The organism is Nocardia wallacei, assembly GCF_029869545.1.
Classification (GTDB): Bacteria; Actinomycetota; Actinomycetes; order Mycobacteriales; family Mycobacteriaceae; genus Nocardia; species Nocardia wallacei_A.
The window spans coordinates 1-52,279 of the sequence record NZ_JARWQD010000070.1 but is presented as its reverse complement, the minus strand read 5'-3'; the positions used below and the strand labels follow the sequence as shown (position 1 = coordinate 52,279).

The 52,279-nt window shown below is 70.7% G+C and carries 44 protein-coding genes; 32 read left to right on the top strand and 12 right to left on the bottom strand.

The annotated features are described in order from the left end of the window. Positions 1-134 precede the first annotated feature (134 nt). Positions 135-935 (top strand): SDR family NAD(P)-dependent oxidoreductase, encoded by an 801-nt coding sequence (locus QH290_RS04320; protein ID WP_280382032.1) that lies wholly within the window; start codon positions 135-137, stop codon positions 933-935. Between the two features lie 3 nt (positions 936-938). Here the strand turns inward: QH290_RS04320 and QH290_RS04315 are convergent, their stop codons facing one another. From QH290_RS04315 to QH290_RS04305, 3 genes are read right to left on the bottom strand one after another with little or no spacing between them, the layout of a single operon-like run. Beyond that, the gene (locus QH290_RS04315) at positions 939-1,616 is read right to left on the bottom strand and encodes a YczE/YyaS/YitT family protein (RefSeq protein WP_280382031.1); all 678 of its coding nucleotides are present in this window, start codon (positions 1,614-1,616) and stop codon (positions 939-941) included. Positions 1,617-1,648: 32 nt separating this feature from the next. Further along, positions 1,649-2,845, bottom strand: coding sequence for an MFS transporter (locus tag QH290_RS04310; RefSeq protein ID WP_280382030.1), 1,197 nt, complete (start codon positions 2,843-2,845; stop codon positions 1,649-1,651). A 23-nt stretch (positions 2,846-2,868) separates the two neighbouring features. Beyond that, on the bottom strand, positions 2,869-3,189 hold the full coding sequence (locus QH290_RS04305) for a VOC family protein (RefSeq protein ID WP_280269227.1): 321 nt from the start codon (positions 3,187-3,189) through the stop codon (positions 2,869-2,871). Between the two features lie 261 nt (positions 3,190-3,450). Between QH290_RS04305 and QH290_RS04300 the strand changes: the two genes are divergently transcribed. The 7 genes from QH290_RS04300 to QH290_RS04270 all read left to right on the top strand — a co-directional run bounded on the left by QH290_RS04300 (position 3,451) and on the right by QH290_RS04270 (position 11,835). Beyond that, positions 3,451-4,827 carry a lipase family protein gene (locus QH290_RS04300; RefSeq protein ID WP_280382029.1) on the top strand — a complete coding sequence of 459 codons (1,377 nt, stop codon included), beginning with the start codon at positions 3,451-3,453 and terminating at the stop codon, positions 4,825-4,827. Positions 4,828-5,071: 244 nt separating this feature from the next. Continuing rightward, on the top strand, positions 5,072-5,833 hold the full coding sequence (locus tag QH290_RS04295) for a GntR family transcriptional regulator (protein ID WP_280269229.1): 762 nt from the start codon (positions 5,072-5,074) through the stop codon (positions 5,831-5,833). Continuing rightward, positions 5,834-6,061 (top strand): 4Fe-4S dicluster domain-containing protein, encoded by a 228-nt coding sequence (locus QH290_RS04290; protein ID WP_280269230.1) that lies wholly within the window; start codon positions 5,834-5,836, stop codon positions 6,059-6,061. A gap of 9 nt (positions 6,062-6,070) precedes the next feature. Continuing rightward, positions 6,071-7,498 carry an ABC transporter substrate-binding protein gene (locus tag QH290_RS04285; RefSeq protein WP_280382028.1) on the top strand — a complete coding sequence of 476 codons (1,428 nt, stop codon included), beginning with the start codon at positions 6,071-6,073 and terminating at the stop codon, positions 7,496-7,498. After that, positions 7,495-8,364: an ABC transporter permease gene (locus tag QH290_RS04280; protein ID WP_280382027.1), complete on the top strand. Its 870-nt coding sequence runs from the start codon at positions 7,495-7,497 to the stop codon at positions 8,362-8,364. Before QH290_RS04285 ends, QH290_RS04280 begins: the two co-directional genes overlap by 4 nt. Beyond that, positions 8,361-9,131 carry an ABC transporter ATP-binding protein gene (locus tag QH290_RS04275; RefSeq protein ID WP_280382026.1) on the top strand — a complete coding sequence of 257 codons (771 nt, stop codon included), beginning with the start codon at positions 8,361-8,363 and terminating at the stop codon, positions 9,129-9,131. The genes QH290_RS04280 and QH290_RS04275 overlap by 4 nt, the downstream gene beginning before the upstream one ends. Before the next feature lie 22 nt (positions 9,132-9,153). Next, entirely contained in the window at positions 9,154-11,835 is a 2,682-nt protein-coding gene (locus QH290_RS04270) for a fumarate reductase/succinate dehydrogenase flavoprotein subunit (protein ID WP_280382025.1), read from the top strand. A 4-nt stretch (positions 11,836-11,839) separates the two neighbouring features. On the opposite strand, the gene QH290_RS04265 is transcribed toward QH290_RS04270, so the two are convergent. Beyond that, positions 11,840-12,175, bottom strand: a complete 336-nt coding sequence (locus QH290_RS04265; RefSeq protein WP_280382024.1) for a DUF3140 domain-containing protein — start codon at positions 12,173-12,175, stop codon at positions 11,840-11,842. On the opposite strand from QH290_RS04265, the gene QH290_RS04260 reads away from it, so the two are divergent. Next, positions 12,086-13,354, top strand: a complete 1,269-nt coding sequence (locus QH290_RS04260; protein ID WP_483244240.1) for an Rv2629 family ribosome hibernation factor — start codon at positions 12,086-12,088, stop codon at positions 13,352-13,354. The genes QH290_RS04265 and QH290_RS04260 overlap by 90 nt on opposite strands. Here QH290_RS04260 and QH290_RS04255 read toward each other — a convergent pair. The 3 genes from QH290_RS04255 to QH290_RS04245 are packed head-to-tail and all read right to left on the bottom strand — an operon-like array spanning position 13,256 to position 16,483. After that, positions 13,256-14,641: a HupE/UreJ family protein gene (locus tag QH290_RS04255; protein ID WP_280269266.1), complete on the bottom strand. Its 1,386-nt coding sequence runs from the start codon at positions 14,639-14,641 to the stop codon at positions 13,256-13,258. The genes QH290_RS04260 and QH290_RS04255 overlap by 99 nt on opposite strands. 57 nt (positions 14,642-14,698) lie before the next feature. Then, positions 14,699-15,331: a class I SAM-dependent methyltransferase gene (locus QH290_RS04250; protein ID WP_280269236.1), complete on the bottom strand. Its 633-nt coding sequence runs from the start codon at positions 15,329-15,331 to the stop codon at positions 14,699-14,701. A gap of 57 nt (positions 15,332-15,388) precedes the next feature. After that, positions 15,389-16,483 carry an aldo/keto reductase gene (locus QH290_RS04245; protein WP_280382022.1) on the bottom strand — a complete coding sequence of 365 codons (1,095 nt, stop codon included), beginning with the start codon at positions 16,481-16,483 and terminating at the stop codon, positions 15,389-15,391. 115 nt (positions 16,484-16,598) lie between these two features. Here QH290_RS04245 and QH290_RS04240 point away from each other — a divergent pair, with 115 nt between their 5' ends. The 9 genes from QH290_RS04240 to QH290_RS04200 are packed head-to-tail and all read left to right on the top strand — an operon-like array spanning position 16,599 to position 34,657. Further along, positions 16,599-20,189, top strand: a complete 3,591-nt coding sequence (locus QH290_RS04240) for a non-ribosomal peptide synthetase (protein WP_280382021.1) — start codon at positions 16,599-16,601, stop codon at positions 20,187-20,189. Then, the gene (locus tag QH290_RS04235; protein WP_280269239.1) at positions 20,186-20,683 is read left to right on the top strand and encodes an OsmC family protein; all 498 of its coding nucleotides are present in this window, start codon (positions 20,186-20,188) and stop codon (positions 20,681-20,683) included. The genes QH290_RS04240 and QH290_RS04235 overlap by 4 nt, the downstream gene beginning before the upstream one ends. Then, positions 20,680-27,879 (top strand): type I polyketide synthase, encoded by a 7,200-nt coding sequence (locus QH290_RS04230; protein WP_280382020.1) that lies wholly within the window; start codon positions 20,680-20,682, stop codon positions 27,877-27,879. The genes QH290_RS04235 and QH290_RS04230 overlap by 4 nt, the downstream gene beginning before the upstream one ends. Continuing rightward, a complete protein-coding gene (locus tag QH290_RS04225) occupies positions 27,872-28,621 on the top strand; it encodes a class I SAM-dependent methyltransferase (protein ID WP_280382019.1) in 750 nt (249 codons plus the stop codon). Before QH290_RS04230 ends, QH290_RS04225 begins: the two co-directional genes overlap by 8 nt. Next, positions 28,617-29,822, top strand: coding sequence for a 3-hydroxy-9,10-secoandrosta-1,3,5(10)-triene-9,17-dione monooxygenase oxygenase subunit (gene hsaA / locus QH290_RS04220; RefSeq protein WP_425301867.1), 1,206 nt, complete (start codon positions 28,617-28,619; stop codon positions 29,820-29,822). Before QH290_RS04225 ends, hsaA begins: the two co-directional genes overlap by 5 nt. Next, complete coding sequence (locus QH290_RS04215) at positions 29,819-31,150, top strand: class I SAM-dependent methyltransferase (RefSeq protein WP_280269243.1); 1,332 nt, start codon at positions 29,819-29,821, stop codon at positions 31,148-31,150. The genes hsaA and QH290_RS04215 overlap by 4 nt, the downstream gene beginning before the upstream one ends. Continuing rightward, on the top strand, positions 31,147-32,541 hold the full coding sequence (locus tag QH290_RS04210; RefSeq protein WP_280269244.1) for an FAD-binding oxidoreductase: 1,395 nt from the start codon (positions 31,147-31,149) through the stop codon (positions 32,539-32,541). Before QH290_RS04215 ends, QH290_RS04210 begins: the two co-directional genes overlap by 4 nt. Continuing rightward, positions 32,538-33,677 (top strand): class I SAM-dependent methyltransferase, encoded by a 1,140-nt coding sequence (locus tag QH290_RS04205; protein ID WP_280269245.1) that lies wholly within the window; start codon positions 32,538-32,540, stop codon positions 33,675-33,677. The genes QH290_RS04210 and QH290_RS04205 overlap by 4 nt, the downstream gene beginning before the upstream one ends. After that, entirely contained in the window at positions 33,674-34,657 is a 984-nt protein-coding gene (locus QH290_RS04200; RefSeq protein WP_280382018.1) for a fused (3R)-hydroxyacyl-ACP dehydratase subunits HadA/HadB, read from the top strand. Before QH290_RS04205 ends, QH290_RS04200 begins: the two co-directional genes overlap by 4 nt. 368 nt (positions 34,658-35,025) lie before the next feature. Here QH290_RS04200 and QH290_RS04195 read toward each other — a convergent pair whose 3' ends face one another. Continuing rightward, positions 35,026-35,403, bottom strand: coding sequence for a DUF5994 family protein (locus tag QH290_RS04195; RefSeq protein WP_280382017.1), 378 nt, complete (start codon positions 35,401-35,403; stop codon positions 35,026-35,028). A gap of 159 nt (positions 35,404-35,562) precedes the next feature. On the opposite strand from QH290_RS04195, the gene QH290_RS04190 reads away from it, so the two are divergent. Then, positions 35,563-36,324, top strand: a complete 762-nt coding sequence (locus QH290_RS04190) for a TetR/AcrR family transcriptional regulator C-terminal domain-containing protein (RefSeq protein WP_280269248.1) — start codon at positions 35,563-35,565, stop codon at positions 36,322-36,324. A gap of 36 nt (positions 36,325-36,360) precedes the next feature. On the opposite strand, the gene QH290_RS04185 is transcribed toward QH290_RS04190, so the two are convergent. Further along, the gene (locus QH290_RS04185; RefSeq protein WP_280269249.1) at positions 36,361-37,104 is read right to left on the bottom strand and encodes a TetR/AcrR family transcriptional regulator C-terminal domain-containing protein; all 744 of its coding nucleotides are present in this window, start codon (positions 37,102-37,104) and stop codon (positions 36,361-36,363) included. A 98-nt stretch (positions 37,105-37,202) separates the two neighbouring features. Here QH290_RS04185 and QH290_RS04180 point away from each other — a divergent pair, with 98 nt between their 5' ends. The 4 genes from QH290_RS04180 to QH290_RS04165 all read left to right on the top strand — a co-directional run bounded on the left by QH290_RS04180 (position 37,203) and on the right by QH290_RS04165 (position 40,219). Further along, the gene (locus tag QH290_RS04180; protein WP_280382016.1) at positions 37,203-37,433 is read left to right on the top strand and encodes a hypothetical protein; all 231 of its coding nucleotides are present in this window, start codon (positions 37,203-37,205) and stop codon (positions 37,431-37,433) included. Between the two features lie 91 nt (positions 37,434-37,524). After that, the gene (locus QH290_RS04175) at positions 37,525-38,733 is read left to right on the top strand and encodes a fatty acid desaturase family protein (RefSeq protein ID WP_280269251.1); all 1,209 of its coding nucleotides are present in this window, start codon (positions 37,525-37,527) and stop codon (positions 38,731-38,733) included. After that, entirely contained in the window at positions 38,730-39,749 is a 1,020-nt protein-coding gene (locus QH290_RS04170) for a glycosyltransferase (protein ID WP_280382015.1), read from the top strand. Before QH290_RS04175 ends, QH290_RS04170 begins: the two co-directional genes overlap by 4 nt. Then, entirely contained in the window at positions 39,746-40,219 is a 474-nt protein-coding gene (locus tag QH290_RS04165; RefSeq protein WP_280269253.1) for a DUF5994 family protein, read from the top strand. Before QH290_RS04170 ends, QH290_RS04165 begins: the two co-directional genes overlap by 4 nt. 226 nt (positions 40,220-40,445) lie before the next feature. Here QH290_RS04165 and QH290_RS04160 read toward each other — a convergent pair whose 3' ends face one another. Next, positions 40,446-40,742: a hypothetical protein gene (locus QH290_RS04160; RefSeq protein WP_280382014.1), complete on the bottom strand. Its 297-nt coding sequence runs from the start codon at positions 40,740-40,742 to the stop codon at positions 40,446-40,448. 120 nt (positions 40,743-40,862) lie between these two features. Next, positions 40,863-41,558: a TetR/AcrR family transcriptional regulator gene (locus QH290_RS04155; protein WP_280269255.1), complete on the bottom strand. Its 696-nt coding sequence runs from the start codon at positions 41,556-41,558 to the stop codon at positions 40,863-40,865. A gap of 97 nt (positions 41,559-41,655) precedes the next feature. Between QH290_RS04155 and QH290_RS04150 the strand changes: the two genes are divergently transcribed. Continuing rightward, positions 41,656-42,873: a hypothetical protein gene (locus QH290_RS04150; RefSeq protein ID WP_280382013.1), complete on the top strand. Its 1,218-nt coding sequence runs from the start codon at positions 41,656-41,658 to the stop codon at positions 42,871-42,873. 147 nt (positions 42,874-43,020) lie between these two features. Beyond that, on the top strand, positions 43,021-44,040 hold the full coding sequence (locus QH290_RS04145) for an AraC family transcriptional regulator (protein ID WP_280269257.1): 1,020 nt from the start codon (positions 43,021-43,023) through the stop codon (positions 44,038-44,040). Positions 44,041-44,064: 24 nt separating this feature from the next. Here the strand turns inward: QH290_RS04145 and QH290_RS04140 are convergent, their stop codons facing one another. Beyond that, on the bottom strand, positions 44,065-45,306 hold the full coding sequence (locus tag QH290_RS04140) for an oxygenase MpaB family protein (RefSeq protein WP_280269258.1): 1,242 nt from the start codon (positions 45,304-45,306) through the stop codon (positions 44,065-44,067). Positions 45,307-45,634: 328 nt separating this feature from the next. Here QH290_RS04140 and QH290_RS04135 point away from each other — a divergent pair, with 328 nt between their 5' ends. The 7 genes from QH290_RS04135 to QH290_RS04105 form a co-directional block, all read left to right on the top strand. Beyond that, positions 45,635-46,822 carry a histidine kinase gene (locus QH290_RS04135; protein WP_280382012.1) on the top strand — a complete coding sequence of 396 codons (1,188 nt, stop codon included), beginning with the start codon at positions 45,635-45,637 and terminating at the stop codon, positions 46,820-46,822. Positions 46,823-46,861: 39 nt separating this feature from the next. After that, complete coding sequence (locus QH290_RS04130) at positions 46,862-47,635, top strand: LytR/AlgR family response regulator transcription factor (protein WP_425301868.1); 774 nt, start codon at positions 46,862-46,864, stop codon at positions 47,633-47,635. Continuing rightward, positions 47,632-48,000, top strand: a complete 369-nt coding sequence (locus tag QH290_RS04125; RefSeq protein ID WP_280382011.1) for a hypothetical protein — start codon at positions 47,632-47,634, stop codon at positions 47,998-48,000. Before QH290_RS04130 ends, QH290_RS04125 begins: the two co-directional genes overlap by 4 nt. Before the next feature lie 78 nt (positions 48,001-48,078). After that, positions 48,079-49,830, top strand: a complete 1,752-nt coding sequence (locus tag QH290_RS04120) for a sodium/solute symporter (protein ID WP_280382010.1) — start codon at positions 48,079-48,081, stop codon at positions 49,828-49,830. A 157-nt stretch (positions 49,831-49,987) separates the two neighbouring features. Next, the gene (locus QH290_RS04115) at positions 49,988-50,344 is read left to right on the top strand and encodes a DUF485 domain-containing protein (protein WP_280269263.1); all 357 of its coding nucleotides are present in this window, start codon (positions 49,988-49,990) and stop codon (positions 50,342-50,344) included. Next, positions 50,341-51,969, top strand: coding sequence for a solute symporter family protein (locus tag QH290_RS04110; protein ID WP_280269264.1), 1,629 nt, complete (start codon positions 50,341-50,343; stop codon positions 51,967-51,969). The genes QH290_RS04115 and QH290_RS04110 overlap by 4 nt, the downstream gene beginning before the upstream one ends. 112 nt (positions 51,970-52,081) lie before the next feature. Further along, positions 52,082-52,279, top strand: a 198-nt coding sequence (locus tag QH290_RS04105) for an acetyl-coenzyme A synthetase N-terminal domain-containing protein (RefSeq protein ID WP_280382033.1), incomplete at its 3' end; no start/stop codon positions are given.

Here is a 52,279-nt window from a genome sequence, read left to right as displayed (position 1 = left end):
CCCCCCCGGCGCCTAAACCCCCGGGGTCTCCCCCCCCCCCTTTGCGCCCGCGGGGGGGGGGGGGGCCCACCCCCCCTTGGCCCCCCGCGCCGATTTCGCCATCCGATGTTGTTCGCACCGAAGGAGATCCGATCATGCCGTACAGTCACCTCGCCGACGTCCGGGTTCTGCTCACCGGCGCGTCCGGCGGAATCGGTCACGCGGTGGCGCGCGAATTCGCCTCGCGGGGAGCCGAACTCGTGCTGACCGGCCGTCGCCGCGACGTGCTCGACGAGCTGGCCGCGGAGCTGGGCGCGACGGCGATCGCCGCCGATCTGTCCGATGCGGACGAGATCGCGCGGCTGGCCGGGGCGTCCGGGCCGGTCGATGTCCTCGTCGCCAATGCCGGACTTCCGGCGGGCGGGCATCTGCTGGAGCTCTCGGCCGCCGAGGTCGACCGGATCGTCGATGTCAATCTCCGTGCCCCGATGCTGCTCGCGCGTCATCTCGCGGAGGGCATGCGGGCCCGCGGGCGCGGGCACATCGTCTTCGTGGGGTCGATCGCGGGCCTGCTCCCGGCGCCGATGGTCAGCCTGTACAACGCGACGAAGTTCGGGCTGCGCGGGTTCGCGCTCGCACTGCGTCACGACCTCGCGGGGGCCGATATCGGTGTGTCCGTGGTCGAACCGGGATTCGTCCGGGATGCGGGCATGTTCGCCGACGGGGGCGGCAGCCTGCCGCGGGGAATGCGGACGGTCAGCCCGGAACAGGTTGCGCGCCACGTGGTCCGGGCCGTCCGCGAGGATATCGGCGAGATCGTCGTCGCTCCCGTCGAGGTTCGTCTCCTCGCCAGGATCGGATGCGTCGTGCCGGGACTGCTGGCGCCGCTGCACCGCGCGATGGACGCCGAGCGGCTCGGCGCCGAACTCGGCGGCGGCCTGCGCGGCAAGCTCTGAGGCTCAGGCGATCGCCTCGGCGGGCCGCCGGATCTCCACGGGCATACCCTGATTGGCGAGGCCGAGGATGCGCCGGTTGAGCAGCATCATCGGCTGGATGAGCAGGTCGACGCCGACGAGGAAGAAGACCGTCCCCACGCCGACCGGCCCGCCGAGCAGATATCCGCTGAGCAACAGCACGCCCTCGATGAGGCCCTTGCCGATCCAGAACGGCAGGCCCGTGGTGCGCAGCGCCTGAATGGCCACCAGGTCCATGGCCCGAATTCCGAGGCCGCTCATGATGATCAGCGCCGAACCGTAGGCGCAGAGCAGGGTGGCCACGACGAGCATGCCGTACCCGGACGGCAGCGATCGTTCCCAGTCGCTCCACAGCAGCAGGTCGATCACGCTGCCGCAGAGGAAGAATGTGACCAGCGAGGAGACCGGGGGGCGCCGCCGGGCCCAGCCCGTGACGACGAGTACGCAGACGAGCGCGACGCCGAATTGCGCGATTCCCACGGTGACGGGAATATGACGCCGGAGGCCGAGTGCGAATGTGTCGAGCGGATCGGTGCCCATATGGGAGGCGATGAAGAAATACGCGCCGAGCGAGAAAAGGATTGCGCCCGAGAGATATTTGCCCAGCACCACGGGATAATTGCGGAATGTGCCGTCGGCAGTGCCGCGAAGCAGCGTGAACACGTGACCTCCAGAGGGTCGGTAGCGGAGCGTGCCTACCGGCGGCGCCCCAGGACGAGGTAGACGGCGGCGACCGGCAGGGCCGCCGCGGCGAGCACCGCGAAGGTGCGCTGAATGCCGACGACGTCGGCGAGGGGCTGGGTGATGAGGGGAGAGGCGAACTGCCCCAGGAACATCGCGGTCGTGAGGCGCCCGCTGTAGCGGCCGCGCAGATGCTCCGGCGCGGCCGTGACGACCCAGTTACCGGCATTGGGCATGATCAGTCCGACCCCGGCCGCCATCACGAACAGGCCCAGCGTGAGCACGTACAGGGTGCCCGCCAGCGACATCACCAGCAGCCCCAGTGCGATGGCCAGGTACGACATCGCCATCAGCGTGTGCTCCCCGGCGAGCGGCCGGATGCGCGCGAACTGCAGCGCCACCATGCCCATCGTGAACACCATCGCGGCGATCACCGTGCCCGACGCCAGTGCCCCGGCCCCGAACTCGTCCTCCACCAGGAACGGCACCTGCACCGGGACGGCGTAGAACGCGATCTGCCCGAGCATCATCGCCACCAGGGGCGCCGCGACCCGGGCACGCACCGGCGACCTGGTCGTGTCGCCCTGCCCCGCAGGAAGTTTCGCGGGCACCGTGCGCCGCAGGAAGATGAGCGTCGGCACGATCAGCAGCGAGCCGAGCAGGTAGATGAGAAAGACCGTGCGCCAGTCGAGGTCCGCCAGCGCGCCGCCGCCGAGCAGGAACGCCACGCCGCCGAACGCGGTCGCCGCGACCTGCTGCCCGAGCAAACGGCGGCGGGCATCGCCCTCGTATTCGTCGGCGATCATCGCCACGCTGCTGGTCATGATCAGGCCGACGCCGACGCCGAGCACGACGCGCCCGGCGAGGATGGCGGTCAGATCCGGCAGGTAGGCGCCCGAACTCCCGCCCACACCGAAGGCCACCAGACCGGCCAGCAGGGCCGACCGTCGGCCCAGCCGGTCGGTGATCACCCCGGCGAAGGGCGCGAAGGCCACGATGGCGATCGCATGGGTGGTGATGATCATCCGGACGAGCAGATCGGCGTTCGGGACGTCGGCGAACGCGGCCCGGATACCCGGGATCGCCGGTGCCACGGTCGCACCCGCCATCGTGGTGAGTGTGCCCAGCAGGACGAGCGTGGCGGCCTGGCCGCGCCCGCGGGCCGGTGCCGCCGACACCGGTGTGGTCAGTATTTTCTCGGAATGGTTCATCGCGAATCCCGTCCGGCTCGGGATTACGCGTCGCTGAGCCCGAACAGGTTGCCGTCCGGGTCGTAGGCGAAGATGTGCTTCCCGCCGGGATGGTCCAGGATCTCGGTGACGTCGGCGTCGCGCAGCGCGACGCGCGCCGCCTCCAGATCGGCCCCCGCGAAGGTGGGCAGAATGCGCACCGGCGCGTCCTTCCACAGCACCAGCTCGCCACCGTTTCCGGAATGGAAGGAGGTGAAGGTCGGTCCCGACTTCATCACCTTCATCTGCAACACATCGCGATAGAAGGTCGTCATCGCCTCGAGGTCCTCGACTCGGATCGTGACAACGGACAGAGTTCCGAACATCGTGTAGCTCCTCGTCATCGGAGATGTTCTCGTCGAATTGCCTACGCGCGCGCCGAAATTACGATAAACGGGACATAACAGCGGTAACCAAATGGAAAGCGGCGCACGAGGTGGTAATCGCGCGCTGGTGGATTTCACAGTGCGGTGGGGTCGCCGGTTGTGGCAATGCGGAGAGCTTGTTCGCTGCGGTGTCGGATCGGCGCGTTGCGGGCCGATAATTCCGTTGCTTCCTGCAAGATCGCTCGAGATTCCCGGGGTGCCGTGAAATCGCTACGCGCAGTTGTGGTCGTGGTGCTGGCCGGTTGTCTGCTGTTCGCACAGCAGGCGGCGCGAGCCGACGACGAGACGCCGGGTGTGACGCCACTGCCGAACGGCCCGGCGCCGTCGGAGTTGCAGCGCAGGATCGACGAATCCGTTCCGGCGCCGGTGTTTCCGGCCGCGCCGTCCCCGCCCACCGCGGACCTGCCGCCGGATCTCGCGGCGCTGTGGCGCGCCGTCCTGTCGGCCCCGGCCGGTGATCCGCTGTTCGATGCGTGGCCGAGCACCCTCGACGGGCTCAGCCCCGGCGACCTCGTCGAGTGGCGCGATGTGACCGCGACGGCCGCGCCGCTGGCCGTGGTGCCGATCCGGCGGGCACTGCTGCTGAAATTCCGCACCACCGCCGCCGCGGGCGTGCCGTCCTTCGGCACCGCGACGCTGCTGATTCCCGCGGCGGCCTGGGCGGGTCCCGGCGGCAGACCGGTGGCGGTCAACGCCCTGCCGATCAATGCCCTGGGTCTGCGCTGCACGCCGAGTTACGCGATGGCGCACGGGCTGCACGACAAGTTCAACGCGGGAGATCTGTTCCCGCCGACGACCGGCTGGGGGTTGAGCCGCGGCTACGCGGTGCTGATTCCGGACCACGAGGGACCGTGGATGTCGTACGCCGAGCCGACCGTGGCCGGGCGGGTGGTGCTCGACGCGATTCGTGCCGTGCGCTCGGTGTCCCCGGCGGAGTTCGCCGAGAGCCGTTTCGCCGTCGCCGGATACTCCGGCGGCGCGATCGCCTCCTACGCGTCGGCCATGCTGCTCGGCGAGTACGCGCCCGAGCTGCACGGCGTCCTGGCCGGTGCGGCGACGGGCGGGCTCGTCACCGACTACCGGGCCGTGGCGCGCAAATTCGACGGTAATGTCGCCTCCGGAATTCTGCTGGTCGTCTCGCTGGCGATGGCGCGGGAGCATCCGCAGCTGCTCGCGAACATGAACCATCTCGCGCAGTGGGTGGCGTCCTCGCCGGTGAAGGACACCTGCGGCGACAGCAACGGCCCGCTCGGTGTGGTGGGTATCCCGCTCGAGGTGGCGACGAATACCGCCGGACCGCTGTACAGTCGCGCCGCCGACGAGGTGCTGCGGCAATCCGACCTGCGCGACCGGAAATCCGGTGCGCCACTGTACATTTACCACGGCGCGCACGACATCTGGATCCCCCTCGAGGGCGCGCAGGAGCTGTACCGGCAACAGTGCGCGCGCGGCGTTCCGGCCGTGTACCGCACCGAGCCCGGCGAGCATGTCACCGCCGCCCTCGCCGGATACACCGCGATGATCGGCTGGCTCGACGCACGCCTGCGGGGCGAACCGGCGCCGAGCGAATGCCCGTAGGCACCGGGGAGGCTCCGCCGACCGGCCCCAGGTGAGATCCGCATTCGGCTCACCGTGATTCCAATACCCGTGCCGGGTGCCGGGGTGGCGTAATGGCCGGAATCGGCGTGATCCGAGCAGGATACGCCGACCGCCCGGCGGCGGATATCCCCGGCGACCCATGCCGTCCGGAAATGAGCGCCCGGGCCCGCCGGGCGCTGCCCTTACAGTCGTCATCGCAGGTCAACGGCGGAAGGGAGATGAGGTGACGTCGTATACGGCGCCGCACGGCATCCGGCGCGCTGACCGGGCACGGCAGGTCGCGGATGTGCTGCGCCAGCAGATCCACACCGGCACCTTCGAGGGCGCCCTGCCCGGCGAATCCGATCTCGCCGCCGAATTCACGGTGTCGCGCAACACCGTTCGCGATGCGCTGGGCCTGCTGAAGGACGAGGGCCTGATCGAACGGGCCCCGAAGGTGGGAACCCATGTGGCACAGCGCAAATACGATCACGGCCTGGACGCGCTGCGGGGACTGAAGGAGACGCTGCGCGAACACGGCGAGGTCCGCAACGAGGTACGCGCCGCCCACCGCATCACCCCGCCGCCCGCGGTCGCGCGCCGGTTGCGGCTGGAGCCGGGCGAACCCGCGGTCTACCTCGAGCGGCTGCGCTACCTCGGCGATCTGCCGCTGAGCCTGGACCTCACCTACCTCGCCCCGGATATCGGCGACGAGGTGATCTCCCGCGATCTCGAGACCAACGACATCTTCGCGCTCATCGAACAACTCGGGGGCCGCCCGCTGGGCTCGGCGGATCTGGCGCTGGAGGCCGTGACCGCCGACGCCCACTCCGCCGCGACGCTGCAGATCCCCGAGGGCGGCGCCCTGCTGCTGCTCGAACGACTCACCAGACTCGAGGACGGCCGACCGGTGGACCTCGAATACATCCGGCTGCGCGGTGACCGAATCACCATGCGCGGCAGTCTCGTCCGCCCGATCGACAGCCCCGATTGGAGGTTGATCTGAATGGCCCTGGTCAATCAGCGCGCCGATGTTCCCGTGACGATCGACGAATCGCTGTGCATCGAGGGATGCACGCTGTGCGTGGAGATCTGCCCGCTCGATTCGCTCGCCATCAACCCGGACAACGGCAAGGCGTACATGCACGTCGACGAGTGCTGGTACTGCGGTCCGTGCGCGGCGCGCTGCCCCACCGGCGCCGTCACCGTGAACATGCCCTATCTGCTGCGCTGAGGAAATCCCATGACATACCGCCGTGCCCGACTCACCGCGGTGGCCGCTATCGTCGCGCTCATCGCCGCGGGGTGCTCGCTCGAGCAGGCCGCCGCCGGTGACACCGTCACGGTCGTCGTCGGCTATCAATCGAAGACCATCAATACGGTCACCGCCGGAACCCTGTTGAAGGCCAAGGGTTTCCTGGAACAGCGCCTGTCGACGCTGACCGCGTCCGGTGGCCGCAAGTATCGGGTGGAGTGGCAGGACTACGACACCGGCGCGCCGATCACCGCGCAGATGGTGGCGGAGAAGATCGATATCGGGTCGATGGGCGACTATCCGCTGCTGATCAACGGCTCCCGGACACAGGCCGGTGAGCGCTCGCGCACCGAATTGGTCTCGGTGACCGGGTACCACCCCAGGGGCGCGCTGAATATGATTGTGGTGGACCGCGATTCGCCGGTGCAGTCGCTGCGGGAGCTGTCGGGCCGGAAGGTGTCCTCCAGCGTCGGATCGGCCAGTGACGGGCTGCTGCGGCAGGCCCTGGACCGCGTCGGGATCGACCCGCAGTCGGGCGTCGAGGTGCTCAACCAGCAGCCGCAGATCGGCGCGTCCGCCCTGGAATCCGGTCAGGTGCAGGCGCTCTCGCAATTCGTGGCGTGGCCGGGCCTGCTGGTGTTCCAGGACAAGGCGAAACTGCTGTTCGACGGCGCGGAACTGAATGTCCCGACCTTCCACGGCGTGGTCGCCCGCCGCGACTACACCCGGCAGCATCCCGAGGTGCTCGACGCCTTCCTGCGGGCACAGCTGGACGCCACCGATTTCGTGCACCGGCAGCCGCTGGAAGCGGCGAAGCTGGTCGCGGAAGGCTCGGGCCTGCCGCAGGAGGTCGTCTATCTCTACAACGGCCCCGGCGGCACCTCGTTCGATACCCCGTTGAAGCCGCCGCTCATCCGGGCGCTCAAAGGCGATGTGCCGTACCTGAAGTCGATCGGTGACTTCGCTGACCTGGATATCGACGGTTTCGTCAACGACGCGCCGCTGCGCAAGGCGTTCGCCGACCGGGGCGCCGACTACGGCGCGGCGGTGGGCAATTTCGCCAATCCCGCGCCGATCACCGGCACGGACCCGGCATCGGGCCGGGCGGTGAACGATCCGGCCCTCGCGAGCGAGCTGTGGCTCGACGGCCGGACCGCCACCCAGCCGGTAGCGGATCCGACCGGCCTGCTGCGCGCGGTGAAACACGCTCGCGCACAGGGCGAGAAGGTGCGCGCCGCCTATGTGCCCGACGCCGAGTTCGGCACGCGCTGGTTCGCCGACAGGGCCCAGTGGGTGCGCGACGGGGAGACCTACGTCCCGTTCACGACACCGGCTGGCGCGCAACGCTATTCGGCCGCCCACCCCGGCGCGGCCGTGATCTCCTACGAACAGGCGATCGGCGAGGTGCGGCAATGACGACGGCAGAGACGATTCCGCTCGATTCCGCACCGGCGGCCGTGGCCGACCGGGACACCACTGCGGTACGGGACACAGCCTCCGGCACGGCATGGCGTTCGCGACTGGTCCGGGTGGCGTCCGTGCTCGCTGCCGTCGCCGCGTGGCAGCTGTTGACCGCCAACGATATTCGGTTCTGGATACGGTTCGACACACTGCCGACGGTGACGCAGATCCTCGACGCGCTGCAATACCGGCTCGGCACCGAGACCTACTGGCTGGACCTGGGGCAGTCGCTGATCCGCATCCTCAGCGGATTCGGGCTCGCGGCGGCGCTCGGCGTGGCCACCGGTGTGGCACTGGGACGTTCGCGGCTGTTCGCCGACATCGTCGGTCCGCTGACCGAGCTGGCCCGGCCGATCCCGGCCATCGCGATCGTGCCGGTGGCGATCCTGCTGTTCCCGACCGACGAGGCCGGAATCGTGTTCATCACGTTCCTGGCCGCCTATTTCCCGATCATGGTCAGCACCCGGCACGCGGTGCGGGCACTGCCGACGATCTGGGAGGATTCGGTTCGCACGCAGGGCGGCAGCCGCCGGGACGTGCTGGTTCGGGTCGTGCTGCCGGGCAGCCTGCCCGGTGTCTTCGGCGGATTGTCGGTCGGCATCGGGGTGGCGTGGATCTGCGTGGTCTCGGCCGAAATGATCTCGGGCCGCCTGGGTGTCGGCTACCGCACCTGGCAGGCGTACACCATCGTGGACTATCCCGCGGTGTTCGTCGGCATCATCACCATCGGCGTCCTGGGCTTCGGCACCTCGGCGGCCGTGGAACTGCTGGGGCGGCGATGCACCCGCTGGCTGCCCCGCGTCTCGGAGGCGACTCGATGAGCGACAACGACAGCACGGCGATGAGTCTGCGGCTCGAGCGAGTCGAGTTGGCGTATGCCGCGACACCGGTCGTGCGGGACCTGACCCTGGATATCCGGCAGGGCGAGATCGTGATCCTCACCGGGCCCTCCGGCTGCGGCAAATCGACCGTGCTGCGCGCACTCGCCGGACTGCTGCGCCCGGCGGCGGGCCGGGTGTGGGCCGATGACGCCGAGATCCGCGGCCCGTCCCGCGACCGCGCCATGGTGTTCCAGGACAACGCGCTGCTGCCGTGGCGCACCGTGCGCTCGAATATCGAACTGGCCCTGAAGCTGCGCGGCGCACCGCGCGCGGGACGGCGGGCCCGCGCCGAGCGCTGGATCGACGAGGTCGGCCTGACCGGCTTCGGCGACTATCTGCCGAAGAGCCTGTCGGGCGGCATGCGCCAGCGCGTGCAACTGGCCCGCGGCCTGGCCGGTGCGCCGCGCGCGGTCCTGATGGACGAGCCGTTCGGCGCGCTCGACGCCCCGACCCGCGCCACCATGCAGCGGCTGCTCGTCGACACCTGGCGGGCCCATCCGGCGACGGTCGTGTTCGTCACCCACGACGTCGACGAGGCCCTGCTGCTCGGCGATCGCATCGCGGTCCTCGGCCGCGCCGCGCAACCGCTGCGCGCCCTGTTCGACGTCCCGCGGCCGCGCGACAGGACCGCCGACCGCTCGGCGGTGCGGTCGGAAATCCTTGCCGCCCTCGATTATTCGGGTGACTTCTCCGTCTCCGCGGCCTGACCCGTTCCAGGAGTTTGTGCTGATGCATATTCCCGACCTGTCCGACACCACCCGCCTCGACTGCGACGTCCTGATCATCGGCGGGGGTACCGCGGGCACCATGGCCGCGCTGACCGCCGCCGAGCACGGCGCGAACGTGCTGTTGCTGGAGAAGGCGCACGTGCGGCATTCCGGCGCGCTGGCGATGGGCATGGACGGGGTCAACAACGCCGTCATCCCGGGTAAGGCCGAACCGGAGGACTACGTCGCGGAGATCACCCGCGCCAACGACGGAATCGTCGACCAGCGCACCGTCTATCAGACCGCGACGCGCGGCTTCGCGATGGTGCAGCGCCTGGAACGCTACGGCGTGAAGTTCGAGAAGGACGCCTACGGCGAATATGCCGTGCGCCGGGTGCATCGATCGGGGTCGTACGTGTTGCCGATGCCCGAGGGCAAGGATGTCAAGAAGGCACTGTATCGGGTGCTGCGGCAACGGAAGATGCGGGAGCGGATCCGCATCGAGAACCGGCTCATGCCGGTCCGGGTGCTCACCGACGGCGGCCGCGCGGTCGGGGCGGCCGCATTGCACACGCGCACCGGCGAATTCGTCGCCGTCGGCGCGAAGGCGGTCATCCTGGCGACCGGTGCCTGCGGGCGGCTGGGGCTGCCCGCCTCCGGCTACCTGTACGGCACCTACGAGAATCCGACGAACGCGGGCGACGGCTACGCGATGGCGTATCACGCGGGCGCGGAACTGTCGGGTATCGAATGCTTCCAGATCAACCCGCTGATCAAGGATTACAACGGACCGGCCTGCGCGTACGTCGCCAACCCGTTCGGCGGGTATCAGGTGAATGCGCGGGGCGAGCGCTTCGTCGACTCCGATTACTGGTCCGGTCAGATGATGGCCGAGGTCAAGCGGGAGATCGAATCCGCGCGCGGGCCCATCTATCTCAAGGTCTCCCACCTGCCGGACGAGACGCTGTCGGCGCTCGAGGGCATCCTGCACACCACCGAGCGGCCCACCCGTGGCACCTTCCACGCCAACCGCGGACACGATTACCGCACGCACGATATCGAGATGCACATCTCCGAAATCGGGCTGTGCAGTGGGCATTCCGCGTCCGGTGTGTGGGTGGACGACCATGCCCGCACCACCGTGCCCGGGCTGTACGCGGCGGGCGATCTCGCGTGCGTACCGCACAACTACATGATCGGTGCGTTCGTCTACGGTGACCTGGCCGGGGAACATGCCGCCTCGACGCTCGCGAGTCTGCCCGCGCCCCAGGAGCTTCCGGCCGACCAGCTCGCCCGCGCGCACGCGCTGGTGTATCGGCCGCTGCACCACCCCGACGGCCCGCCGCAACCCCAGGTCGAGTACAAGCTGCGCCGATTCGTGAACGACTATGTGGCGCCGCCGAAGACGGCGACCAAACTCTCGCTGGCCGTCGAGACATTCGAGCGCATGCGCGAGGAGATAGCCGGTATGGGTGCGGCCACGCCGCACGAGCTGATGCGCTGCCTGGAGGTGGATTTCATCCGCGACTGCGCGGAAATGGCGGCGCGCTCGTCGCTGACCCGCACCGAATCCCGCTGGGGCCTGTACCACGAACGCGCCGATCTGCCGGAGCGCGACGATACCCGGTGGCGTTATCACCTAAATCTGCGCAAGGGCGCCGACGGGATGGAGTTCCTGAGGCGCCCGGTGGCACCGTATTTCGTGCCGGTACCCGAATTCGCCACCGTGCCGTCCACCGGTGCGGCACGGCCGGTGCGGCAACCCGAGATCGTCACCGGACCGCCGCAGTCGGGCACCTCCGTGTCGGCGATCTCCCGTCGCAGCGATGACTCCGCGGCATCCGGTGCGAAAGACGTGGCGGCACCACGGATTGCCGCCCTGCTGGCACTGGACGGGCCGACCGCCGAGGAGCTGGCGCCCTATCTCGACGACCCCGAGCCGCGGGTGCGGGCCACCGCGCTGTCGGTGCTGACCGAGGAGACCCCGGACGGTTTCGCGGGCCGCCTGGTCGGCGCGCTCGGCGACGGCGACCCCTCGGTGCGCGCCGCGGCTGTGGCCGGACTGCGCGAACTCGTCGAAATCCTGCCCACCGCACACGGTCTCACCGGTTTCGCGGATTCGCCCGATCCGCTCGTGCGCGCGGCGGTGATCGACCTGCTGCGCGCGACGAGATCCGGGGAGCCCGAGCTGTACGGCAAGGCCGTCGTCGACACCGATCACCGCGTGCGCATCGAGGGCGTGCGAGCGCTGGTCTCCCTGGACGACTGGCAGGGGTTGATCACGGCCGCGCACGACGAGAACCGCGAGGTACGCATCGCGGCCGCCCACGGTTTGGCGACGATCGGCCGCGGCGGCGTCGACACCGTGCGCGCCCTCGCCGCGGACGGGGACCCGCTCGTGCGCGCCGCCGCCCTGGCGGCGCTGGCCACCCTCGGCGACGTCGAGGACACCGCGACCCTCACCGCGGCACTGCGCGATTCGGCCTGGCAGGTCCGCGTGGGCGCGGCCCGGGGCTGGGCCGCCCTGCACACCGGCGACGCCCTGCGCGCGGCCCTGGCCGACCCCCACCCCGACGTCCGCAAGGCCACCGTCCTCACCCTCGGCGCCCGGCCGGACGACCGCGCCGCGCAGGAAGCCCTGCGCGAGGCCCTCGCCGACACCGACGCCGACGTCCGTGCCTACGCGCGCCGCGCACTCGGCTGACCCGCTATGGCGAGCGCAGCGGATCGTGCCCGATCGACATCAGCGCGTGACGCCACTCGGTCCCACCGGCGGTGGATTCCGGCTCGGGCTCGCGCTCCGCGCGCACGCGCCGCACCACCGTCCGCATCACCGCGACGTCGTGGTCATCGAGGTCCGTGCGGCGTTTGCCGAGAATCGCGAGCACCCGTTCGCCCAGCGGCGCCTCGGCGCGGGCGGGATACGGTTCGGCCTCCGGACCGGCGGCATCGATGTGCAGCCAGTCCCGCAGCTCCGGTGCGGGCATGTTCACGACCCGGTGGAATTCGTTCCACAGCTCGTTGTCGACGATCGATTCCGCCATGGATCCTCCTTCCCGTCGGCGCTGTCCGGCTACCCGTGTATCCACCGCGCAAACGTCGGGTACGTCCATGATTGCCGCGGTATTCGACGGGTATCCGCCCCACGTGGCAACCATGAATCTGCGAGAACTGGCCGACCACGAGGGCCCTTCGCGTCGGTCTATGTCGACAGCATCGGCGACACCGAGGACGCGGCCCGGCAGCAGCGGCTGCGGCGCCGGGCGGTCCGGGACGAACTGGCCGGAAGTGGCGCTCCCGCGCCGCTTCTCGACATCGTCGACGACGCCCTGGCGACCCCGCCGCCCGGACGGTCGGGACAGGTGGTCATCGCCGACCGCTCGGCGGCGCTGATCGCCGAGCCACTCCCGACACCGCCGCCGCGGCGCACGGTGCGGTTGTCGCCGTTGCCGTATCTGCTCCCGCTGTTGCAGCTGCGGCAACCGCGGACGCCGCACGTCGTGGTGCTCGTCGACCGGTCCGGCGCCGACGTCCGCGGCGTGGACGCGCGCGGGCAGTCGTTCACGCACACGATCCGCGGCGCCACCCATCCCCTGCACAAGGTGGGCGGCGGCGGATCCGCCCACGGGCCGATCCAGCACCACGTGGAGGACACCGTGCGCCGCAATATCGCGGCGACCGCCGAGGAGGTCGGCCGGATCGCCGATCGAGCCGGGGCGGCGCTGCTGCTGGTCTGCGGCGAGGTGGCGGCGCGCACCGACCTCTGCGATGCGCTGCGCCCACGCGGCCGCCGGGTGGTGCAGGTCGAAAGCGGTTCGCGCGCAGCGGGTTCGGATCCGGAGCTGCTGGACCGTGAGATACGGCACATCCTGTGCGAGGAGGCCGAACTGCGGCGCCGCGCGGTGGTGGACCATTTCACCCAGGAGCGCGAGCGCGACCGCGGCCTGGCGGTGCAGGGTATCGACGCGACCACGGCCGCGCTGCGCGAGGCCAACGCGGACACACTGCTCGTCGATCCGGATGCGCTCGGCGACCGCGTGGTCCGCACCGGCGCCGATCCGACCCAGGTGATGCCCGAGGACTCCGCGTCACCGGGCACTCACGCACGGCGAGCCGACGAGGCGCTACCGCTGGCCGCCCTGGCCGCCCGCGCCTCCGTCGTCACCACCGACCGCGACCACGCCCCGCCCGACGGCGTCGGGGCGCTGCTGCGCCACGCGTGACCGTCCGAGCGCTCGTCCGGCCAGGACCACGACGGCGGCGACGGCCGCGATCACGACGATCGGCAGCAGCAGGCTGCCGCCCTGGTCCGCGGTGCGGGCTATCGGGTTGGCGAATCCGAGCCGGTCGAATGCCCAGCCGAGGGCGGCGATCATCACCAGGAGCGCGCCGCCGACGCGCAGGACCGGTTGGGCGCGGGTGGTGACCAGCACCAGCAGGGGCGGCAGGGCGAGCGCGACGAGCAGCACCTGGACGGCCTCGATGCCGAGATTGAATCCGAGCACGCCGAGCGCCGATTGGCCGGTGGACAACCGCAATTCGGCCAGGGTGAACGAGAACGCCATCCCGTGGACGAGCCCGAATGCCCCGGCGACAACGGCCTCCCGGCCCGGGAACAGCGGCCGCACGGCGTGGGCTCCGCCCACCAGAATCGTTGCGGCAATGAGTGTTTCGACCGGACGCGCGGGAATCTCCAGTCGAGTCAGAGCGCTGGCGATGAGCGCGGCGGAGTGTCCCAGGGTGAATGCGATCGTGACGGCGAGGATGTGCCGGACGGCACGGCGTCGGCGGGTGTCCGGGTGCCAGCGCCCGGCCCCGGCGACCAGCACGGCCGGTAGCAGCAGGGTGAACAGGAACAGGAGATGGTCGGTGCCTTCGAGAATATGGCGTCCACCGAGCGCCACCATTCCCGCGAAACCGCGCCACGCCCCGGCATCGGCCAGATCCACCGCGAGGGGCGGCACGGTCATGGACTCGGCGTCCGTGCGGACGACGCCGATCTGCCGGGCGTCGTTGCCGGGGTCGACCTGCCCGGCTCGCCAGTCCTGACGGACCGCGACGATGGCCGTGTGCGTGACCACCTCGCGGATGACGGCGTCGTAACCGAACACGAAGCGGCGCATCTCGGCGCCCGTCGGCGGGGTGAGCACGGCCTGGACGACGAGTTCGCGGTACGGACCGGTGGCCGTCCGGTCCGTGTAGTCCAGTCGCATATCGCCGATCCGGACGGTCCACGGCGTCCCGTCGGGCGTGGCGGGCCGCACATGGTCACGCACATAGCTCGCCAGCCCCGCGCGGTCCTCGGCCGACAGCTCCGTGCGCAGGTCGAGATCGATACCGCTGGCCTCCGCGAGATGTCCTGTAGGGATCAGCAATTCGGCCTCGATCGCCGTCTCGCGCACATCGAGCAGGACCTTGGTGCCCGGCATCGGATGCGCCGACGCGGCACCGGGCTCGCACAGCGCCACAAGCGCCGCACAGCCCACCGCGGCCAGCACACCCCGTAGCATTCGTGTCACGGGCCCATGGTGAACGTCCCACGGGCACTTCCGAATCGGTCGATCGACCTATCTTCGCTGACGATCTCCGGGGCGGACGGCGGTGGCCGATTGGAAACCCTTGCCGGAGCGGGTGACTCGGGTTTCGGTGAAGCCCGCCGTGGTGAGCAGGGACCGGAGTTCGTCGTCGGTGTACAGGCGCATGCGGCGGGCCACCGGGGCGGGGGCGAGGGAGGCGGGTGGGTTCGGGGCGAGGGTGTGCAGCACGAGGCGGCCGGACGGGGCCAGCACGCGGTGGAGTTCGGCGAGGGCCGCGGCGGCGTCGAGGAAGAACAGCGCGTTCATCAGCGCCGCCGCGGTGAAGGTGCCGTCGGGGAGGGGCAGCTGTTCGGCGGAGGCGTGGACGACCGTCAGGGCGCCGGTGCGGACCGCGTCGGCATTGTTGCGTTCGGTCAGCGCGACCATGTCGGCACTGTGGTCGACGGCGGTGGCCCGGCAGCCGGAGGCGAGCGCCCAGTTGACGAATGTGCCGCCACCGCAGCCTATTTCGATCAGATTGTCCTCCGGGCGCGGGTCCAGCGCGGCGAGTGTCTCGCGGAAGATGTCGTGGTGGGCCTTCATATCGCGCCACCAGAATCGTGCGATGGGGCCGCGCGGTCTGCGCAGCAGATGCTCGGTGAACAGGTCGGCGACGCCAGTCATCGCCCACTTCCTCTCTGTCGTATCGGTTTCCGGACGCCGGAGACGATCGCTCACGGCTCAGCGCGCGATCCGGGTATCGCCGAAGATCGCGCTGCGCGCCAGCGGCCGGTCGAGGAAGTCGTGCGGGTAGCCGAGGTCCACCGCGGAGGCATCGTGCAGCCGGCGCAGATGCTCGTCGTCGAACTCCAGGTCGAGGGCGCCGAGATTGTCCGCGAGCTGCGCGGGCGTGCGGGCGCCGAGGATCGGGGCGGTCACCGCCGGATTCCGCAGCGTCCACGCCACGGCGACCTGGGCCGGGGTGCGGCCGAGCTGATCGGCGATATCGGCGACCACGGCGGCGATGGCGAGACCGCGATCGGTGAGCGACCCGTTGGCGACGGCGAGGTCGCGCCGCGATCCGGCCCGGCACGCCGCCGCGTCGGTGGTGAGGTCGGCCCGGGCGTACTTGCCGGTGAGGACGCCACTCGCCAGCGGTGACCAGGGGATCACGCCGAGGCCGAGTTCGCGTGCCATGGGGACGAGTTCGCGCTCGCCGGTGCGTTCCAGCAGGTTGTATTCGATCTGCAGGGCGACCAGGGGGGACCAGCCGCGCAGGTCGGCGATCGTCTGCATGCGGGCGATCTGCCAGGCCGGGGTGTTCGAGATCCCCGCGTAGAGCACCTTACCCGCGCGCACCAGGTCGTCGAGGCCGCGCAGGATCTCCTCGACCGGGGTCAGTCCGTCCCACATGTGCACGTACAGCAGGTCGAGATAGTCGGTGCGCAGCCGGCGCAGGCTCGATTCGACCGACGCGACCATGCTCTTGCGGTGATTGCCGCCGGAGTTCGGGTCGGTCAGCCGCTGCGTGCCGGTGTATTTCGTTGCCAGCACCAGGCTTTCGCGCACGGGCGCGGCGAACTCCCCGAGCCACTCCTCGGCGGTGCCGCCGGTGTAGCGGTTCGCGGTGTCGAGGAAGTTGCCGCCGCGGCCGACGTAGGTGTCGAAGACCGACCGCGCCTCGTCCTTGTCCGAGCCCCAGCCCCATTCGGTGCCGAAGGTCATCGTGCCCAGCGCCAGCGGGGACACCCGCAGCCCGGACCGGCCGAGCAATCGGTAGCTGTCGAGCGCGCTCGCGTGCCCGTTCGACGGCCGTGATCGCTGTTCTGCCAACATCTTTCGCCCTCTCCGGCGGTGCTCGCGGTGGCATGGGTCGCCACCGGTGGGAATTGCTAATGAAAGTCGTTTTCATTAATGTAGCCGTGTCGGTTTCCCCTAGCAAGGGCTGGAGATGGTGGCAGCAACGGCAGACGAGGTACGTCGATGTATCGGGACGGTCCTCGGCGTACAGGCGGACGATATCGGTTCCGATCGCCGCTTACAGGAATTGGGAATGGACTCGTTTCTCGCGGTCCGGCTGCACCTGCGGCTGGCCGAGCGGACCGGAGTGCGGGTACCGCTGGATGCCTTCGTGGGCGCCACCCTCGACTCGCTGACCGCGGAGGTCGCCCGGCGTGCCGAGGATCACAGCGATGAGAAGCCCACGGGCGCAGCGGAAGCCGCGCCGGGGGAGGCGGCGGTCGTCGAGGCGGAGCTGACACCGATTCAGGCGTCGTACTGGGTGGGGCGCGATCCGGATCTGCCGCTGGGCGGCGTCTCGACCCACTACTACTTCGAATTCGACCGCGATGCAGCGGAATTCGTCACCGGCGACGCGGCCGCGGAGGTGGCCGCGCTGGAAGCGGCCTGGAACCGGCTGGTCGACCACCACGACATGCTGCGCGCGACGGTCACCGAGGACGGCAGGCAGCGGGTCGAACCTGCGGGTCCGCGTTATCGTCTCGGCGTCACGGATCTGCGGGAGCGGCCCGCCGAGGCCGAATCGGTGCTGGCGCGGTTGCGCCGGGAGAAGTCACATCAGGTGCGCGACACCGCGATCTGGCCGCTGTTCGATATCCATGCCGCGCTGTTGCCGTCCGGCGGCCTGCGGATGTTCGTCGGATTCGACATCATCGTGCTGGATATGGCGGGCTGGATCCTGCTGATGCGGCAGTGGGGCCGACTGGTCGCCGATCCGGGCCTCGAGTTGCCGCCCGTGCCGACCTCGTTCCTGCGAATTCTGGAGGAGCGCAAGGACTCCGAGGTGTGGCGGCGCGACCGCGACTACTGGCGCGGCCGGGCCGCCGACCTGCCGCCCGGCCCCGCCCTCCCGTACGCGACGGCGCCCGAACGGGTGCACCGGCCGCACTTCCGCAGGCACGCCGCGCGGCTCGAGCCCGCGCGGTGGACGGCCCTCACCGGGCGGGCGGCGGCGCGCGGTCTGAGCCCGACCGCGGTCCTGCTGGCCGCCTTCGCGCTGACGCTGCACCGCTGGGGAGCGACCGCACCGTTCTGCCTGAACACGACGCTGTTCGATCGCCCCGACGCCGACGCGCACGACGGGGTCGTCGGCGATTTCAGCACCACGGCGCTGGTCGAGCTGCCCGCGGTGGACCTGCGCTCGTGGCGGGGATTCGCCGACTTCGCCACCCGGGTCAACACCCGATTCTGGGCCGATCTTGAGCACCGCTCCCACAGCGGTGTCGAGGTGCAGCGGATGCAGACCGCGGACCTGACACCGCGGTATCCGGTGGTGTTCACCAGCGGTGTGGGGCTGGGGCAGGGCGAGTCGGCCGCGGCGGGCTGGCTCGGTGCCGAGATCTTCGGGGTGTCGCAGACGCCGCAGGTGGTGCTCGATCACATCGTGTGGGATGAGGCCGGTGCGCTGCGGATCGCGTGGGACGCGGTCGAGCAGGTGCTGCCCGTCGCGCTGACCGAGCAGATGCTGTCGGCCTACACCCGATTACTGCGGCGCCTCGCCGACAGCGACACCGACTGGGAGACAGTCGATCTGGGATGGAATCCGGCATTCGAGGCGATGCAGCGCCTGGACGCCGACGCCGGGTCCGGCCCGTTGCTCACCGACCCGCAGCGGGAGATCGCGCGGTCGACCCCGGACCGGACCGCGGTGCTCGGGGCCGCGGGCTCGTGGACCCACGCCGAATTGTTCGGCCGGGCGCGGGCGCTGGCCGCGCGGCTGACCTCGGCCGGTGTCGCCGCGGGCGATCGGGTCGCGGTGGTGGCGCCGAAGTCGCCCGGGCAGATCGCCGCGGTGTACGCGGTCATCGAGGCGGGCGCGTCCTTCGTGCCGATCGAGCCGGACTGGCCGCCGCAGCGGATCGCGTCGGTGTGCGCCCGCGCCGAGATCGCCCATGCGCTCGTGGCACCCGAGGCGCGGGACAGGTTGCCGGACAACGTCGTCGGATACGCGATCGACGCCGAGCCTGCCGGGGATGCCGATCCGGTCCGTCCGGCGCCCGACGATCTGGCCTACATCATCTTCACCTCGGGATCGACGGGGGAGCCGAAGGGTGTGGCTGTCGAGCACCGGGCCGCGCGGACGACGATCGACGACATCAACGACCGGTTCGGCATCCGCCCGGACGATCGGGTGCTGGCGCTGTCGGCGCTGAGCTTCGACCTGTCGGTCTACGACATCTTCGGCGTCCTCGGCGTCGGCGGCGCCCTGGTGCTGCCCGATGTCGAGCGCCTGCGCGATCCGGGCCACTGGTGCGAGCTGATCGCCGAACACGGTGTGACGGTGTGGAATACGGCACCCGCGATGGCGGAGATGCTGATCGAGTACGCCGAGGCCGACCCCGCCGCGGCGGCCGGGCTGGCCTCGCTGCGGGTGATGCTGCTGTCCGGGGACTGGATTCCGATCTCGCTGCCGGACCGCCTGCGCGCGGTGATCGGCGACGTCCGGGTGATCAGCCTCGGCGGCGCGACCGAGGCCGCCATCTGGTCGATCTGCTATCCGATCGACCGGGTGCCGCCGGACTGGACGAGCATCCCGTACGGGCGGGCGCTGCGCGACCAGTTCTTCCTGATCCTCGATGACGACGGACGGCCCTGCCCGGTCGGCGCCCCCGGCGAACTGCACATCGGCGGTGCCGGGCTCGCGCGCGGCTACGTCGGCGACGCCGAGCAGACCGCGCAACGATTCGTCCACGACGAGGCGCTGGGTGAACGGCTGTATCGCACAGGGGATCTGGGGCGGTGGCGGCACGACGGGACCATCGAATTCCTCGGCCGCGCCGATCGCCAGGTGAAGATTCGCGGTCACCGGATCGAACTGGGCGAGATCGATGCCGTGGTGACCCGGCTGCCGGGGGTGCGCCGCTGCGTGGCGGCGGCGGTACCCGGCGCCGACGACCGCCCGCAACTGGTCGCCTACCTCGTCGCCGACGAGGTGGACCCGCAGGCCCTGGCCGCCCATGCCGCCCGGCACCTCCCGCGCTATATGGTGCCCGCGCACTGGGTGCGAATGGACGCCATACCGCTGACGGCCAACGGCAAGGTCGACCTGTCGAAGCTGCCGAACCCGCTGCGCCGCAACGGTATCGGGCAGGCGGCCCCGGCATTGCCCGACACGGTGGAGCCCGAGACCGGGGACGTCGCCGAGGCCGCCGACGGCGTCGCGGTGGACCCACCGGCCGACCTCGAGCAGGCCGTGACCGCGGTCTTCACCGAACTGCTCGGCCCCGGAATAGATCCCGCCACGCCGTTCCACGACCTGGGGGCGACATCGCTGACGTTGGTTCGCGCCCACCGCCGCCTCCGGCACCTGGCGCCGGACCTCACCGTTCCGGATATGTTCCGCCACGGGTCCATTCGCCGGGTGGCGGCGTGGATCGCGGTGCGGACCGGGCGATCTCGGCCGGTCGATGCCGCGGTGCGGCACCGTATCGATCTCTCCGCGGCGGCCGAGCGCGGTCGTCGGCGGCGCCTGGCCCACGCGGCGCGCTACTCCGTGACCGGATCGGGGGAGGAGGCCGTATGACCTTCGGCGACACAGTACTTCGAATCGCGGAAACCCTGCGGCGGCGCACCGACCGGACGCAGCGTTTCGCCGCGCACGCCGAGCACCGCCCCGGCACCCCGACCGAGATGACGATCCGGATCAACGGGCACACGCTCGTGGTCGACGAGCCGGTGCCCGCGGGCGGCGGCGACGCGGGACCGGATCCGATCGGCCTGGCCCTGGCGGCCCTCGGCGCCTGCCAGCTGGCGACCTACCGGTTCCACGCCGCCCGCCTCGGCGTCGAGATGACCTCCCTGGCGGTGGATGTCGAGGCCGCCGTCGATATGGGCCCGGTCTTCGGCATCGACCAACCGGCCCGGCCCGGCGCGGTCCGCATGCGGGTGCGGGTGCGCGGCCCGCAGGATCCGGACCGGTACCGGCACCTACAGCAGCTGGTGGAGTCCTCGTGCCCGGTGCTGGCGCTGATGCAGGACAAGACCTCGGTAGCAACGGAATTGGAGATCGTCGCATGAGTCGGCAACCGGATGATGAGAACGCCGTCGCGATCGTCGGCATGGCATGCCGGTTTCCGGGAGCACCGGACCTGGCCGCGTTCTGGGAGCTCATCGCCTCCGGCCGTGAGGGTTTGACGCGGTTCACCGACGACGAGCTGGCCGCGCGCGGCGTCGCGGAGTCGTTGCGCCGCAAGCGCAATTACGTGCCCGTCGGCGGGATCATCGACGGCCAGGACCGTTTCGACCCCGGCCACTTCGGGCTCACCCCGCAGGACGCGGCACTGCTCGACCCGCAGCTGCGGCTGCTGCTGGAATGCGCGTGGGACGCCCTCGGCGATGCCGGGCACGGTGGCGGCGCGGAGCTCGGGGCGGTGGGCGTGTTCACCGGGGCTTCGCACAGCGCGTACTACGAGTCGAATCTCGCCGCGTATCGGCAGGCGGCCGAGCGTGATCCGATGGGGCTGCTCCAGGCGCAGCTGGGCGCGTTCACCGACTACTTCCCCCAGCAGCTCGCCTACCGGCTCGACCTGCACGGCCCGGCCGTGGCCGTCCAGGCCACCTGCGCCACCTCGCTGGTCGCCGTGCACACCGCCGCGCAGTCGCTGCTCGCCGGGGAATGCGATGCGGCGCTCGCGGGCGGGGTGTCGTTGATCGTGCCGCAGGGCCGCGGCTATCTGCACGTCCCGGACTCGATCTTCTCCGCCGACGGGCACACCCGGGCGTTCGGCGCGGGGGCCTCGGGCATGGTGCACAGCCAGGGCGTCGGGGTGGTGGTGCTGCGCCGCCTCGCCGAGGCGATCGCCGACGGCGACCCGATCTACGCCGTCGTGCGAGGCAGCGCGGTGAACCACGACGGTGCCGGGAAGGCCGGGTTCACCGCACCGTCGGCGACCGGGCAGGCGCGGGTCGTCGCCGAGGCGCTGGCCGCCGCCGACGTGGACGCCGACGCGGTCGACCTCATCGAGGCGCACGGTACCGCTACGGTGCTGGGCGACCAGATCGAACTGTCCGCCCTGGCCGCGGTGTTCGCGGATCGGACGGTCGCCGAACCGATCGCGGTCGGGTCGGTGAAAAGCAATATCGGCCATACCAATTCGGCTGCCGGTATCGCCGCTCTGATCAAAACCGCTCTGGCACTGCATCATCGGCGCATTCCCGCCACCGTGCACGCCGACCCTGCGCACCCGGAACTGGCCGAATACAGCGGCCTGTTCGATATCGCGACCCGGACGCGGAGCTGGCCCGAGCGGCGGGGTGCCCGCGTCGCCGGGGTCAGTTCGTTCGGGATCGGCGGCACGAACTGCCACATGATCCTCGCGCAGGCGCCCGAGACGGCGCCGCCCGGCGAGCCGGACGGCCGCGCACAGGTGCTGCTGGTCTCCGGAGCCAGCGAGCACAGCTGCCGGGCCCAGCTCGACACCGCGCCGACCGACGACCGCACGCGCGCCGACCATGCCGCCACGGTGCTGCGCGGTGCGCACCGCGAGACCGGCTGGCGCGGCGCGGCGGTGCTGCCGGAGAACGGCGGAGCGGCGCGAGTGTCGATGCCGCGGCAGATGCCGTCGCGGCGACCGGACATCGTCTTCGCGTTTCCCGGTGCGGGCGCGCAGTATTCGCGCATGGGGGCGGGGCTGTACCGCGACGAGCCACGTTTCGCGGCCGTCGTGGACGAGTGCGCGGCGGCGCTGCAACCGCTGCTGGACTACGACATTCGCGATATCGTCACCGGCGCCGCGCCGGAGCGCGATGCCGACGACGTGCGCTATGGCCAGCCCGCGCTGTTCGCGGTCTCCGTGGCCACCGCGATGACGCTGCGGCACATGGGCATCGAGCCGGACGGGGTGCTGGGACATAGCCTCGGCGAGTACGGCGCCGCCGTGCTCGCGGGCCTGCTGAGCCTCGGCGATGCGGCGCGCCTGGTGGCCGTGCGCTCCCTCGCCCTCGCGGGGACCGCACCCGGGGCCATGCTCGCCGTGGCGGTGGGGGAGTCCGAGCTCGCCGATCTGCTGTCCGGTCACCCCGAGGTGACGATCGCCGCGGTGAACGCGCCCGACGCGTGCGTGGTGTCCGGTCCCGCACCGGCGATCGGCGACCTCGCGATCGTGCTGGGCCGCACGGGAATCGGCACCACCCGGCTGCGGATCGACGCGGCCCTGCATTCCCCGGCCGTCGAGGCCGCCGCACCGGTGCTGCGCGAGGCCGCGGCGGGCCTATCGCACGGACCGGCGACGGTGCCGCTCTACAGCACGCTCACCGGCCGGGTCGCGCAGACGCTCGAGCCGGAGCACTGGGTGCGGCACCTGCGCGAGCCCGTCCGATACGCCGCCGCGGTGCGCGCGGCCGCCGGGTCGCGGCCGACCGTCATCGTGCAGGTGGGGCCGGGCAGCGGGCTCGCGACGCTGGCGCGCCGCAACGCCCCGGCCGGTCTGACCTCCGCCCTGACCACGCTCCCCGATGCCGACGAGATCGCCGCCCTGCCCATCGAGTCTCCCGTCCCCGACCGCGCCGCGCTGCTGACGGCGGTGGGCGAATTGTGGTGTGCGGGTGCGGCCGTCGATCCCGCGGCGCTGCATCGGGCGCGTCGCCGTGTCCGGTTGCCGGGCCATCCCTTCCAGCGGCGTCGCCTGTGGATCGACCCACCCGCCGAATCGTCCGCCACGACCCCGGGTATCGATTCCTCGACGGAAGGTCCCGCGCCCCTTGGATCGCACTCGGACGCCGCCGGTCGCGTCGGGGCCGACAACGGCACGGCGGCGACGAAGTCCGATACATCCTCGACGCCCGATGCGTTCTCGGATGGCGGCCGTGGGGTAGCCCTGGCCGGTCTCTCGCCGGATAGCGATCCGGCCGCGGCGCTCGAGGGCGATGAGCGGATCGTGGCGGGGCTGTGGGCCGATCTGCTGGGCCTCGGGATCGCCGACGGCGAGGCGGATTTCTTTGCGCTCGGCGGCAATTCGATGCTGGCGACGCGGATGCTGGACCTGCTGAACGACCGGTACGGCGCCGAGATCCGGCTGCGGGAGTTGCTGGCCGCCTCCACCGTGTCGGCCTTCGCCCGGCTGTTGTCACAGCGCCGCAGCTCGGTTCCGGACCCGGAACCGAGCACGGTCGAACCGGCCGCCACCCTCGGCCCGTTTCCGCTCACCCGGGTGCAGCATGCGTATTGGGTGGGGCGCTCGGGAGCGTTCGGACTCAGCGACGTGTCCTGCCACATCTACCTCGAATACGACTGCGACAGCCTGGATCTGGACCGTTACCAGCGCGCGTGGAATCGGCTGATCGACCGCCACGACATGCTGCGGGCGGTCATCACCGACGACGGCCGCAACCAGGTCCTGGCCGAGGTGCCGGAGTACCGGATCCGCCGTCACGATCTCGCCGGGATTGGGGAACAGGAACGGGAGGACAAGCTCGCGGACCTGCGCCGCCAGCTCTCGCACCGGGTCCACCGGTCCGACCGGTGGCCGCTGTTCGATGTGCGCGCCGCGGTCCTCGACGACACCACCACCCGGGTGTTCCTCGGCATCGACGCACTGATCTGCGACGCCGCCAGCTTCCTGATCCTCGATCGCGATCTGCGCCGCTGCTACCGCGACCCCGGGACCGAACTGCCGCGCATCGGCACCGGCTTCGCCGACTACGTCGGCCACCTGGCCACCCGCGCCGAGACGCCGGAACGGCAACGGGCCGTGGACTATTGGCGGCAGCGCCGCGACACCATCCCGGGCCCTCCGGCCCTGCCGACGCGCACCCGTACCCAGACCCGCCCGTGGTTCGCCCGCCGCAGCGGGCAACTGGCGCCGCAGGACTGGTCGGCGCTGCGGGCCGCGTGCGCCACACACGGGGTGACGCCGTCGGCGGTGTTGCTGACCGCCTACGCCGACGTGCTCGCGGCATGGTCGGGCGACGAGCGATTCGCGGTCATGCTGACCCTGGTCGACCGGCCGGTCGCACTGCCCGGAATCGCCGACGTGGTCGGTGATTTCACCACCCTGCTCGCGCACGAGGTGGACCGGAACGCCGACGACTCCTTCGCCGAGCGCGTGGCCCGCACGCAGCAGCGGCTGTTCGACGACATCGATCACCGCGGCTACTCGGCGCTGGAACTGCTCGCCGAGAAATCCACCGAAACCGGTGCCCGGCAACTGCTTCCGGTGGTGTTCACCAGCGCCCTCGACGTCGGCGGGCTGGTGGACGACGACGCCGATCTGGAGTGGGCGGGCCGCATCGTGCACGGCGTCAGCCAAACACCGCAGGTCTGGCTGGACCACCAGGCGTTCGTGCACGCCGGGGCGCTGCAGCTGCAATGGGACGTGCTGGAGACCGTGCTCGATCCCGACGACGCCGACACGGCCTTCGACGCCTACCTGTCGTGGCTGCGCCTGCTCGTCGAGGACTCCGGCAGCTGGACCGATGCGCAGGCGGGTCCGCGCCTGTCGGACGGCGGAGCGGACATCGCCGCGACGGTGACCGCGATCTGGACACAGGTGCTCGGCGTCGATCCCGTTGTCGTGCAGGCGGACTCGACGTTCGTCGGACTCGGTGGCGACTCGGTGCTGGCGGTCCGGATGGCGACCATGGTGCGCGGCCGCCTCGGCGTCGCGGTGCCGGTGGTCGACCTGGTCGGGGATCAGACCCTGGCGCAACTGGTGGCATTCATCACCGAGCGACGGAGCGAAGGTGCCACGGCCGGAATCGAACTCGCCCACCAGGACGACCCCGCGGCCCCGTTCGCGCTCACCCCGCTGCAGCAGGCGTACTGGGTCGGCCAGCAGCACGGCTGGGCGCTGAGCTACGACTCCGCGCACATGTACGTCGATTTCCGGCTGGCCGGGGTCGATCCGGAGGAGGTCGCGAACGCGATCCGCTGGCAGGTGCGGCGGCAGCCGATGCTGCGCGCGATCTTCCTGCCCGACGGCTCGCAACAGGTGCTGACCGACGACGACCCGCGCCTGGCCGCGCTGCCGCTGACCGAGATCGACCTGCGTGCCGCGGATATCGGTGAGATCGATCGGGTGCGCGCCGAAACCCGCACGCGGATGCAGCGTTCCGGGCCGGATATGGATCCCTGGTCCTTCCGGGTCACCGCGCTGCGCCTGCCGGGCGAGGAACTGAGCCTGCACATCGTGAGCAGCCTGCTGGTCGCCGACGGCTGGTCGGTGCAGCTGATGTTCACCGAGCTGTTCACCCGCCTCGACGATCCGAACGTCGTATTGCCGCCGCTCACCGCGCATTTCGGCGACTACGTCGAGACCGTGCGGCGGCAGCGGCTCGAACCGGAGTGGCAGGCGCAGCGCGACTGGTGGTGGGAGCGGCTCGACGACCTGCCCACCGCGCCCCGGTTGCCGTTCACCATGCCCGTCGAACAGGCGCGCCCGGACGACCTGGAGCGACGGGAACTGTGGATCACGGGCGAGCAGATGGCCGTGCTGCGCGAGCGCTGCACGGAATACGGCATCACGCCGACGACCGCGTTCGCCACCTGCTACGCCATCGCCCTGGCCAGGCTGGCCGGGCACCGCCGGTTCCTGCTGAATGTGCTGTACCTCAACCGATTGCACCTGCCCCGCGACCTGGACCACGCGATCGGCCCCTACGCCGGCACCGTGCTGCTCGACGTCGACCTGCCCGCCGGGGCGAGTTTCGCGACCGCGGCGCGGCACATGCAGGAGGCGACCGCCCGCATGCTCGACCACGGGCAGGTCACGGGGGTGGAGATCGTGCGCGAGCTCGGGCGCCGCCGCCGCGACACCGCCCCGCAGGCGCCGGTCGTGTTCCACAGCACCCTGGGGCTGCACCCGCCGGGCGGCACCCCGGAGTCGGTGCGGGTGCGCGACTTCTATCAGCGCGTGCGCACGCCGCAGGTGGCGTTGGATATGCAGGTGTTCCAATGGGATTGGGACGACGCGGTGGTGGTGAATCTGGACGCGGTGGCCGAGCTGTTCGCCCCCGGCGTGCTCGACGACCTGTTCGCCGCCATCCGCGCCGAGGTCACGGCCCTGGTCGACGATGCCGGAACCTGGTCGGCCACGGTCGAACTGCCGTCGGCGGGACGCGCGCCCGACAACTCCGGCGCACGGCGGATGGAGGCGGTGCACGGCGGCCCACCGGCGGACGACACCGAGCGCGGTATCGCCGAACTGTGGGCGCGACTGCTCGACCTGGGGTGCGATGCGACGGGTATCGACCGTGCGGCCGACTTCTTCGCGCTCGGCGGCGATTCGGTGCTGGCCATCCGCATGCTGAACCGGTTGCGCGCGGATCTCGGACTGGTGGTCGCCCCGCGCGATTTCCTCGCCGACCCGACGCTCGCGGCCACCGCCGCGGCCGCGCGCACCGAGGTCGCACCGCCGCCCGCGGACTGTGCGGTCACCCTGCGCGACGGCACGGGGGAGCCGCTGTTCCTGCTGCACCCTACGGGCGGTGACGTGCTCTGCTATGTCGATCTGGCCCGCAAGCTGGATACGGGACGACCGGTGATCGGCCTGCAGGACCCGGCCCTGGCCGGGGCGCCGGGCCCGGGCAGTATCGGCGAGCTGGCGCGGGCGTATGAGACCGTCCTGCGGGCGCATCAGCCCGCGGGCCCGTATCGGCTGGGCGGATGGTCGATGGGCGGCATCGTCGCCCACGAACTGGCCCGGCGGCTCCGCGCGGCCGGAGAGACGGTGGCGCTGCTCGTCCTCGTCGACGCCAATATCGCCGACCGGATCCGGCATTCCGACATCGGGTTCTGGTCGCGGTATCTCGGCTCGCTGGAAGCCTTCCTCGATATCGACCTCGAATCCACGACCCTGGGCGAGGGTTTCGAGCAGCGGCCCGAGGGCGACCAGCACGCCGAGGTCGACCGCCGCCTGGCCGCCGCGGGGCTCGCGGGGCGCGACGAGACGGCACAGCGGTTGCGGGAGAGCATCTTCCGGCGCCACCTGCGGGCACTCGGCGACCACACCACCGGTGTACTCGACGGGGACGGCCTCGAAACCCTCGTGGTACGAGCCGAATTCGCCGCACCGCGCAACTCCGGCGTGGGGATGGGGGTCGACGACTGCACCGATCTGCCCGACCTCGGCTGGGGCGCCCACACCAAGGGCCGCCTCGATCTGCACACCGCCGCGGCACACCATTACGCGCTGCTGCGGGAACCGGCCGTCGACACCGTCGCCGACCTGGTGTCCCAGGCGTTGGCGCGCACGGAGGACGGGGCGCGCGATGACTGAGGCGCCCGGCGCGGACTCCTATGCGGCGGCCGCGGAGTTCTACGACCTGATGGCGACACCCTATGTGGCGCAGCTCGATCCGGTCCTGTCGGCGATGCTCGCCGAGACCGATACCGTCGCCGGTCCCGTGATCGACATCGGCGCGGGCACCGGGCTGTCGACCATGCTGATCGCCGACGCCCTGCCGGACGCGGAGATCATCGCGGTCGAACCGGCGGCGGCCATGCGCGCGGTGCTGGTGTCGCGGCTCGCCGCCCGCCGCGATCTGCGGGACCGAATCACCGTGCTGCCCAGCGGGTTTCTCGACACCGACCTGCCGTCGCGCTGCGCGGCGGTCGTGGCGCTGGGCGTGATCGGGCATTTCGATCCGCGTACGCGGCCGCGCGTGTGGGCGACGATCGCGGGCGCGCTCGCACCCGGCGCCGCGGCCGTCGTCGAGATCCAGCGTCCCGGCCGGGTCGCCGCGGACCCCGAACGGCGCTACACCCGGACGCGGGCGGGCGCGGTGCACTACGAGGGCTGGAGCCGCGCGGATCCGGTCGACGACGAGTCGCTGGTGTGGCGCATGACCTATCGCAGCTATCGGGACGACCGGCTGCTACAGGAGGCGATCACCGAGCACCGGGTCTGGCCCGCGGCGGCCGAGCGGCTCGACGCCGAGGCCCGCGCCGCCGGGCTGCGGCTGGCCGCCGCGGACGCCGGGACGGGTCTGCTGCGGTTCACCACGGAGGAACAGGATTGATATGAGCGACAACAACACTGCCGACACGGTGCTCGCGGCGGTCGCCGATGTGCGACCCGCCCTGCGGGAGCGGGCCGCCGAGGCCGAACGCGCGCGCCGGATTCCGGCCGAGTCGATCAAGGCACTGCAGGAGATCGGGTTCTTCAAGCTGTTGCAGCCCAAGCGTTTCGGTGGATTCGAGGCGGATCCTGTCGTCTTCTACACCGCTGTGCGGGATCTGGCCGCGGCCTGCGGTTCCACCGGCTGGGTCGCCTCGACGCTGGGCGTCCCGCCGTGGAACGTCGCGCTGTTCGACGCTCGCGCCCAGGACGAGGTATGGGGCGGCGACCGCGACACCCGGATCTGCTCGTCCTACGCCCTCACCGGCACGGCGACGCCGGTCGACGGCGGCTACCGGCTCAGCGGCCGATGGGGTTTCGCCTCCGGCTGCGATCACGCCGCCTGGGCGCTGCTCGGCGCCCGCGTGGTGGTCGACGGCGAGGCCGTCGAATCCGCCACCTTCCTCGTGCCGCTCGGCGATTACACGATCGAGGACGTGTGGGATGCCGTGGGCCTGCGCGGCACCGGGAGCAACGATCTCGTGATCGACGATGTCTTCGTGCCCGCGCACCGCGTGCTCGGCGCCGAGGCGGTCGGCAAGTGCGTGACACCGGGCCAGGACGTCAACGACGGTGCGCTGTACCGGATTCCGTTCGGCGCGATCCATCCGAGCGCGATCACCACCCCGATCATCGGCATGGCTCAGGGCGCCTACGAGGCCCACCTGGCCCACCAGCGCCAGCGCGTGCGGGTGGCGCTCCCGGGGGACGCCCGCAAGGAGACCGGTTTCACCGGCACGCCGTTCGCGGAGGATCCGGCGACGCTGGTGCGCATCGCGGAGGCCGCCAGCGAGATCGACGCCGCCTGGCTGCAGCTGACCCGCAATATCGGCACGCTGCGCGCGCTGGCCGAGGCACGCCGCCCGATTCCGATGATCGAACGGCTGCGCACCCGCCGCGACCAGGTGCGCGGGACCGAACGCGCGATCCACGCGGTGGACCGGCTGTTCGAGAACTCCGGCGGCCGGGCGCTCGGCTCCGGGTCGGTGATCCAGCGGTTCTGGCGCGACGCCCACGCCGGGCGCGCCCACGCCGCCAACGATCCCGAACGCGCCTACCGCCTGTTCGGCTCGGCCGAACTGTCCGCGGGGGCCATGCCGTGACGCCTATAGTGGATGTCCTGCAACGGCATCCGTGGGTCGGTGCCGCCCGCTGGAACGACGACCGGACCGCGATCGTGGTGCGCCCGGACGCGGCCGCGATCGCCGTGCGCCCGGTGCCGGGGACGCTGCTGACCGAGCATCTGGCGCACTGGCAGCACGTGTACGAGTTCGTCTACACCGCCGCGGCCGACCGCCACGGTGACGACCTGGATCTGTCCGGGTGGCGGGCCTCCGACACCGGTGCACCGTTCCCGAAGGCGCACATGCTCGAGTGGATCGACCACGCCGTCGGACTGGTGCTGCGGTCGCGGCCGCACGTCGTGCTCGAAATCGGTTGCGGCAGTGGCCTGCTCGCGCACCGCATCCACCGCCACGTGGGCGGCTACGTGGGCCTGGACGTGGCCGAACCGGTCGTCGCCCGGCTGCGGGAGCAACGGCTGCCGGGGGTGCGGGTCCTGCGCGCGGCCGCACACGAACTCGCGTCCGAGCCCGTCGCGGCGGCGGTGCGCGGTGCCGATGGGGGAGCCGCGGCGCCGGACTGCGTGGTACTCAACAGCGTCACCCAGTGCTTCCCCGACGAGCGGTATCTGACGGCGGTGCTGTCGGATGCGCTGGATCTGGTCGCCGCGGGCGGCACGGTCGTGGTGGGCGATATTCGCAATCTCGGCACCGCCGTGGAGTACGCGCGGTGGCTGGAATCGGCGCGCGAGCCGGGCCTCACCGAGGACGAGGTGGCCCGCCGGGCGGACGCGCGCTCGGCGGCGGAGGAGGAACTGCTGTGCGACCCGCGGATCTTCGCGCGGATCGCTCGACAGCATCGCCGCGATATCCGAACGGCCTGCTACGCCAAACCATTTCGCGACGACACCGAACTCACCCGATACCGCTACGACATCGTCTACACCGTCGACGCGCCGCCACCCCCACCGGCCGCGGCGGTGGACTGGGCCGACCTGCCCGGACCGCCCGCCGATCGGCTGGGCCGCCTGAGCGACGCGCCCGGCACGGTCGTCACCGGCATTCCGAATGCCCTGTTGGACAAGGAGACACCCGGCGCCGTGCGCCCGGCGGAACTCGCCGCCGCCGCACCGCCGGGCTGGTCGGTCCTGCTGGATTCGCCCGATGCCCGGCGCCTGGCCGTCGGCGCACCGGACCGGTATCCGGGCTCGGAAGCGCTGGACGGCAGCGCATTACGCCCGCTGTGCAACGACCCGTTCGACCGCTTCGTACGGCAACGCCTGCCCGAAGTGCTCATCGACCATCTCGACACACACGCCGCCACCCCGATTCCCCGCATCGTGGTAGCAGAGGAGCCCACACCCCGATGACGACAACTCCGGCACTCGACGAACTCGCCGCGGCCTGTCGCGGTACCGTGCTCGGTCCCGCCGACGACGGCTACGACCAGGCCCGCCACACCTGGAACGCGGCCGTCGACCACCGCCCCGCCGTGCTCGTGCGCTGCGCCGACACCGCCGACATCGCCACCGCGGTGACCTACGCGCGACGGCACGGTCTGGCGGTATCGGTCCGCGCGGGCGGTCACGACGTGGCCTCGCATCCGGAGGTCGCCGAGTCGCTCATGCTCGACCTGTCCCGGCTCGACGGAATCACCGTCGACGCGGGGGCCCGGCGGGTCACCGTGGGGCCCGGCGTGACCTGGGTGCAGTTCGATCGTGCCTGCGCGGCACACGGATTGGCGGTCACCGGCGCCGACGTCTCGACCGTCGGCGTGATCGGCACCGCGTTGTCCGGTGGTAGCGGCTGGCTGCAACGCGCCTTCGGATTCACCTGCGACAACGTGCGGTCCGCGCAGGTCGTCCTGGCCGACGGGCGCACCGTGACGGCCACGGCCGACGACCACCCCGACCTGCTGTGGGCGCTGCGCGGCGGGGGCGGGAACTTCGGCATCGTCACCGCGCTCGAGCTGGAGTTGCACCCCGTGCCCCGGGTGTACGCGGGTACGCTGCTCTACCCGTACCGCAAGGCGCGCGACGTACTCGCCGGATTCCGTGAGTTCGCCGCCTCCGCGCCGCCGGAACTGTCGTTGCGCGCCACCCTGATTCACTGGCCGCCGGGCGCACCCGAGGGCCCGCCGCGGGCCGCGATCACGGCGTCGTATCTGGGCGCGGCGGATCGTGCCCGCCCCGTGCTCGAGCAGCTGCGCCGCATCGGCGAACCCGAACTCGACCTGATGCGCCCCGTCAGTTATCCGGAGCTGCAACGCAATACCGAGCAGGCGTTCGCGACGGGCCACGCCACCGCGACCGGCACCGAATGGCTGCGCGCGCTCGACGATTCGGCCATCGACGCCCTCGTCGATCTGGGCGCGCGCATGCCCACCCGGCACTCCCTGCTGTCCATCCATCAGCTCGGCGGCGCGATACGCCGGATGCCCACCGCGGCAACATCGTTCGGCTTCCACGACGCGGCCTACCACCTGGTGGCCTTCTCCGGCGGTCCGGCAGGCATCGATCTCGGCCGGTCGCGGGAGTGGATCGCCGACATCACCGCCGCGGTCGGGGGCTGCTCCGCCGGTGGGCCGTACGTCGGAATCCTGGACGGCACCGCCACTCCCGACCGTGTCCGCAGTGCCTATCGTCCCGACACCTACCGGCGCCTGACTCAGATCAAGGCCACCTACGATCCGGACAATCTCTTCCGCTGCAACCACAACATTGCGCCGAGCACCGGGGAGACGGCGGGGGAGCGGCGATGACGACCGTATTCGCCGACGTGGCCCGGCGCGCGGACGAGGCGGTCGCCGACGTGGACACCCGGCACTGCCGTTCCGCGCTCGACGACCTGGACCTGTTCGGGCTGCACGCTATGCTCCGGGTGCTGCGAAACGCGTTGCCGGACAGCGTTACCCGCAACGAGGCCCAGATCGCCACCCGGCTGGGTGTCGCGTCCCGGCATCGGTGGCTGCTGCGGCGTTGGTTGCGCGAGCTCACCGACCGCGGCCAGCTGTCCTACAGCTCCGGTCGCGGCTACGACCTCGCCCGTCCGGCGGCCACGCCGCAGCGCGCCCAGCTGCGCCAGGCGTGCGCGGACCTCGGGTTCGCACCGGAACTCGCGCAGTTCTTCGACCGCGCGAACCGGCAGCTGTCCGCGCTGCTGCAGGAGCGTGTCCTGCCCCAGGAGCTGCTGTTTCCCGACGGTGACTTCTTCACCGCCGAGGCGGCCTATCGCACCAACCCGGTCAATCGGTACCTGAATGTCGCTGCCCGCGAGGTGATTTCCCGTCTGGTGGCCGAGCTGCGTGAGCAACGCTCACCGGTCCGGATCCTGGAACTGGGCGCGGGAGTCGGCGGAACGACGACCGATATCGTTGCCGCCCTGCGTGATTCCCCGGTCGAGTACCACTTCACCGACCTGTCGGCCTTCTTCCTCACCGCCGCCCGCGACCGCTTCGCCGAGTATCCGTGGATGCAGTACGGCATCGTCGATCTGAATACCGACCTGCCCGGGCGACCCCCGTGCGATATCGTGCTGGCGGCCAACGTCCTGCACAATGCCCGCCACACCGGGAGGACGCTGCGGCAGCTCGCCGACCTGCTCGCTCCCGGCGGCCATCTGGTCTTCGTCGAATCCTGCCGCGAGCACTGCCAATTGCTCACCTCCATGCACTTCCTCATGTCGCCCAGGGCGGGAGGCACCCCGCCGGGGCAGGACGACGTCCGCGCGGGCACCGACCGCATCTTCCTGCGCGTGCACGAGTGGCTGGACGACCTCACAGCCGCCGGATTGGAGCCCTGGCTGGTACTTCCGGAGGCCGAGCATCCGCTGGCCCCACACGGGCAGCGGATCTTCGCCGCCCGCAAGCCGCACCCGGCCGCGGGCGGCCGGTCATGACCACACCGCACTACCTGCGGAGCACCGACTACTACGAGGTCGGCCGCGAGAAGATCCGCGAATTCGCCCGCGCCGTACAGGATCTCCACCCCGCGCACTGGGACGACGACGCGGCCCGCGCCCTCGGCCACCCCGCCCTGATCGCACCGGTGACCTTCCTGTCCTCGATCGCCATCCCGGCGCAGCGCGTCATGTTCGACCGAGCCCTGGCCGCCTACCCGCACAGTCGGCTCCTGCATTTGGAGCAGGAGATACACCTGCACCGCCCCGTCCGCGCGGGCGACCGGCTCGGCTGCGAACTCGCCGTGGACTCCGTCCATCCCACCGCCAACGGCGACCTCGTCACCGTCACCACGGCCATCCGCGATCACGACGGCGACCTGGTCCAGACCGTGCACACCACCCTGCTCGGCGTGACGGGCGAGGATGACGCCGCCGAATCCCTGGGCATGCAGCAGCTTTCGGCGCCGATCCCGCCACCCCGCGAGGTGACGGGACAACCCGACCTGTCTCCGGACGCCGGTGACGGCAGTGCAGGGGAGACGGAATTGGTTGCCGGACACCGGTTTCCGAGTCGGACCTACCGGCTGACACGCGGCGATCTGGTCAACTACGCGGGAGTCTCCGGTGACAACAACCCGATCCACTGGAACGAGACCGTCGCCCGCGCCGCGGGCCTGACCACGGTCGTCGCCCACGGCATGCTCACCATGGGCCTCGGCGCCACCTACCTCACCGACTGCCTCGCCACCCCCGCCGATCTGCGCGACTACGCCGTACATTTCGCCAACCCGGTCTACATCGCCCCCGACCGCCCCACCGACCTGGAATTCACCGCCACCGTCCGCCGCGTCGACACACCCGGCCACCGGGCCACGATCGCCCTCACCGCTCAGACCGCCGAACACCAGATCTTCGCCCGCGCCACCGCCACGGCGCGCCTGCGCCAGCCGAGGGTGGCGACGCGGGCGCTCGGCTGACGACGCGCGCGGTCCCGACCCGCCGGGCGAGTGGTCAGTGGGACAGGCGCTCGGATTCGGTGCGGACACGGTCGGCGAGGGACGGGGGACGCGGTCGCCGATATCGTGGCGCGAGGTGATGCAGCGGCCAGCCGGAGCGTGCCGGTGCCGGGACGCCGCTGACCGTCATCGAATGGGACGAGGAGCCCCGCGCACCTTCGCGCACTGGGCTCCGATCTTGATCGTGGTGCCGTCGTCGGGGATGGGCGTAGTCGAAGTCGATGCGCGCGACCTGGCCCAGCCGCGGCTCGACGGCGGTGATCAGATCGCTGTGAAGGGTTGTCCGCGACTCGGGGGCGGACTGGGGGCTCTGCCCACGGTGAGGCGAGTCATGATCCTGCCGCTTTCTCGATCGTCGGCGACGACGGTTTCCGGGTCGCTGCGGCGGCGATGAGGGTGGAGCGGGCGCTGTAATAATCGGTGGCCGAGGGGACGACCTGCAGCACGAGCATGGCGTTGTTGCTGCCGAAGAGGTACATGGTGTTGCCCGCCTCGAACGGGTAGGCGTCGAGTTGGACCTCGTGATAGCCGACGGTCATTCGGCGGGGTGCGGGCGCCCAGCTGGTTTCGTCGTACACGACGCGGCGCACGGGGCCCATCCGGATTCCCAGGAAGGTCAGCAGGCCGGGCAGTTCGGTGGTGAGCTGGTCGGATCGCGGCCACCAGGCGCCGTCGATGTATCCGTCGCTTTCCGGCTTCAGCCGCAATCGGGGGGTGTAGTCGGGCGGGGCGCGGTGCCGTGCGGTCTGCCGGTGGCGCCATGATGGTGCTCCCTGTGTCGGTTGCCTCCAGTAGACGCCGGATACCCTCGTGTGTCAACGTTGTAGATCTACACTCGTGCACCTGAGGAACGGAGTCGGTCTGTGATGGCTGCATCGTCGAACAACCGGAAGGGCCCCGGCCGCCGGGACAGCCCCGTGACGCGGGCGGCGGTCCTGGATGCGGCGCTCGAGATCGTCGACCGCGACGGCGTCGACGCGTTGTCGATGCGCCGGCTGGCCGAAGCGGTGGGCCGCGATCCGATGGTGATCTACCGGCACGTGCCGAACAAGGCCGCGGTGCTCGACGGCGTCGCCGAGATCGTGTTCGGGCGGCTGTCGGTCGACCCCGCGGCCTCCGACTGGGTCGCTCAGGTGCGCAGTGTCGCCCGCGAGTTCCGGCGGCTCGCCCTGGCGCATCCGCGGGTGGTGCCGCTGCTGGTCACCCGGCCGCTGGCGACCCCGCTGGGGCAGCGCCCGCCGGCGATGGTGCGGCCGCTCGAGGACATGCTCGCGCTGCTCATGCGCGTCGGGTACACCGAGGTCGACGCGTTGCACATCTATCGGGCGCTGTTCGGGTTCCTGTACGGGCACGTGCTCAACGAATTGCAAGAAATTGTGGAACGCCCGGAGGAGACCGACGACCTGCTCAGGCTCGGGCTGTATCGGCTGCCGATCGGCGAGTTCCCGCTGGTGCGGAACCTGGCGTCGGTGCTGGCGGCCTATGACGGCGCCGCGGAGCTCGAGCGGGGCCTCGACATCCTGCTGGCCGGTCTCGCGGCGACACTGCCCGGGCCTGGCGAAACCCCGCCGCTCGAGCCCGGCGACGCATCGCTGCCCGGGCCGGATGACGCACCGGCGCCGCGGTAACGCGCTCACGGGCAGCCGATGATGGTGTGCGCGGCCTCAGCGCCGGTCCCGCCATCCCCGCGCGGCCGGGGTGATGGTCCTGGCGAGGCCGGTGAGCAGGATGTCGAGGCCGCGTTCGAGTTCCGCGGCGCCGTTGTAGGCGGCGAGCTGCGGGGCGAGCCCGCGGAGCAGCGGGAACTCGCCGATCGGTAGGTGGTGTAGCCCGAGCCGCAGCAGGTCGTCGGTCTCCTCCGGTTGTTCGACGATTTCCTGCAGCTCGTTGAGTACATGCCCGTACAGAAATCCGAACAGGGCACGATAGATGTGCAGGGCGTCGCTGCCGCTGAAGTCGGCGCGAGCGAGTAGTTCCAGGATGTGTTCCACCGGGCGCAGGGTGCCCAGCGGCCGCAGCCCGAGCGGGGTGGCCAGCTGCCGGGTGACCAGCAGCGGCACGACGTGCGGGTGCGCCACGGCCAGCCGCCGGAAGTCCCGGGCGACGACGCGCAGCTGGTGGCGCCAGTCGGGGTCGGTGGCATCGATGGTCAGTTGTTCGAGGACGAACTCGGTGACGCCGTCGAGGAGCGCGGCCTTGTTGGCCGCGTGCCGGTAGAGCACCATCGGATCGCGGCCCAACCGCTTGCCGAGGCGTCGCATCGACAGGCGGTCGACGTCGTCGCGGTCGATGATCTCGAGCGCCGCGGCCAGTATCACCGCGCGGGTCAGCGGATGAGCGCCGCGGCCGCCGCGGTGGCGGCCCGGTGGATCGGGGGTGTCGAACGGGCCTGCTCTCGTGTCGTTCATCCGCGGTGCCGCCTGTTCGTCTGCCGTTGTGCAACGGTGTAATACTACACTGTAGACAGACGGTGTATGAGCGCCTAGGCTGTAGTCATAACCGGTTCATGCGTCGACCGGTCGGCCGCTTCGGCCGGCCGCGGCCACACCGCGCATCCGGGGACGGGACCATTCCGATGGCCATCGAGAACAAGATCACCCACCAGCTTCAGGCGGCGAAGGCGAACCTGGACAAGCTCTTCGGCACCGCGGCCGGAGACGGCAGCCGCCGGACGGAGAGTCTCGGGCATCGAGCCCGGGGCGCCATCGACCGAGCCAGGCAGGCGTTCAAGCGCTGACCGACTCCTTCACGCGCACAGGCGCATTCGCATCGGCCATCGGTATCGGTTCGGCCACGGCACAACACCCAGGAACTCGAGGGTAGGAACTATGGCAATCACCGAAGTCGGTGTCTACGCGCACCTGAGTCCCGCCGATATCGAGGCCCTCGGGCGCGAACTCGACGCGATCCGCCGCGACATCGAGGACCGGCGCGGCACGCGGGACGCGCTCTACATCCGGCGCACGATCGCCTTTCAGCGGGCACTGGACGCTGCCTCCCGGCTGGTCCTCGGGCTGAGCCGGGGCAAGATCGGCTGGACGCTGGGGACCGCCGGGCTGGCGGTGGCCAAGAGCATCGAGAACATGGAGCTCGGCCACAATGTCGGCCACGGCCAATGGGATTGGATGAACGATCCGGAAATCCATTCCAGCACTTGGGAATGGGATATGGCCGGGGTGTCGGCACAGTGGCGCTACTCCCACAACTTCCGCCATCACGTGTACACGAACGTGCTCGGCATGGACGACGATGTCGGCTTCGGCGTGATGCGCGTGACCCGCGATCAGCCGTGGCGGCCGCGGCTGCTGCTGCAACCGCTGCAGAACCTGTTGCTGGCGGCCACCTTCGAGTGGGGGATCGCCCTGCACGACCTGTACTCCGAACGCGACCGCGCGGCCACGGCCCAGGGAAAGGCCGCGCAGACCAAGGCGCTGATCAAGAAGATCGTCCGGCAGGCCGGTAAGGATTACGTGCTGTTCCCCGCCCTGAGCGGGCGGCGCTGGCGTCGCACGCTGGCCGCCGACGCGACGGCCAACACGCTGCGCAACCTCTGGGCCTACCTGGTGATCTTCTGCGGCCACTTCCCCGACGGCGCGGAGAAATTCACGCCCGCGGTCCTCGAGCACGAGACCAAGGCCGAATGGTATCTGCGGCAGATGCTGGGCACCGCCAACTTCGACGCCGGACCGGTGCTGGCGTTCCTGAGCGGCAACCTGTGCCACCAGATCGAACACCATCTCTTCCCGGACCTGCCCAGCAACCGCTACGCCGAGATCGCCCAGCGCGTGCGGGCCCTGTGCGACAAATACGACCTGCCGTACACCACCGGCCCGCTGCTGCGCCAATACCTGCTGACCCTGCGCACGATTCACAAGCTGGCCCTGCCGGACGGTCTGCTGACCGCGACCGCCGACGACGCACCCGAAACGGCCTCGGAGCGAAAATTCCAGGGCTACAACGCATTCGGTGACGAAGCCGCCGCCGGTCCGGCCCGTCAGGGGCTGCGCTCGGCGCTGCGCACGATGGTGAGCGCATGAACACGATCGACATCTCCTACGCGCACATGTCCCGGCTCAGCGACGACTACGGCATCGTCGAGCACGCCAGGCTCGCCGAACCCCGCGCCGAGAACGGTTACTGCGTCGACGATGTCGCGCGCGCCCTCGTCGTCGCCGTCCGCGAGCCCGAGCCGACCCGGCAGCTGCTCGATCTCACCCGGGTGTATTTCGACTTCGTCGTCGATGCGGTCGCTCCGGATGGGCGCTGCCACAACCGATGCGGGGCGGACCGGGCCTGGCAGGACGAGCCGAGCGTCGAGGACCACTGGGGCCGTGCGCTGTGGGCACTCGGCACCGTCGCCGCCCGCAGGCCCGATCTGGCCGCGACGGCGCTGGCGCGGTTCATGATCGGTGCGCAGCGGCGGTCGGTGTCGGCCCGCGCGATGGCCTTCGCCGCGGTGGGCGCGTCCGAGATCCTGCGCGCATTTCCGGACGACCGCCGCGCGCGTGAGGTATTGATCGACGCCGCCGAGGTGATCGGCCCGCCGACCCGCCGGCTCGACTGGCGGTGGCCCGAACCGCGGCTGCACTACGCCAACGCCGTACTCGCCGAGGCGCTGCTCGCGGTCGGCGCGCTACCCGGCCGGGAACGCACGCGCGCCGACGGGCTGGCGATGCTGCGCTGGCTGCTCGAGACCGAGACGCGCGGCGACCACCTGTCCGTCACGCCGATCGACGGCTGGGAGACGGGGGAGCCGCGCCCCGGCTTCGACCAGCAGCCCATCGAGGTGGCCACCCTGGCCGATGCGTGCGCCCGCGCGTATCGCGACACCGGCGAGCGCCGATGGGCGGACGCGATCATGTTGTGCGAGGCCTGGTTTCGCGGCATCAACGATATCGGCACCCCGTTGCTCGACCCGGACAGCAACGGCTGCTCCGACGGGCTGGAGCCCACCGGCAGCAACGAGAACCAGGGCGCCGAAGCGACACTCGCGCTGATCTCCACCCAGCAGCAGGCTCGGCAACTGGCCCGCGAGCTGTGGGGGCGAACGTGACCGGGGGTCGGCGGCCGGTCTCGCCCCATCGGCTGCGGCTCGAACTGAATCCCGCCGGGACCGGAGATGCCGACGGGGTCTGGTGGCCGCACAGCCGCGACCTCGCCGCGGAACTCACCGACCTGCTCGCGGCGCTCAGACCGGGCTTCGGCCCGATTCGGTGCGTGCACTACCACGTCGACGAATGGTCCAACGCACCAAGGGAAATGGACAGCGGCGGGCATCCGCTCCGGCTCGAGGGCTACCGGCACATGCCCGCCCGCACCCTCGACATCCTCGGAGCCGCCCCCGACGCCACGCTGACGCTCCGGCTCATCACCCCGGTCGCCGACGCCGACATGGTCGCGGCCCAGCCGCGCTGGGATTCCGAACGCGAGGCCGGAGCCTACGCCGGTGCGTGGCTCAGGGCCCGCCATCGGGCGGCAGAGCGGGCCAACGAGAGGTCCGACTCGGATCGGCGAGTGCGCTGATCGGCGGCTCGTCGGGGTGCGACGCGACCGCATTTCCGGTGTCCCGGAGCGATTTCCGGTGCTGCGACGGGGCCCCGCGCCCCGGCGGGGGGCGCGCGGAGGGTGAGCGGTTTGCGCGGGCCCGGGCGGCTTGGGGGGGGGGCGCCGCGACCGAATTGCCGGTGGCCCGGTGCTTTTTCGGGGGCGGCGCCGCCCCCGGGCGCCCGGCCGGGGACCGATCGAAGGATCAGCGATTGCCGCGGACCGGGACGCATTCGAGCTGGGACGGGTCGTAGTAGCGGGCCCGGGCTCGCTCGCATTCCTCGAGGTTCGGGTACGGGCCGGGGTCGAAGCCCTGGCGATTGCCCGAGCCGGACGCGATATCTCCGGCTCCGGCTATGGGGACCGGTGCGATCAGTGTGGCGGGATCGCGTGGCGGCGGTTCGACCGCCAGGCCGTTCGCTGCCGCCACGCCGGTCGCCGCCGCGGACCAGAACGCCACTGCGGCAAGGGAATACGCCATCGCGGTACGGATTCGCATCATGAGATCTCCTCTGGGATTTCGCCTCGCGGGCACTGCGCGGCCGAGAGTAGGCAGGGGCGCGCGGGACCGGTCCCGGGAAGGGTGCCCCCATCGGATGCGGCCGGGTGCGCATCGTGTTGGTCAGTCGCCGGGGAGCTGGGCCTCGATACCGTCCAGGACGATCTTCAGTCCGAGGGCGAACGACGCGTCGAAATCGGAGAATTCGAGCTGCGCGTGGGCGGACAGCGTCGGATAGCGATCGGCCTGGCTGTCGATATGGGACTGGGCGTCGCGGCGCAGCTCGGTCTCGTCGTCGGCGTCGCGAACCGTTGCGCGCCAGACGTTCTCGGAAGCGACGAATCCGTTGACGTAGGAACTCAGCGCGCCCACCGCGGCCAGCAGCGCCGGTCCGCGGAGCCCGGTCCGCGCGACGGTGGCGTAGAAGCGCTCGGACCGCGCGAGCGCGTGCGGGCCGAGCAGCGGGCGGTCGGCGGTCAGGGTGAGGATCCAGGGATGGCGGCGCATGACCGCCCGGCTCTGTGACAGCTGCTCGGCGAGGTAGGCACGCCAGGAGTCCGGGGTGTCGGGGGCATCCGGGTCGATCTCGGCGATCGCGGCGTCCACGGCCAGGTCGAGCACGTCGTCTCTGGTGTCGACGTAGGAGTAGAGCGACATCGTGCCCGCGTTCAGGCGGGCGGCCAAGCGGCGCATGGAGAATCCGTCCACGCCCTCGGCGTCCAGCAGCTCCACCGCGGCCGCGACGATCCGTTCCCGGGACAGCCGGGGCTTGCGGTCGGGCTGGTCGCGCAGCCAGAGGGCTCGGGACGGCCGGGGCATCGGTCCTGCTCCTTCCGTGCACTGTACGGAAAATCGTACGGCTAGCTTAGCGGTGTCGGCTCGCCGGAAGCCCGGAGTGAGGAAGGAGACCTCGGCGATGAACGAAGAGGAATGGCTGCGTGACTACGCACTGCTGGCCCTGCGGCTCGATCGGGAAGTGACCCGCGGCGCCGGGGGGACCGTGCTCGTCTACCAGGGGCCGACGGAGTGGAGTCGGCAGGTCGCCACCGAGGAACCGGTCCCGGCAGGACGCCTGGCGGACGACGCCGACCGGCTGCTGGACGAGCTGCCCTTCGATCCGCGTCGCTCGCGTTATGTGGCGGCGCAGCTGCGGGCCATGCGCGCGGTGGCGCGACGGCACGGCGGCGCGGAGTTCGCGCTGCCCGACTACGCGCGCGAATGCCTGGGAATGGCCGCGGGCTGGGTGCCGGAGTCGCAGTTCGAGCACGCGCACGAGCGGCTCGACACCGCGTTGCCGACCGGGCGCGGCGCGCTCGCCGAGCGGCTGCATGCCTGGCAGGCGGCGCACACGCTGGCCGCGGACCGTGTGCAGCGGCGGCTTCCGGCGATCCTGGACAAGGCGATCGCCGAATGCCGCGCCCGCACCGATGCCACCGTCGTCTCGTTGCCCGCGAACGAGGTCGTCGGTTGCCGCCTGGTGTCGGGCACGCACTTCTGGGGTGCCGGGGCCTACGACGGCGGGCTGAGGTCGACCCTACACGTCAATACGAGCATCCCGTTCAACCTGGCGGACCTGCTGTATCTGGTTGCGCACGAATGTCATCCGGGGCACATCGCCGAGTCGATGCTGAAGGAGATCCATCTCGTGGACGGGCAGGGCCGCCGCGAACAACAGGTGCGGTTCATGCTGTCTCCGGCCTTCGCCCTCGGCGAGGGCCTGGGCCTGCACGCCGAATCGGTCATCTTCCCGGGTGCCGAGGCGCAGGAGTGGCTGACAACGAATATCCTTGCCGCCGAAGGTATTCCGCGCGACTACAGCGATTTCGCCACCATCCACGACGTCAAGAACACGCTGTGGGGTGTCTGGGGCAATGCGGCTCTGCTGGCGGCCGAGGGCCGCCCCGACGCCGAGTTGGCGGCGTATCTCATGCGCTGGGCGCTCTACGACGAGGGCGAGGTGGCCGCGATGCTCCAGTCGCTGCGGGCTCCCGGCATGGGCGTGTACGTGCTCGGCTATTACCACGGCTGGCGGATCCTGCGCTCCTGGCTAGACTCCACCGATCGGCACGCGCGGGTACGCCGCCTGCTGACCGAACAGGTGCTCCCCGCCGATATCGAGGCCGATATCTGTTGACCGGAACCGGCGGCGGCCACGCCCCTGCGGAAATCGGCCAACCGCCGGTGCCGGGAAGCCCGATCGACACGCCCGAACCGCCCATTGATAGCTGAATAATTGCCCAACCGCGCCGAAGATAACCCGCTATCAGCGATCATCGGCGGCATGCCCGACGACTCATGGTGTGTGCGCTCGGTACACAGCGCCGCGGTACTGCTGGAGCTGGCCGATAACCGACCGATGTCCAGATCCGCGGCACTGGCGGGCACCGGATTGGGGGACAGCGATCTGGACGACGTCGACGCCGAGATCGACCTGGCCCAGGAATTCCTGATCGCGCAGAACATCCTCACCGCGGCCGGAGACGAGGCGGGCCTGGGCCTGCTGGCGGGCATCGCGATCCACCTGTCGATGCTGGGCCACCTGGGCATCGCGCTGAGCAGCTGTGCCACGGTGCGGGAGATGGCCGGGCTCTGGGCGCGCTACTCCGAGCTGTCCTTCGCCTACACCCGCGTGTCGGTCATCGACTCGGGCTCGCAGGTGCTGGTGACACTGGACGAGTCCGCCGTGCCCGCCCCGGTGCGCCGGTTCGCGCTCGAGCGGGACCTGGCACTGCTGCGCACGGTGCAGCGGGAACTGCTGAACTGGGACGTCCCCGTCCAGCGCCTGGAGGTATCGCTGCCCTACGCGCCGGTCTACGAGGCGGTCGGGACGCTGCTGGGCATCAGAACCATCGTCTTCGGCAAGCCCGCCACCGTGCTGATCCTGAACGCGTCCGACCTGGATCGCCCGATGCCGCAGGCGAATACGATCCTGCGGCGGCAGTACGAGCGGCTGTGCGCCGAGACGATCGAACGCCGCCGCGCCCGGATCGGCCTGTCGGGACAGGTGCGCGCCCTGCTGCTGCGCCACGGCCGGGTCCTGGATCAGGCGACGATCGCCGCCGAGCTGCACATGAGCGTCCGCACCCTGCGCCGGCGACTCGCCGAGGAGGGCACCACATTTCGCGATCTGGTGTGCGAGACGACCTGCGCCCTGGCCAAGGACCTGCTGGCCGCGGGCTTCACCATCGACACGGTCGCCGGTCGGCTCGGCTATGCCAGCACCTCGGCGTTCACCGCGGCATTCCGCGATCGCAACGGGCAGACCCCCGGGCAGTTCGCCCGCACGAACCGGCGACCGTGAGGTGGTACGCGGGATGGACGGCCCTCAGCGCGGTGGTTCGCTCATATTGCGGTTCATCAGCGGGATCTGGATGCTGATCGGCATGCGCAGTTCGGCCGCGTAGTAGAGGGTGAACTGGCGCAGGAATTCGTCGAACAGCCAATAGGCTTCCTGGGCGGGTGGGACGGCGCCGAGCACGCCCTCGCGCACGGCGATGAACGGCCCCCAGCTCACCTGCAGCAGCGGGCTCCACACCGGTTCCCTGGGTATGGCGAGCCAGTCGGCGATCTTGTCGCCGAGTACGAAGCGGGTGAAGGCGCCCAGGATGGGCTTGCTGAGCAGGGTGAGGTCGAGGTTCGCGCCCAGGCGCAGGAGCCGGTCGGCCAGGTTGACACCCTCCGGGGTGGGCGCCAGCACCGGATCCAGGACCTGTGTGGCCTGCGCGTCGGCCTCGGTCCACGAGTTGGGGATGTATTCGTCCCGGATGCCGAGCAGGTGCGCGCACAGCTGCCAAATGTGGAGGTAGCCTTCGGATTCCGCGGTCGGAATGGGCACCCTCCACGCGGTCAGGTTCCGCATGATGGTGGTGGACAGGCTGTGCCAGGTGACCATCATGTCGTGCTGGCTGATAGGGACGTCCTCGTCGGCGATGTAGGACCAGTGCGGTGACGAGGGCAGCAGGTGGCGCACCCCGGAATGCGCCAGCCTGGTTTTCACGCAGGTCACGATCATCTCGCCGTCGGGGGCGTAGGCGTTCGGGGTTCCGATGTCGTAGCCGAGTTTCGCGGTCTTGGCGATGCGGTCCTTCAGATCGTGGCCGCCCTTGGAGTAGTAGACCGCCCGTGCCTCCTTCGGGATGACCGTGCTCATCATGCCGCTGGCCATCGCGTAGAGAATGCCCAGGTAGGTGCCCCGCTTCTCGTTGAACTCCACCGCGGCGGCCAGTTTGGCGCGATCGGTCCACGGCGGAAGCTGCCTGGCGGACTCCACGAAGTCGCGCACGTCCGCCGGGAGTCCGGCGGGCAGGGGCTGACTGTTCTTGGTCCAGGTTTTCAGCAGGTCGTTGACCCGGGGCGCGTCGCCCCGATCGAGCACCGACGCCACCAGTCGGTCGGATTCGGGGTCCCACACCCCCATCGGGTCGGCTCCGGGGCCGCTACCCGCCACCGAACCCTCCGGTGACCAGTCCCACGGCTGTGCCCGGGCGGGCGATGTCACCGCCAGTGCCCCAACGGCCCCCAGCAACCCTCCGGCCTTCAACACGTGCCGCCTGTTGAATCCATCCATGTCGCTACTCCTATCGAGTCCCGCCGCCACGATGCAAGCGAGAATTGTGAGTAACTTAACACCCCTATAGGGGTGGCGTCCGGGCTTTCGCGAGATTCACGATGCGGCCGATATGGTTGATCAATAGCTCATCGAAGCCAGCTGGAGCGAAGGATCTTGATTGGGAACTCGCGATAACTTAGAGAGGTCGGCGCCTGGTAGCGCCAGGCCCGGCGCGGCGTTCCTCCGGACTCGGTGGGCCAGCGTGATCGCGTCCGACGGCATCGCCCGCATGATTCGAGCGCGATAATCGGCAGATGCGATCGCAGCCACGGGGCCGGGGGAGTCGATGACGGCCGCTGTCGTGATGCTGGTCGTGGCGGCGGCGCTGGTTGTCGGCGGGGGACTGTTGTGGTTGCGGACGCGGCGGGTGGTGACGACACCGGCGGAGCGCGCCGTGCACGTGGCGCTGCACACCGCCTCGCAGGCCGCTGTCCCGTTGCGCCGGGGACTGACCGAGGAGGCGGCGCGCGAGGCCGCGCCGTTCCTGCGGGCGCTCACGGGGGCCGACGCGCTGGGCATCACCGATGCGGCCGGTGCCCTGCTGGCGTGGGACGGATCGCACGCCGACCTGCGGGCCACGTTCGCCGACGCGGCGGAGCGGGCTGTCGGCGGCGAACGGGCGGTGCTGGTCACGAGTCCCGACGCGGGCGAGCACGCGGGCCGGACCGTGATCGCGCAACCGCTGGTCATCGAGAGCACGGGCGTCGCGGGCGTGCTGGGCGTGGTGACGGCCGGAAAGCCGGGGCCGGGTCAGCTGGGCGCGGTGGCCGACGTGGTGCGGTACGCCTGCGGCCAGCTCGAACTGGCGGAACTCGATGCGTCGCGGGCACGGCTGGATCGCGCGGAGGTGCGGGCCTTGCGCGCGCAGATCAGCCCGCACTTCATCTACAACGCACTCAACACGATCGCGTCGTTCGTGCGCACCGACCCGGACCGCGCCCGCGACCTCATCCTCGAATTCGCCGATTTCACCCGCTACTCGTTCCGGGCGGCCGGTGAGTTCACGGTGCTGGCCGACGAATTGGGCAATATCGAACGGTATCTCGCGCTGGAGCAGGCCCGCTTCGGCGACGCGCTGCAGGTGCGGCTGCAGATCGCGCCCGAGACCCTCGGCGTGGCGCTGCCCTTCCTCACCTTGCAGCCCCTGGTGGAGAACGCGGTCCGGCACGGCCTGCGGGAGCGGACCGGCGGCGGCACCGTCAGCATCGTCGCGGCCGACGCGGGCACCGACTGCGTGATCAGTGTCGAGGACGACGGCGTGGGCATGGATCCCGACCTGCTGCGGTCGGGGGTTCTCGACGCGGTCCACACGACGGGATCGCGCGAATCCGCACACGTCGGGCTGGCCAACGTCGACGACCGGCTGCGCGCCGCCTTCGGCAACGACTACGGGCTCATCGTCGACACCGCCCCGGGTGCGGGCACCAAGGTCAGCCTGCGCGTCCCCAAATTTCGCGCGGGGATCCGGGCCTGATCGGCCTCGGCTTAGGATGTGCTCGTTGTGACACAGGACATCGGTACGGCGGGTGGCGCGCTGCGCGTGCTCGCGGTGGATGACGAGAAACCGGCTCTCGACGAGTTGGTCTATCTGCTGCGCGAGCAACCCGAGATCGGCGAGCTGTACGGTGCGAGCGATGCGACGACCGCCCTGCGGCTGCTGCGCGCGCACGATATCGACGCGGTGTTCCTGGACATCAACATGCCCGGATTGGACGGTATCGAGCTGGCCGGAATCCTGTCGGAGTTCGCCGTTCCCCCCGCCGTGGTGTTCGTGACCGCACACGACGACCGCGCCGTCTCGGCATTCGATCTCGGCGCGGTGGATTACCTGCTGAAACCCCTACGCCGACAGCGGCTTTCCGAGGCGGTACGCCGGATCGTCGCGGCATCCGGTGCACCGTCGCCGGTGCGCGACGACGCGGACGAGGTGATCCCCGTCGAACTCGGCGGAGTGACGACGATGGTGCACCGGTCGCAGGTGGGCTGGGTCGAGGCGGACGGCGACTACGCGCGCCTGCATACCCGGACGGGCTCGCATCTGGTTCGAATCCCCTTGTCGGCGCTGGAATCCCGGTGGCGCGAGGCCGGGTTCCTCCGGGTGCACCGGTCATATCTGGTGGCCTTACGGCTGGTGACGGGACTGCGGACGGTCGGCAACGCCACGCTCGTATGCCTGCGGGCCGACGGCGATTCGGCCGCCGTGGAGCTGCCCGTCAGCCGGCGCCAGGCCCGGGAACTCAAGCAGCGCCTGGTGCACGGGCCGCGACAGACCTGGACGCACCGGTGACCGGACCGCAGCGCCGACCGGTGCGCCGCCGGGTGGTCCTCGCCGACCGCCGGGGCGCGCGCCGGGTGCACACCCGGGTCGAGGTCGCCGAGCACACCGAGATCGGGGCCGCGCTCATCGGCGGGCTCATCCGCGCCCAGCTGGGTCTGGCGTTGCGGATGGGCCTGATCGCCGTGGCGGTGCTGGGTGTGCTGCCCGCGCTGTTCACCATCGATGCCGTGGCGTCGGCGGCCGTGCTCGGTATCCGGCTGCCGTGGTTGCTGCTCGGCGGCATGGCGTGCCCCCTGCTGTTCGCCGTCGGCAGGCTGTTCATCCGCCTGGCCGAGCGCAACGAGAACGACTTCCTGGACCTGACGGAGGACTGACGTGGGCCGCGGCATCGGAGCGGGCAGCGCTCGCACGCTGACCGGACGCAGTGCCGTGGACCCGGACGGCGGAATCCGGTGAACACGGCCACGCCGGTGCTCACCGTGGCCGCGCTGATCGTGGCGGCGGTGGCGACGGTGGCGATCGGCGCCTACGGGGTGCGGCTGGCCCGCACCACCTCCGACTTCCTGGTGGCCTCGCGCAGTGTCGGCCCGCGCTGGAACGCGGCGGCGATCTCCGGCGAATATCTTTCGGCCGCTTCGTTTCTCGGTGTCGCGGGCCTGATCGCGAAGTTCGGCGCCGACGCCCTGTGGTACCCGGTCGGGTTCACCGCCGGATATCTCGCCCTGCTGCTGTTCGTGGCCGCGCCGCTGCGGCGTTCCGGCGCCTACACGGTGCCCGACTTCGCCGAATTCCGGCTCGGCTCGGTGCGCTTGCGCAGGCTGGCCGCGCTCGTGGTGGTGCTCATCTGCGCCGTCTATCTGATTCCGCAGTTCCAGGGCGCGGGACTGACACTGCGCATCCTGCTGGGCGTGCCCGGCTGGGTGGGTGCGGTGGCGGTGGCGGCGATCGTCGCCGCCAACGTCGCGGGCGGCGGGATGCGGTCGATCACCCTCGTGCAGGCGTTCCAGTACTGGCTCAAGCTGACCGCGGTGGCGCTGCCCGCGCTGGTGCTGCTCGGGCATTTCTTCGCCGACGACCGCCCGCTCGGCGCGCCGGCGCCGCCGGTGGTCACCGAACGCACCACGGTGGACATCACCACCGACGTCGTGGTGCAGATCGAGGCGGCCCAGACCTTCTCGGTCAGCGGAACGCTCGACGGCCGCGCGGTGGACGGCCCGGTGCGACTCGACGCGGGAACGCACGAGTTCGCCGCCGGGACCCGGCTCGCGGTGGACGCGGGCGGCGCCGTTCCGGTGGTCGCGGGTGCACCCGCCGACGGCGCCACCTGGCTCGAGCCGGGGCGCGGGTTCGGCGGGAAGTACGCTCTGTACCAAGTGTATTCGCTCATGGTCGCGACCTTCCTCGGAACGATGGGCCTGCCGCACGTGCTGGTGCGCTTCTACACCAACCCCGACGGCCGCAGCGCCCGCAACACCGCCGTCGCGGTCATCGGGCTGGTGGGTGTCTTCTACCTGTTCCCCGTCCTGCTGGGAGTGTTCGCGCGGCTGTACGTGCCGCAACTGCTGATCACCGGGACCTCCGACGCGGCGGTGGTGCTGCTGCCGGGGGCGGTGCTGTCGAGTCTGCCGGGGCAGTTGCTGGCGGCGCTGGTCGCGGCCGGTGCGATGGCCGCGTTCCTGTCCACCTCGTCGGGCCTGCTGGTCAGCATCGCCGGGGTGCTCAGCACCGATGTGCTGCGCGGGCGGGTCCGCGATTTCCGGCTGGCCGCGCTGGGCGGCGCGGCCGTACCGCTCGCATTGTCCGTGGTCGTCGCCTCGCTGGACCTGTCCCGCACGGTGGGGCTGGCCTTCTCGGTGGCCGCCTCGACGCTGTGCCCGCTGCTGGCCCTCGGCATCTGGTGGCGCCGGCTCACCGCGGCGGGTGCGATGGCGGGGCTGATCGTCGGAGGTCTCGCGGCGGGCGGCGCCACTGCGGTCTCCGTGGCGGGCGGCCTCTCGTCCGAGGTCGCCGGTGGCTGGCCCGCGGCCGTGATCGGGTATCCGGCGGCGGTCACCGTGCCGCTGGCCTTCGCGACGATGATCCTGGTGAGCCTGGCGACGCGGGGGCAGGATGCGGGCGTGGTCGGACGAATCTTCGTGCGGATGCACGCACCCGAACGCCTCGGCATGGGGATCGATCGGGAGCGGGCGCTTCGCCCGCGGTGAAGGATCGGTCCCCCGCGACCGTTCGCCGCGGTGGATCGACCGCTCACCGCAGGATCGGCCCGCTTCACCGAGTGACCACCGCCACAGTGCTGTAGTCGATCTCGTCGCTCGTTAGCGTCGACGCACAGGTAACGCTCATCACACGCTAGGACGCCCGATGACCGACGTCGATACTGCCGCCGCGGCGCCGCGGCGGACACCGACCCCCGCGGAGTTCCAGGCCGTGCAGGACAGCCCGGAATTCAAGGAACTTCGAAACCGGTTGCGGCGCTTCGTTTTCCCGATGACCGTGCTGTTCCTGCTCTGGTATCTGGTCTACGTGCTGCTCGGCGCCTACGCCCACGACTTCATGGCCACCGAGGTATTCGGTGATATCAATACCGGATTACTGCTCGGGCTGGCCCAGTTCGTCTCGACCTTCGCGATCACCGGGCTGTACGTCCGGTTCGCCGGAAACCAGCTCGACCCGCGCGCGGCCGCCATCCGCGAGCAGCTCGAAGGAGAGCAGGCGTGAACCAGAACTACGCCGCTGCCGCCGCGGTGGGCAACCCGGCCGCGAATATCGCGATCTTCTGCGCGTTCGTCGCGGTCACCATGGTCGTGGTGATCCGGGCCAGCCGCAACACCCGCACCGCCGCCGACTACTTCACCGGCGGGCGCGGCTTCTCCGGCCCGCAGAACGGCATCGCCATCGCGGGCGATTATCTTTCCGCCGCAAGCTTTCTCGGCATCGCCGGGGCGATCGCGGTGTACGGGTACGACGGGTTCCTGTACTCGATCGGATTCCTGGTGGCATGGCTGGTCGCGCTGCTGCTGGTCGCCGAAATGCTCAGGAACACGGGCAAATTCACCATGGCCGATGTCTTGAGCTTCCGGCTGAAGCAGGGGCCGGTTCGCACCGCCGCGGCACTGACGACGCTCGCGGTGTCGCTGTTCTATCTGCTCGCTCAGATGGCGGGCGCGGGCGGCCTGGTCGCCCTGCTGCTCGACATCTCCAGCAAGACCGGGCAATCCGTCGTGATCGCCGTGGTCGGCGTGCTCATGATCGCCTATGTACTGATCGGCGGCATGAAGGGCACCACCTGGGTGCAGATCATCAAGGCGGTGCTGCTGATCGCCGGTGCGGCGCTGATGACCGTCATGGTGCTCACCCGGTTCGGCTTCGACGTCTCCGGCATCCTGCGCTCCGCGCAGGAGTCGATCTCCGGTTCCGCGAACAAGGCGGTCGCCGCCCGGGATGTGCTCGCACCCGGCGCGCAGTACGGCGGCAGCGCCACCTCCAAGCTGAACTTCGTATCTCTCGGTCTGGCACTGGTTCTGGGCACGGCGGGTCTGCCGCACGTGCTGATGCGGTTCTACACCGTGCCGACCGCGAAGGAGGCGCGCCGATCGGTCGTGTGGGCGATCGGGCTGATCGGCGCGTTCTACCTGTTCACCCTGGTGCTCGGCTACGGTGCCGCGGCCATCGTCGGACCCGACCGGATCCTGGGCGCGGCCGGTGGGCAGAACTCCGCGGCTCCCTTGCTCGCGTTCGAACTCGGCGGGGTGGTCCTGCTCGGCGTCATCTCCGCGGTCGCGTTCGCCACCATTCTCGCGGTCGTCGCCGGTCTGACGATCACCGCCGCGACATCGTTCGCGCACGACATCTATGCCGGAGTCATCAAGCGCGGCAAGGTCGACGAGGCCAAACAGGTCCGGGTGTCGCGGATCACCGCGGTCGTGATCGGCGTGCTCGCCATCGGGCTAGGCATCCTCGCCAACGGTCAGAACATCGCGTTCCTGGTCGCGCTCGCCTTCGCGGTGGCCGCGGCGGCGAACCTGCCGACCATCCTCTACTCGCTGTTCTGGCGGCGGTTCAACACCACCGGCGCGCTGTGGAGCATGTATGGCGGACTGATCTCGACCATCGTGCTGATCGTGTTCTCTCCCGCGGTGTCGGGCTCGGCCTCCGCCATGATCCCGGGCGCCGATTTCGACTGGTTCCCGCTGTCGAATCCCGGAATCGTGTCCATCCCACTGGCATTCGCACTCGGCATCGTCGGCACCCTGCTCGGCCGTGACGACGATCCGGGCAAGGCCGCCGAGATGGAGGTCCGATCGCTCACCGGGGTGGGCGCGGAGCAGGCCGTCGCGCACTGACCACGACCACCTGAAGCCCGCATTCGCTTGCTACACAATCAGTCTGGGATAGGAGTTCGACGTGCCCGGCACAGCCATCGACCGTGAGAGCAACGACTTCGGTTCCGCGGCAGTGGAATCCGTCTCGGCGGCCCATCCGCCGTCCGCGGAGTTCGCTGCTGCTGCCAATGCTGATGCGTCTCTCTACGACCGGGCCGCTGCCGACCGGGATGCGTTCTGGGCGGAGCAGGCCCGGCGGCTGTATTGGCATCAGCCTTTCACCCGTGTCCTGGACTGGGACGACGCACCGTTCGCGCGGTGGTTCGCCGAC

Coding starts and splice junctions, on each gene's coding strand:
- QH290_RS04230 (WP_280382020.1), top strand. CDS start 20,680: ATGAGTCGGCAACCGGATGATGAGAACGCCGTCGCGATCGTCGGCATG.
- QH290_RS04140 (WP_280269258.1), bottom strand. CDS start 45,306: ATGGATGGATTCAACAGGCGGCACGTGTTGAAGGCCGGAGGGTTGCTG.
- QH290_RS04240 (WP_280382021.1), top strand. CDS start 16,599: ATGGTGGCAGCAACGGCAGACGAGGTACGTCGATGTATCGGGACGGTC.
- QH290_RS04175 (WP_280269251.1), top strand. CDS start 37,525: ATGGCAATCACCGAAGTCGGTGTCTACGCGCACCTGAGTCCCGCCGAT.
- QH290_RS04200 (WP_280382018.1), top strand. CDS start 33,674: ATGACCACACCGCACTACCTGCGGAGCACCGACTACTACGAGGTCGGC.
- QH290_RS04320 (WP_280382032.1), top strand. CDS start 135: ATGCCGTACAGTCACCTCGCCGACGTCCGGGTTCTGCTCACCGGCGCG.
- QH290_RS04245 (WP_280382022.1), bottom strand. CDS start 16,483: ATGTTGGCAGAACAGCGATCACGGCCGTCGAACGGGCACGCGAGCGCG.
- QH290_RS04145 (WP_280269257.1), top strand. CDS start 43,021: ATGCCCGACGACTCATGGTGTGTGCGCTCGGTACACAGCGCCGCGGTA.
- QH290_RS04250 (WP_280269236.1), bottom strand. CDS start 15,331: ATGACTGGCGTCGCCGACCTGTTCACCGAGCATCTGCTGCGCAGACCG.
- QH290_RS04290 (WP_280269230.1), top strand. CDS start 5,834: ATGGCCCTGGTCAATCAGCGCGCCGATGTTCCCGTGACGATCGACGAA.
- QH290_RS04275 (WP_280382026.1), top strand. CDS start 8,361: ATGAGCGACAACGACAGCACGGCGATGAGTCTGCGGCTCGAGCGAGTC.
- QH290_RS04180 (WP_280382016.1), top strand. CDS start 37,203: ATGCGTCGACCGGTCGGCCGCTTCGGCCGGCCGCGGCCACACCGCGCA.
- QH290_RS04235 (WP_280269239.1), top strand. CDS start 20,186: ATGACCTTCGGCGACACAGTACTTCGAATCGCGGAAACCCTGCGGCGG.
- QH290_RS04155 (WP_280269255.1), bottom strand. CDS start 41,558: ATGCCCCGGCCGTCCCGAGCCCTCTGGCTGCGCGACCAGCCCGACCGC.
- QH290_RS04160 (WP_280382014.1), bottom strand. CDS start 40,742: ATGATGCGAATCCGTACCGCGATGGCGTATTCCCTTGCCGCAGTGGCG.
- QH290_RS04150 (WP_280382013.1), top strand. CDS start 41,656: ATGAACGAAGAGGAATGGCTGCGTGACTACGCACTGCTGGCCCTGCGG.
- QH290_RS04280 (WP_280382027.1), top strand. CDS start 7,495: ATGACGACGGCAGAGACGATTCCGCTCGATTCCGCACCGGCGGCCGTG.
- QH290_RS04310 (WP_280382030.1), bottom strand. CDS start 2,845: ATGAACCATTCCGAGAAAATACTGACCACACCGGTGTCGGCGGCACCG.
- QH290_RS04265 (WP_280382024.1), bottom strand. CDS start 12,175: ATGGCGGAATCGATCGTCGACAACGAGCTGTGGAACGAATTCCACCGG.
- QH290_RS04205 (WP_280269245.1), top strand. CDS start 32,538: ATGACGACCGTATTCGCCGACGTGGCCCGGCGCGCGGACGAGGCGGTC.
- QH290_RS04305 (WP_280269227.1), bottom strand. CDS start 3,189: ATGTTCGGAACTCTGTCCGTTGTCACGATCCGAGTCGAGGACCTCGAG.
- QH290_RS04285 (WP_280382028.1), top strand. CDS start 6,071: ATGACATACCGCCGTGCCCGACTCACCGCGGTGGCCGCTATCGTCGCG.
- QH290_RS04225 (WP_280382019.1), top strand. CDS start 27,872: ATGACTGAGGCGCCCGGCGCGGACTCCTATGCGGCGGCCGCGGAGTTC.
- QH290_RS04190 (WP_280269248.1), top strand. CDS start 35,563: ATGGCTGCATCGTCGAACAACCGGAAGGGCCCCGGCCGCCGGGACAGC.
- QH290_RS04255 (WP_280269266.1), bottom strand. CDS start 14,641: ATGCTACGGGGTGTGCTGGCCGCGGTGGGCTGTGCGGCGCTTGTGGCG.
- QH290_RS04270 (WP_280382025.1), top strand. CDS start 9,154: ATGCATATTCCCGACCTGTCCGACACCACCCGCCTCGACTGCGACGTC.
- QH290_RS04185 (WP_280269249.1), bottom strand. CDS start 37,104: ATGAACGACACGAGAGCAGGCCCGTTCGACACCCCCGATCCACCGGGC.
- QH290_RS04210 (WP_280269244.1), top strand. CDS start 31,147: ATGACGACAACTCCGGCACTCGACGAACTCGCCGCGGCCTGTCGCGGT.
- QH290_RS04135 (WP_280382012.1), top strand. CDS start 45,635: ATGACGGCCGCTGTCGTGATGCTGGTCGTGGCGGCGGCGCTGGTTGTC.
- QH290_RS04115 (WP_280269263.1), top strand. CDS start 49,988: ATGACCGACGTCGATACTGCCGCCGCGGCGCCGCGGCGGACACCGACC.
- QH290_RS04170 (WP_280382015.1), top strand. CDS start 38,730: ATGAACACGATCGACATCTCCTACGCGCACATGTCCCGGCTCAGCGAC.